57 protein-coding genes and 2 pseudogenes are annotated in these 56,505 nt (G+C 67.4%); 33 read left to right on the forward strand and 26 right to left on the reverse strand.

Annotated elements, in window-relative coordinates:
- A partial coding sequence (locus tag H7J06_RS02530; RefSeq protein ID WP_264036720.1) for an ATP-dependent DNA helicase occupies positions 1–1,929 on the forward strand: 1,929 nt, incomplete at its 5' end.
- A 199-nt stretch (positions 1,930–2,128) separates the two neighbouring features.
- Here the strand turns inward: H7J06_RS02530 and H7J06_RS02535 are convergent.
- Positions 2,129–3,163: an LLM class flavin-dependent oxidoreductase gene (locus H7J06_RS02535; RefSeq protein ID WP_068920425.1), complete on the reverse strand. Its 1,035-nt coding sequence runs from the start codon at positions 3,161–3,163 to the stop codon at positions 2,129–2,131.
- A complete protein-coding gene (locus H7J06_RS02540) occupies positions 3,160–3,756 on the reverse strand; it encodes a TetR/AcrR family transcriptional regulator (RefSeq protein ID WP_068920424.1) in 597 nt (198 codons plus the stop codon). The genes H7J06_RS02535 and H7J06_RS02540 overlap by 4 nt, the downstream gene beginning before the upstream one ends.
- A 69-nt stretch (positions 3,757–3,825) precedes the next feature.
- Here H7J06_RS02540 and H7J06_RS02545 point away from each other — a divergent pair, with 69 nt between their 5' ends.
- From H7J06_RS02545 to H7J06_RS02565, 5 genes are read left to right on the forward strand one after another with little or no spacing between them, the layout of a single operon-like run.
- Positions 3,826–5,022: a cytochrome P450 gene (locus H7J06_RS02545; RefSeq protein ID WP_068920423.1), complete on the forward strand. Its 1,197-nt coding sequence runs from the start codon at positions 3,826–3,828 to the stop codon at positions 5,020–5,022.
- A 3-nt stretch (positions 5,023–5,025) separates the two neighbouring features.
- Positions 5,026–5,229, forward strand: a complete 204-nt coding sequence (locus H7J06_RS02550; RefSeq protein ID WP_068920422.1) for a hypothetical protein — start codon at positions 5,026–5,028, stop codon at positions 5,227–5,229.
- A 53-nt stretch (positions 5,230–5,282) separates the two neighbouring features.
- A complete protein-coding gene (locus H7J06_RS02555; RefSeq protein ID WP_192860469.1) occupies positions 5,283–5,750 on the forward strand; it encodes a PaaI family thioesterase in 468 nt (155 codons plus the stop codon).
- 6 nt (positions 5,751–5,756) lie between these two features.
- Positions 5,757–6,206, forward strand: coding sequence for a PaaI family thioesterase (locus H7J06_RS02560; RefSeq protein WP_068920420.1), 450 nt, complete (start codon positions 5,757–5,759; stop codon positions 6,204–6,206).
- Complete coding sequence (locus tag H7J06_RS02565; protein ID WP_068920419.1) at positions 6,203–7,093, forward strand: alpha/beta fold hydrolase; 891 nt, start codon at positions 6,203–6,205, stop codon at positions 7,091–7,093. The genes H7J06_RS02560 and H7J06_RS02565 overlap by 4 nt, the downstream gene beginning before the upstream one ends.
- 236 nt (positions 7,094–7,329) lie before the next feature.
- On the opposite strand, the gene H7J06_RS02570 is transcribed toward H7J06_RS02565, so the two are convergent.
- From H7J06_RS02570 to H7J06_RS02585, 4 genes are all read right to left on the reverse strand, one after another.
- Positions 7,330–7,713: a DUF732 domain-containing protein gene (locus H7J06_RS02570; RefSeq protein ID WP_156720695.1), complete on the reverse strand. Its 384-nt coding sequence runs from the start codon at positions 7,711–7,713 to the stop codon at positions 7,330–7,332.
- Complete coding sequence (locus H7J06_RS02575) at positions 7,710–10,730, reverse strand: MMPL/RND family transporter (protein WP_056549682.1); 3,021 nt, start codon at positions 10,728–10,730, stop codon at positions 7,710–7,712. The genes H7J06_RS02570 and H7J06_RS02575 overlap by 4 nt, the downstream gene beginning before the upstream one ends.
- Before the next feature lie 47 nt (positions 10,731–10,777).
- Positions 10,778–11,212 carry a DUF6188 family protein gene (locus H7J06_RS02580; protein ID WP_056547432.1) on the reverse strand — a complete coding sequence of 145 codons (435 nt, stop codon included), beginning with the start codon at positions 11,210–11,212 and terminating at the stop codon, positions 10,778–10,780.
- Between the two features lie 92 nt (positions 11,213–11,304).
- Entirely contained in the window at positions 11,305–11,898 is a 594-nt protein-coding gene (locus H7J06_RS02585) for a TetR/AcrR family transcriptional regulator (RefSeq protein WP_056547435.1), read from the reverse strand.
- Positions 11,899–12,055: 157 nt separating this feature from the next.
- On the opposite strand from H7J06_RS02585, the gene H7J06_RS02590 reads away from it, so the two are divergent.
- From H7J06_RS02590 to H7J06_RS02605, 4 genes are all read left to right on the forward strand, one after another.
- On the forward strand, positions 12,056–12,715 hold the full coding sequence (locus tag H7J06_RS02590) for a TetR/AcrR family transcriptional regulator (RefSeq protein ID WP_156720696.1): 660 nt from the start codon (positions 12,056–12,058) through the stop codon (positions 12,713–12,715).
- Positions 12,716–12,928: 213 nt separating this feature from the next.
- Positions 12,929–13,513, forward strand: a complete 585-nt coding sequence (locus H7J06_RS02595; RefSeq protein ID WP_068920418.1) for a recombinase family protein — start codon at positions 12,929–12,931, stop codon at positions 13,511–13,513.
- A complete protein-coding gene (locus H7J06_RS02600) occupies positions 13,513–14,154 on the forward strand; it encodes a hypothetical protein (protein WP_192860468.1) in 642 nt (213 codons plus the stop codon). Before H7J06_RS02595 ends, H7J06_RS02600 begins: the two co-directional genes overlap by 1 nt.
- Before the next feature lie 30 nt (positions 14,155–14,184).
- Positions 14,185–15,387, forward strand: coding sequence for an AlbA family DNA-binding domain-containing protein (locus H7J06_RS02605; protein ID WP_068920417.1), 1,203 nt, complete (start codon positions 14,185–14,187; stop codon positions 15,385–15,387).
- Positions 15,388–15,476: 89 nt separating this feature from the next.
- Here H7J06_RS02605 and H7J06_RS02610 read toward each other — a convergent pair whose 3' ends face one another.
- From H7J06_RS02610 to H7J06_RS02625, 4 genes are all read right to left on the reverse strand, one after another.
- Positions 15,477–16,235: a hypothetical protein gene (locus H7J06_RS02610; RefSeq protein ID WP_264036731.1), complete on the reverse strand. Its 759-nt coding sequence runs from the start codon at positions 16,233–16,235 to the stop codon at positions 15,477–15,479.
- A gap of 181 nt (positions 16,236–16,416) precedes the next feature.
- Entirely contained in the window at positions 16,417–16,644 is a 228-nt protein-coding gene (locus H7J06_RS02615) for a hypothetical protein (RefSeq protein WP_068920415.1), read from the reverse strand.
- Complete coding sequence (locus H7J06_RS02620; RefSeq protein WP_068920414.1) at positions 16,637–17,215, reverse strand: AAA family ATPase; 579 nt, start codon at positions 17,213–17,215, stop codon at positions 16,637–16,639. The genes H7J06_RS02615 and H7J06_RS02620 overlap by 8 nt, the downstream gene beginning before the upstream one ends.
- Positions 17,216–17,326: 111 nt before the next feature.
- The gene (locus tag H7J06_RS02625) at positions 17,327–17,524 is read right to left on the reverse strand and encodes a hypothetical protein (RefSeq protein WP_068920413.1); all 198 of its coding nucleotides are present in this window, start codon (positions 17,522–17,524) and stop codon (positions 17,327–17,329) included.
- Positions 17,525–17,879: 355 nt separating this feature from the next.
- On the opposite strand from H7J06_RS02625, the gene H7J06_RS02630 reads away from it, so the two are divergent.
- Positions 17,880–18,050 carry a toxin-antitoxin system gene (locus tag H7J06_RS02630; RefSeq protein ID WP_308205681.1) on the forward strand — a complete coding sequence of 57 codons (171 nt, stop codon included), beginning with the start codon at positions 17,880–17,882 and terminating at the stop codon, positions 18,048–18,050.
- A 363-nt stretch (positions 18,051–18,413) separates the two neighbouring features.
- Positions 18,414–19,418 carry a rep protein gene (locus H7J06_RS02635; RefSeq protein WP_264036735.1) on the forward strand — a complete coding sequence of 335 codons (1,005 nt, stop codon included), beginning with the start codon at positions 18,414–18,416 and terminating at the stop codon, positions 19,416–19,418.
- A 151-nt stretch (positions 19,419–19,569) separates the two neighbouring features.
- Here H7J06_RS02635 and H7J06_RS02640 read toward each other — a convergent pair whose 3' ends face one another.
- The gene (locus H7J06_RS02640) at positions 19,570–19,734 is read right to left on the reverse strand and encodes a hypothetical protein (RefSeq protein WP_264036737.1); all 165 of its coding nucleotides are present in this window, start codon (positions 19,732–19,734) and stop codon (positions 19,570–19,572) included.
- Positions 19,731–20,519 carry an 8-oxoguanine DNA glycosylase OGG fold protein gene (locus H7J06_RS02645; protein WP_068920411.1) on the reverse strand — a complete coding sequence of 263 codons (789 nt, stop codon included), beginning with the start codon at positions 20,517–20,519 and terminating at the stop codon, positions 19,731–19,733. Before H7J06_RS02645 ends, H7J06_RS02640 begins: the two co-directional genes overlap by 4 nt.
- A 78-nt stretch (positions 20,520–20,597) precedes the next feature.
- On the opposite strand from H7J06_RS02645, the gene mobF reads away from it, so the two are divergent.
- Positions 20,598–23,615 carry a MobF family relaxase gene (gene mobF, locus H7J06_RS02650; RefSeq protein WP_443678413.1) on the forward strand — a complete coding sequence of 1,006 codons (3,018 nt, stop codon included), beginning with the start codon at positions 20,598–20,600 and terminating at the stop codon, positions 23,613–23,615.
- A 269-nt stretch (positions 23,616–23,884) separates the two neighbouring features.
- On the opposite strand, the gene lgt is transcribed toward mobF, so the two are convergent.
- Both lgt and H7J06_RS02660 read right to left on the reverse strand, forming a co-directional pair.
- Positions 23,885–24,778, reverse strand: a complete 894-nt coding sequence (gene lgt / locus H7J06_RS02655; RefSeq protein ID WP_264036741.1) for a prolipoprotein diacylglyceryl transferase — start codon at positions 24,776–24,778, stop codon at positions 23,885–23,887.
- Between the two features lie 333 nt (positions 24,779–25,111).
- On the reverse strand, positions 25,112–25,243 hold the full coding sequence (locus tag H7J06_RS02660) for a hypothetical protein (protein WP_264036743.1): 132 nt from the start codon (positions 25,241–25,243) through the stop codon (positions 25,112–25,114).
- A gap of 166 nt (positions 25,244–25,409) precedes the next feature.
- On the opposite strand from H7J06_RS02660, the gene H7J06_RS02665 reads away from it, so the two are divergent.
- Positions 25,410–26,099 carry a response regulator transcription factor gene (locus H7J06_RS02665; protein WP_264036745.1) on the forward strand — a complete coding sequence of 230 codons (690 nt, stop codon included), beginning with the start codon at positions 25,410–25,412 and terminating at the stop codon, positions 26,097–26,099.
- A gap of 787 nt (positions 26,100–26,886) precedes the next feature.
- A complete protein-coding gene (locus tag H7J06_RS02670; RefSeq protein ID WP_264036747.1) occupies positions 26,887–27,273 on the forward strand; it encodes a PASTA domain-containing protein in 387 nt (128 codons plus the stop codon).
- A 255-nt stretch (positions 27,274–27,528) separates the two neighbouring features.
- Here H7J06_RS02670 and mspA read toward each other — a convergent pair whose 3' ends face one another.
- Complete coding sequence (gene mspA, locus H7J06_RS02675; RefSeq protein ID WP_275078906.1) at positions 27,529–28,146, reverse strand: porin MspA; 618 nt, start codon at positions 28,144–28,146, stop codon at positions 27,529–27,531.
- A gap of 567 nt (positions 28,147–28,713) precedes the next feature.
- Here mspA and H7J06_RS02680 point away from each other — a divergent pair.
- The gene (locus H7J06_RS02680; RefSeq protein ID WP_264036805.1) at positions 28,714–30,093 is read left to right on the forward strand and encodes an alpha/beta hydrolase-fold protein; all 1,380 of its coding nucleotides are present in this window, start codon (positions 28,714–28,716) and stop codon (positions 30,091–30,093) included.
- Between the two features lie 115 nt (positions 30,094–30,208).
- On the opposite strand, the gene H7J06_RS02685 is transcribed toward H7J06_RS02680, so the two are convergent.
- From H7J06_RS02685 to H7J06_RS02695, 3 genes are all read right to left on the reverse strand, one after another.
- The gene (locus H7J06_RS02685; protein ID WP_264036750.1) at positions 30,209–31,678 is read right to left on the reverse strand and encodes a HAMP domain-containing sensor histidine kinase; all 1,470 of its coding nucleotides are present in this window, start codon (positions 31,676–31,678) and stop codon (positions 30,209–30,211) included.
- Complete coding sequence (locus tag H7J06_RS02690) at positions 31,675–32,367, reverse strand: response regulator transcription factor (RefSeq protein WP_264036751.1); 693 nt, start codon at positions 32,365–32,367, stop codon at positions 31,675–31,677. Before H7J06_RS02690 ends, H7J06_RS02685 begins: the two co-directional genes overlap by 4 nt.
- 255 nt (positions 32,368–32,622) lie before the next feature.
- A complete protein-coding gene (locus H7J06_RS02695; RefSeq protein ID WP_264036753.1) occupies positions 32,623–32,907 on the reverse strand; it encodes a hypothetical protein in 285 nt (94 codons plus the stop codon).
- 533 nt (positions 32,908–33,440) lie between these two features.
- Between H7J06_RS02695 and H7J06_RS02700 the strand changes: the two genes are divergently transcribed.
- From H7J06_RS02700 to H7J06_RS02730, 7 genes and pseudogenes are all read left to right on the forward strand, one after another.
- Entirely contained in the window at positions 33,441–33,749 is a 309-nt protein-coding gene (locus H7J06_RS02700) for a hypothetical protein (protein ID WP_264036755.1), read from the forward strand.
- Between the two features lie 435 nt (positions 33,750–34,184).
- A complete protein-coding gene (locus tag H7J06_RS02705) occupies positions 34,185–35,003 on the forward strand; it encodes a COG4705 family protein (protein ID WP_372515220.1) in 819 nt (272 codons plus the stop codon).
- Between the two features lie 226 nt (positions 35,004–35,229).
- Positions 35,230–35,856 carry a hypothetical protein gene (locus H7J06_RS02710; RefSeq protein ID WP_264036757.1) on the forward strand — a complete coding sequence of 209 codons (627 nt, stop codon included), beginning with the start codon at positions 35,230–35,232 and terminating at the stop codon, positions 35,854–35,856.
- Complete coding sequence (locus H7J06_RS02715) at positions 35,847–36,542, forward strand: ABC transporter ATP-binding protein (protein WP_372515218.1); 696 nt, start codon at positions 35,847–35,849, stop codon at positions 36,540–36,542. Before H7J06_RS02710 ends, H7J06_RS02715 begins: the two co-directional genes overlap by 10 nt.
- A complete protein-coding gene (locus tag H7J06_RS02720) occupies positions 36,542–37,261 on the forward strand; it encodes an ABC transporter ATP-binding protein (protein WP_264036759.1) in 720 nt (239 codons plus the stop codon). The genes H7J06_RS02715 and H7J06_RS02720 overlap by 1 nt, the downstream gene beginning before the upstream one ends.
- Positions 37,258–39,918: an ABC transporter permease gene (locus tag H7J06_RS02725; RefSeq protein WP_264036761.1), complete on the forward strand. Its 2,661-nt coding sequence runs from the start codon at positions 37,258–37,260 to the stop codon at positions 39,916–39,918. Before H7J06_RS02720 ends, H7J06_RS02725 begins: the two co-directional genes overlap by 4 nt.
- Positions 39,919–40,891: 973 nt before the next feature.
- Positions 40,892–41,369 (forward strand): annotated as a pseudogene (locus H7J06_RS02730) (ABC transporter permease); the annotation flags it as partial.
- A gap of 114 nt (positions 41,370–41,483) precedes the next feature.
- Here H7J06_RS02730 and H7J06_RS02735 read toward each other — a convergent pair.
- The 3 genes from H7J06_RS02735 to H7J06_RS02745 all read right to left on the reverse strand — a co-directional run bounded on the left by H7J06_RS02735 (position 41,484) and on the right by H7J06_RS02745 (position 44,222).
- Positions 41,484–41,891, reverse strand: a complete 408-nt coding sequence (locus H7J06_RS02735) for a hypothetical protein (RefSeq protein ID WP_264036763.1) — start codon at positions 41,889–41,891, stop codon at positions 41,484–41,486.
- A gap of 31 nt (positions 41,892–41,922) precedes the next feature.
- Positions 41,923–43,158 (reverse strand): COG4705 family protein, encoded by a 1,236-nt coding sequence (locus H7J06_RS02740; protein ID WP_264036765.1) that lies wholly within the window; start codon positions 43,156–43,158, stop codon positions 41,923–41,925.
- A gap of 422 nt (positions 43,159–43,580) precedes the next feature.
- Positions 43,581–44,222: a DedA family protein gene (locus H7J06_RS02745; RefSeq protein WP_264036767.1), complete on the reverse strand. Its 642-nt coding sequence runs from the start codon at positions 44,220–44,222 to the stop codon at positions 43,581–43,583.
- Between the two features lie 189 nt (positions 44,223–44,411).
- Here H7J06_RS02745 and H7J06_RS02750 point away from each other — a divergent pair, with 189 nt between their 5' ends.
- The 3 genes from H7J06_RS02750 to H7J06_RS02760 all read left to right on the forward strand — a co-directional run bounded on the left by H7J06_RS02750 (position 44,412) and on the right by H7J06_RS02760 (position 47,630).
- Positions 44,412–45,473, forward strand: a complete 1,062-nt coding sequence (locus tag H7J06_RS02750; RefSeq protein ID WP_264036769.1) for a hypothetical protein — start codon at positions 44,412–44,414, stop codon at positions 45,471–45,473.
- The gene (locus tag H7J06_RS32300; protein ID WP_264036771.1) at positions 45,457–46,155 is read left to right on the forward strand and encodes a phosphatase PAP2 family protein; all 699 of its coding nucleotides are present in this window, start codon (positions 45,457–45,459) and stop codon (positions 46,153–46,155) included. Before H7J06_RS02750 ends, H7J06_RS32300 begins: the two co-directional genes overlap by 17 nt.
- A gap of 98 nt (positions 46,156–46,253) precedes the next feature.
- Positions 46,254–47,630, forward strand: coding sequence for a HAMP domain-containing sensor histidine kinase (locus tag H7J06_RS02760; protein WP_264036773.1), 1,377 nt, complete (start codon positions 46,254–46,256; stop codon positions 47,628–47,630).
- Here the strand turns inward: H7J06_RS02760 and H7J06_RS32565 are convergent.
- The 4 genes from H7J06_RS32565 to H7J06_RS02775 all read right to left on the reverse strand — a co-directional run bounded on the left by H7J06_RS32565 (position 47,590) and on the right by H7J06_RS02775 (position 50,698).
- The gene (locus H7J06_RS32565; protein WP_372515219.1) at positions 47,590–47,742 is read right to left on the reverse strand and encodes a recombinase family protein; all 153 of its coding nucleotides are present in this window, start codon (positions 47,740–47,742) and stop codon (positions 47,590–47,592) included. The genes H7J06_RS02760 and H7J06_RS32565 overlap by 41 nt on opposite strands.
- Before the next feature lie 111 nt (positions 47,743–47,853).
- Positions 47,854–48,417: a recombinase family protein gene (locus H7J06_RS02765; protein ID WP_264036775.1), complete on the reverse strand. Its 564-nt coding sequence runs from the start codon at positions 48,415–48,417 to the stop codon at positions 47,854–47,856.
- A 395-nt stretch (positions 48,418–48,812) separates the two neighbouring features.
- Entirely contained in the window at positions 48,813–50,027 is a 1,215-nt protein-coding gene (locus H7J06_RS02770) for a sensor histidine kinase (protein WP_264036777.1), read from the reverse strand.
- Positions 50,024–50,698, reverse strand: a complete 675-nt coding sequence (locus tag H7J06_RS02775; protein ID WP_264036779.1) for a response regulator transcription factor — start codon at positions 50,696–50,698, stop codon at positions 50,024–50,026. Before H7J06_RS02775 ends, H7J06_RS02770 begins: the two co-directional genes overlap by 4 nt.
- A gap of 62 nt (positions 50,699–50,760) precedes the next feature.
- On the opposite strand from H7J06_RS02775, the gene H7J06_RS02780 reads away from it, so the two are divergent.
- The 7 genes from H7J06_RS02780 (at position 50,761) to H7J06_RS02810 (ending at position 55,798) form a co-directional block, all read left to right on the forward strand.
- Positions 50,761–51,264, forward strand: coding sequence for a hypothetical protein (locus tag H7J06_RS02780; RefSeq protein WP_264036780.1), 504 nt, complete (start codon positions 50,761–50,763; stop codon positions 51,262–51,264).
- Complete coding sequence (locus H7J06_RS02785; RefSeq protein WP_264036782.1) at positions 51,261–52,190, forward strand: FAD:protein FMN transferase; 930 nt, start codon at positions 51,261–51,263, stop codon at positions 52,188–52,190. The genes H7J06_RS02780 and H7J06_RS02785 overlap by 4 nt, the downstream gene beginning before the upstream one ends.
- The gene (locus H7J06_RS02790; protein ID WP_264036784.1) at positions 52,187–52,747 is read left to right on the forward strand and encodes a ferric reductase-like transmembrane domain-containing protein; all 561 of its coding nucleotides are present in this window, start codon (positions 52,187–52,189) and stop codon (positions 52,745–52,747) included. Before H7J06_RS02785 ends, H7J06_RS02790 begins: the two co-directional genes overlap by 4 nt.
- Positions 52,744–54,021, forward strand: coding sequence for an NADH-ubiquinone oxidoreductase-F iron-sulfur binding region domain-containing protein (locus H7J06_RS02795; RefSeq protein ID WP_264036786.1), 1,278 nt, complete (start codon positions 52,744–52,746; stop codon positions 54,019–54,021). The genes H7J06_RS02790 and H7J06_RS02795 overlap by 4 nt, the downstream gene beginning before the upstream one ends.
- Positions 54,018–54,254, forward strand: a complete 237-nt coding sequence (locus H7J06_RS02800) for a ferredoxin (protein WP_264036788.1) — start codon at positions 54,018–54,020, stop codon at positions 54,252–54,254. The genes H7J06_RS02795 and H7J06_RS02800 overlap by 4 nt, the downstream gene beginning before the upstream one ends.
- 298 nt (positions 54,255–54,552) lie before the next feature.
- Positions 54,553–55,263 carry a VIT1/CCC1 transporter family protein gene (locus tag H7J06_RS02805; RefSeq protein WP_264036791.1) on the forward strand — a complete coding sequence of 237 codons (711 nt, stop codon included), beginning with the start codon at positions 54,553–54,555 and terminating at the stop codon, positions 55,261–55,263.
- A 55-nt stretch (positions 55,264–55,318) separates the two neighbouring features.
- Positions 55,319–55,798, forward strand: a complete 480-nt coding sequence (locus tag H7J06_RS02810; protein ID WP_264036793.1) for a DUF2231 domain-containing protein — start codon at positions 55,319–55,321, stop codon at positions 55,796–55,798.
- 238 nt (positions 55,799–56,036) lie between these two features.
- Here H7J06_RS02810 and H7J06_RS02815 read toward each other — a convergent pair.
- Positions 56,037–56,312 (reverse strand): annotated as a pseudogene (locus H7J06_RS02815) (helix-turn-helix domain-containing protein); the annotation flags it as partial.
- Between the last annotated feature and the right edge of the window lie 193 nt (positions 56,313–56,505).

Raw genomic sequence — 56,505 nt, forward strand, 5'->3', positions numbered from 1 at the left:
GAAGCCGCGGCTGGCCGCGCGGCGGCGCGGGTGGCGCGCCGCGGCGGGGTGGTGGTGGATCGGCACGAGGTGGCGGCGATGGCGGCCCGCGCGGACAAGGCCGCGTTGACCCGCGCGGACCTGGTCGAGGTGATCGGCGCGCAGCTTCCCCTGATGGCCGACAACCCTGGCGTGGCCGCGGCGGAGGGTGGCGTGGACGGCTCCGCAGGGGATGTGGTGATGCCGCGCCAGGTCATCGAGGAGTGCGTCGACGCAGTCGCCATGCGGTTGACCGGGCCGCGGTTGGCGCATCAACGCGAAGGCACCGAACGGTTCACCGTGGACCTGATCCTGGTCGAGGAACGGCGGGTGTTCGACATGGTCGACGAGACCAGCCTGCGCAACGCGTGCTGGGTCCGCGAGTTCGACACCCCGGAGGCGTTGGGGCTCTCCGCGCAGCAGCACGCCGCGGTGACCGCGATCGCGGCCAGCCCCCAGCTGGTGCAGCCGTTGTCGGCGCCGGCGGGGGCGGGCAAGACCACCTCGATGCGCGCCTTGCGGGCCTTGGTGGAACGCCAGCGTCGGGGGACGGTGATCGTGATCGCACCGACTGGGAAGGCCGTGGACGTCGCCGTCGCCGAAGGTGCTGCGAGCGAGGGGTTCACGATGCACGCCGCGCTGGCGCGGTTGGCCGACGGGCGGCTGACGTTGGGTCCGTTCGACGTGGTGGTGGTCGACGAAGCCGGGATGGTCGGCACCCATCAGTGGCGTGCTCTGCTCACCCACACGACCACCGCGGGGGTGAAGACGGTGATGGTCGGTGACCCGCATCAGTTGGCGCCGGTGAAGGCCCGTGGAGGGATGTTCACCCAACTGTGCGAGGAGCTGCCCTGGGCTCAACGGTTGTCGGAGGTGTGGCGCATGCACGACCCCGGTGAGCGGTCGGCGTCGTTGGCGTTGGGCCAGGGTGGGCCGGCGCCGGTGCGCCGCGCCGTGGGCTGGTACCGCGACCACGACCGCCTTCACTGTGGGGATCAGGTCACCATGGCCGCCGACGCCCTCGAAGCCCACCAGGGCGACGTCACCGCCGGCCGGGACGCCTTGCTGATCGCCGACACCACCGAGACCACCGACGCCCTCAACCGGCGCATCCACGACCAGATCACCGAACAGCGGACCCGTACGGGCCGCGACACCACCACCGTCACCGCCGCGCGCGGACACCAGGTCGGGGTGGGGGACGTCGTCCTGACCCGACTCAACGACGCGACCATCGAGGTGCGCGACCGGGCCGACGTCACCCAGCGCCTGCCCGAGGCTCCGGTCCGTAACGGGCAGCGCTGGCAGGTCCTCAAAGTCGACGACACCCCCGATCATCCGCGCATCGCCGCCCGACGACTCGGCGACGGCGCGGTCACGGTCCTCGAGGGCGACTACCTCAAAAAGCAGGTGCAGCTCGGCCACGCGATCACCGTGCACTCGGCCCAAGGGGTCACCGCCGACAGCTGTCGCGCCGTCATCGGTGACACCACCACCCGCAACCTGGCCTACGTGGCGATGACCCGCGGCCGCGACACCAACGAGGTCTACCTCTACGAACGCACGATCACCGAAGCCGACCACCACCGCGACCACCCGGCACCCGACGAGGCAGGGGTGCACGTCGCCCAGCGCGGTGGGGCCGTCCAGGCCGCCCGGATGATGCGGCAGATCGTCGGGCGCGACGAACCCGCCCGCACCGCCCACCGCACCGCCGCCGACACCCCGGCCGAACTCCTGCCCGAGCTGGTGGCCAACCTGGTCGCCGAACACCACTCGGCGGTCACCCGACGGCACGTCGACTATCAGAAAAGTCAACGCGCCCAACGAGATCGGACGTTGGACCGCAGCCGCGGACTAGACCGTGACCGCGGCCGGGAACGCGATCGCGGTTATGACCTGAGCCTCTGATGCTCAAGAGTCTTCCCGCTGCTTTGGTGAGAGGTAAGTGGGCTTCGGTGCACCCCATGTCGCTCGTCACCGCACCTGGTGATGGTCATCGCTTTCGTCGTTGCCGGGAGTGACCGACACCTGCAGCCAAGTGCTTCAGGATTCAGGGAAGCGGGCCGTTGTGAACATCGAAGGCGCGACGGCGTGCGTCGAGTGAGCACTATTGCGCGGCGTGAGCAATCCTGCGTGGTGAGCATTCCCTGATGAGGCTTTCGAGGTTCTGCTGCACGCGTTCGGGGGCGATGCCCACCGATGGTGAGTACAGCATGATGTGGTCGAGAACGCCTTCGTAGCGCGTGAGCCCGACGCGGACGTCGTCGGCGGTTCCGGCGACGCCCATGGTGTCGATCATCTCCTCGGACACCGCGGCGAACATCGTGGGGAAGTCGCGTCGGGCGAAGGCTTCCCGGATGGCTCTGCCCTCGGTGGCGAAGCCGTTCACGTCGAGCACGGTTTCGTAGGACTTGACCGAAGCGTAGAACGCGATCTGTTGCGCCAGTTCACGTCTGGCGACCTCGGCGTCGTCGTGGATGGCGCACATGACCATGGAGACGACTTCGACGTCACGGGGGTCGCGGTCGGCGTGCGCGGCGCCCTTGGCGATGGCGGGGCGGACGATCTCCTGGACGTAGGTGGTGGTGAACAGGGGGTGGCCGGCCAGGCCGTCGGCCACCCGCCCGGCTGTCTCGCACATCCGGGGGCGCACACCGGCGGTGATGATCGGGATCGCGCGGCTGGGTGGTTGTACCTCACCGGTGGGGGTGAGGTGCATCGTGTAGAAGCGGCCGTCGTGGTGGATCGGGCCGTCGTGCAGGTTCCAGATGCGGCGCAGCAGACCGACGAGTTCTTCCATGCGCAGCGCGGGTGCGGCGGTGTCGGATACGCCGTGCCAGTCGCTCATCATCCGTTTGGTGCCGTTGCCGATGCCGAGTACCAGTCGTCCGTCGGAGAGTTCGTCGAGGTCGCGTGCTTCGGTGGCCAGCACCAGGGGGCTTCGTCCGATCCCGTAGAGAATGGAGGACCCGATCCGGCAGTTCTGTGTGCTGTTGGCCATCGCGGCCATGGAGATGGACCCAGAGCGGGAGTAGAACTCCGAGGCCCAGGCGGCGTCGAACCCGGCCGCGTCGGCGGCCTGGGCGGTCCGGGCCAACGACGGCAGATCCGCGCCGAGGACCGAGAGGCCGTAAGTGCTCATGCTCGGTCTCCTCGGCGCGGGCGTAGTCCGTCGAACATGACGGCTCTAAGGGTTCCGGCGACCACCGTCTCGTCGAGAGGCTGGTCTGCGACCAGGTACATGAGGGCGTTTATCGTGACCGCGCCGAACAGCGCCATGGAGGCGGATCGTGGATCTGGCTGGGCGACAAGGGATCCGTCGCGGGCGCCTGCGACCAGCAGTGCTTCGACGGGTTGCTGGTAGGCGGTGTTGATCATCTCGGCGATGACCGGCATCCGGGCCGCGCGTCCCAGTTCGCCGATGAGTGCCCGACAGACCGCTGGCCGCTGCGCCATCGCCCGCAGTTGTGCGCCGATGACGAGTTCGAGGCGTTCGGCACCGGTGCCGTCGGTGTGCACGATCGCCGCCACAGCATCGGCGATGTCGGTGAGGAGGTCTTCGAGTAGATACGCGAGGATCTCCTCCTTGCCCGTGAAGTAGTAATACAGCGTCGCTTTCGGCACGCCGGTCACCGCGGCGACGTCCTCGATCTTGGAGTCGTTGAGCCCTTTTTCGGCGAACAGGTCCGCCGCTGCGGGGAGCCGGTCAGCGATCTGACGTGGAATCTTGCGCATTGCCCAATCCCGTTCTTCAAGTTTAGACTCCGAGTCTAAACCCTTGCTTCATGGCGGTGGGAGGTCCTCGTGGTCGCGGTGCCCATGCGGTATGACCCGTTCGACGCCTCGATACTCGAAGACCCCTATCCGACGTACCGCGTGTTGCGCGACGCGGCTCCGGTATACCGCGCGCAGGATTCGCACACCTGGGTGTTGAGCCGGCACGCCGACGTCCAAGCCGCGGCCTTGGATCACGGCACCTACTCCTCGGTGGACGGGATCTTCCCCACCCCGCCGGGATCGGACTTCATCGGGTCGTTTCTGCCGATGATGATCGTGATGGACCCGCCCCGACACGACCAGCTGCGCGCCCTGGTGAGCCGGGCGTTTACCCCCCGCAGGGTCACCGGCCTTCAGACCACCATCACGCGGATGGCGGCGGAGTTGTTCGAACGCCTCGACGAGGGGTCGGGGTCGGCCGATTTCGTGACCGACTTCGCCGCCATCCTGCCCGCCGCGGTGATCGCCGATCTGTTGGGCGTTCCCGCCACCGATCATGATCAGTTCCGATCGTGGTCGAGCCAGCTGGTGCAGGTCGACGTCACCCACGGTCACACCAGCGACGCGCTGGCCGCGGCCGCGTCGATCTACGCTTACTTCACCGATTTCCTCGCCGACCGCCGCCACAATCCCCGCGAGGACCTGATGTCGGCGTTGGCGAACGCCACCGTGGACGGGGTCGGGCTCACCGACGAGGAGGTCCTCGGCTTTTGCGCGCTGCTGCTGGTCGCGGGCTACGAGACCACCACCAACCTGCTGGGGAACGCCGCGGTCGTGCTGGCCCAGCATCGACAGGCACGTCGCCGACTGGTCGCCGATCGCACGCTGCTGGTACCGGCGGTGGAGGAGTTGTTGCGTTATGACTCACCCGCGCAGGGGCTTTCGCGAACCCTGACCCGTGACGTCGTTCTTCACGACACGACGATGCGCCGCGGAGAGAAGGTGCTGCTGCTGTTCGGCTCGGCCAACCGCGACGAGCGTGTCTTCCCCGATCCGGACGTGTTCGACATCGATCGCACCTGCGAACACCAGGTGGCCTTCGGTCGCGGTGTCCACTTCTGCCTGGGTGCGGCACTGGCGCGGATGGAGGCTCGGACCGCCCTGAATGCGTTGCTGGACAAAGTGCCCGACTGGGAGGTCGACCTGGAGTCTGCGCGTCGTCTGCGGTCCGGGCCGATCCGGGGCTTTACGTCGCTGCCCATCATGTGGGCCGCACCGGTCTAGCCCGTGCCCCTGTCCGACGGCCTCGACGATCCGTCCCTTCCCGCGCAGGCCACCCGCAATCCCACGGGCAGCCCGAAGTGGACGCTGGGGGTGTCGTGCCTGTCGGTGGCACTGGTCTTCGGCACCAGCCAGGCCGCGATGGCGCTGTCGGCGATCACCGCGGTCGGATCGCAGATTGACACGTCTACAGAATCGAGCACTCCGTGAGCGAGGCGCTGAGCGGTGAGCCGGTGCGGTTGCCGCCGCACACTCCCACCTGCATGGGGTGCGGCCCCGACAATCCCCACGGCCTGCAGATGGAGGTGTTCCGATCCGGGCAGCAGGTCTACACCGACCTGGTTTTCGACGAACGGCACGGCGGGGCACCGGGTCTCGCGCACGGAGGTGCGATCGCCGCGGCGTGCGACGACTTGTTCGGCTTCACCCTGTGGATCGTCGGAACCCCGGCGGTCACCCGCAACCTGGCCGTCGGCTACCGCGTGCCGGTGCCGTTGCATCACCCCCACCGCATCGTCGCGCGCGTCGACAGCCGCGAGGGGCGAGCCCTGCACGTCAGTGCGACCGGGATCGGGCAGGACGGCATCGTGCGCTTCACCGCCACGGCGATGTTCGTTGCCGTGGACGTCGAGCACTTCGCCGCCCACGGCGACCTCGGCGCGTTCGGTGACATGCTCGAGCGTTTCGCTGGAGCACGACCGTCGGCCGATGACAGAGAAGGCGAGGATTGACAGACGATGGTGACCACGACGTTCGCGCACTTCGACGCGCAGATCGCCGACCAGCTGCTCCACGCGGCGAACACGGCGGGCGGACTGTCGACGTTCCTGAATTTTCGACACACCGCACTCACCGCGGGTCGGCTGGTGGCGGAGATGGATACCCGCGAGGACCTGCTGACCCCGTTCGGCAATCTGCACGGCGGGTGTTTGTCGGCGATGGTCGACCATTGTCTCGGGGTGGTGTTCTACCCCGTCATTCCGGCGGGATCGTGGGTCGCGACCACCGAGTTCAAGTTGAACCTGCTCAGACCCGTGTCCAGCGGGGTGTGCGTCGCCATTGCCGACATCGTGTCGCTGGGCAAACGCAGCGGGGTGGCGCGCATCGACATCACCAACGGCCACAAGGCCGTATGCGCCGCGCAGGGCACCGTCACGATCGTGAGCACCGCAGGCAACGCATCGTGACTTCGGTCGTGCAGCATCGGGTCCGGACCGGAGACGGGATCACCCTTGCCGCCGAGTACTACCCCCACGACGGTGATCGTCCCGTCGTGTTCCTCCTGCACGGCGGCGGTCAGAACCGGCACGCGTGGACCACCTCAGCGCGCCGGCTCCAGTCGCGCGGATACTCGGTGGTGGCCTATGACACCCGCGGTCACGGCGACAGCGACTGGGATCCGGCCGGGCGCTACGACGTCGAGCGACTCGCCACCGACCTGCTCGCCGTCCGTGACCACTTCAGCGCCAATACCCCGCCCGCCGTCGTCGGCGCATCGCTGGGGGGAATGACCGCCCTGGGCGCGCACCTGCTCGCATCCGGGGCGTCGTGGGCGGCGGTGATCCTGGTCGACGTCACCCCGCGGTTGGAGTTCGAGGGTGCCCGTCGCGTCGTGACGTTCATGGCCGCCCACCCCGACGGCTTCGCCACCCTCGGCGATGCCGCCGAGGTGATCGCCGCCTACAACCCGCATCGCGCGCGCCCCGAGAACCTCGACGGCCTGCACAAGGTGCTTAGGCAGCGTCCCGACGGTCGCTGGGTGTGGCGATGGGACCCGGCGTTCGTCCACTCCAACTTCGACTTCCTGCGCGACGGCGCGGCCGCGGGCACCGAGCAGTTCGACGCGATCAGCCATCTGCTGATTGACGGAGCCCGACGCGTCACCGCCCCAACACTTCTCGTCCGCGGGCTGCTGTCCGACGTGGTCTCCCAGGCCACCGTCGAGGAGTTCACCCACCTGGTCCCGCACGCCGAAACCGTCGACGTGTCCGGCACCGGTCACATGATCGCCGGGGACGACAACGACGCCTTCACCGCCGCGGTCACCGACTTCCTCGACCGCTGCACTCTCTAGACCGCGCCACTGCACCGCTCGGGCACGCTGCCCACGCTTGGGCGACGCGGCCAGTTCGGTGACGTGTTCAGTCTGTAGAGTTTCTGCGCCGTCGGCTGGCTACGTGTCCAAAATCGTTGCTGCACTGACTATTTCGCCGCGCATCACTCATCCGACATGTCGAGCGGTGGTGGACTACCACCACGTCAGCTCTCGAGAAGCTTTGCTTTTCCACGCAGCAGTTCCCCGGCCCGCTGTCAGCAGCCGAGTTCCCCTCCGGCGGCGACGATGATCTCAACGGCGGCCGGTACTGATATCGCCAAGTCCTTCGAGACCATCTCAATGGCGTCAGAGGATGGATGGCCGCTGTGGGTCAGCTGGCACACCTTGTAGCCCTCGGTCAGCAGTTGTTGAGCTGTCAGATACGCCAGCCTGCTCTGAAGTCGCTGGAGGTAGCCGGCCTCATCGGCGACCGCAGTGGGCGCGGTCGCGACCCCGATGCCCACAGCGATGGCCAGCAGGGCTACATGGACGGCTCGTGGACGCCGGTTCCGCCGCAGCGATGTCCGCGTCGACCCCACACGGACATCGCCTGCTGCGGTAGGTCGGGACGAGTGAGCACAGGCAACGCGGTCGTTCATGAGGTCCGTCTCTGGGGGGTGGTGGGGCGGTGGGGCCACCAGCTGGCCTCGCGGAGCAGGACGGCGATGGCGGGGACGGTGAGGGTGCGCACGACGAAGGTGTCCAGCAGCAGACCGCAGCCGATGATGAATCCGGCTTGGATCATGATGGCGATGGAGCCGACCATCAGGCCCAACATGCTGACCGCGAAGATGATGCCGGCCGAGGTGATCACCGACCCGGTGCTGGCCACGGTGCGTAGGACCCCGACGCGGATGTTGCGGGTGGATTCCTCCTTGAGCCGCGACACCAGGAGCATGTTGTAGTCGGCGCCCACCGCGACCAGGATGATGAACGCCAATAGCGGTACGGGCCAAGCGATTTCACCACCGAGTCCCCACTGGAAGACCAAGACTCCAATGCCCAGCGAGGCAGTGTAGTTGAGCACCACGGTGCCCAGCAGGTAGAGCGGGGCGAGCAGTGCGCGCAGCAGCAGCACCAGGATCAGGCCCACGATGAGCAGGGTGGAGGCGGCCAGCTGGATGAAGTCGGCGGTCAGGAGGCGCTGAATGTCGGAGTTGACCGCCGGGAACCCGGCAACCGAGATGCGGGCTTGCGCCAGGGAGGTGTTGGGTCTGGCTGCCTCGGCGACGGCGACCATCTGGTGGGACAAGTCCATGGCCTCGGCGCTGTAGGGGTCGTTGCTGGATTCCACGAGGAATCGGGCGGTCTTGCCGTCGCGGGAGAGGAACTGTTTGGCGACGTCGGCGAACTGGCGGTTCTCGAAGGCGTTGGGCGGCAGAAAAAAGCCGCTGGAGGTGTCGGAGCCGGTGCTGGCGCGCGCCGAGTTCTGCAGCTGGGTGGCGATCTGGCTCATCCCGCTAAGCATGTCGATGTTGCTGTCGGCCAGGGTGTGCACGCCGGTGGCCAGGGCTTGGGCGCCCGAGGCGAGTTGGCCGATGCCGTCTTGGAGTCGGCGGACGTTACCGGCCAGGTTGGCGGGGTCACCGAGCGCGCCGAACGCCTTGTCCAGCGAGGTGACTGCGGTCTGGACGCCGGCCAGGGTGTCGGCCACGGATGCGTTCTGGCCGACGGTGTCCCCGAGCCCGGCGACCTGGGTGAAGAACCCGGCGTTGCGCAGCGTCGTGAGGACCTGGACCTGGTCGCGGATCTGGGCGCACTGCGGTGTGGTCGCGCACCACGGCGAGGTGTTCAGCGCGCCCACCAGCGGGTCGATGGTGGCGATGGCACCATCGGCCTGCTCGGCGAGCGGGCGCAACCCCGGTCCCGAACGCAGCGCCTGGTCGACCGCGGGTGCGGTCGCCGAGAGTTGGCTCAACAGGGGCCGAAACTGGTCCACCTTCCGCCCTGCGCTCTGGGCCTGATCGAGGATTCCGGTCAGCGGGGTCAGCGCGGTCCGCAGGGTGGTGTCGAGTTGGGCGAGGCCACCGGCGAGTTGGTCCGCGCCGCCGGTGAGCTTGGCCAGGTCATCCTTGCGGGCGTTGCCGTCGTCCACCGCGCCGGCCATCTTGTCGCCGATTTGTCCGTTCTGCCACCCCAGTTGGGCCTGCTCCAGGCGGGCTCCCGCGGGTCGGGTGACCCCGGACACCTTCGTCACCCCGGGGACCTGCGCGATGCGCGAGGCCATCTCGTCGAGGTCGGCCAGTCCCTTGCCGGTGCGCATGTCGGTGGGAGACTCCACGACGAGGAATTCGGAGATGACGACGTCGGTGCGGAAGTGCCGGTCCAACAGCTGATAACCCTCGTTGCTGGCGGTGGTGGCGGGTTGTCCCTTGCGGTCGTCGTAACTCAACGTCATCGTCGTGGCGACCGCTGAGAGTGCCAGCAGGATGGCCAGGCTGACCAGCAGCAGCGGCACCGGCTTGCGCACCACCGCCACGGCCACGGAGTTCCAGTACCGCCGGGTGCGGTCGGACTTGGGTTCGCCGATACCGCGTTTCGCGGCCAGCGACAGCACCGGCGGCAACAACGTCACGGTCGCCACGAACCCGACCAGGACGGCGACCGCGCAGGCCGGTCCCATCCCGGCGAACACGCTCAAGTTGGCGAACACCATCGCGGCGAACGCCAACGCGACCGTGGCGGCCGAGGCCAGGATGACGCGGCCGATGCTGGCGGTGGCGTGCTCCACCGCCTGATCGGGGGCGACCTGCGCCCTGCGCTGTTCGTGGTAGCGGCTGATCAGGAAGACGGTGTAATCGGTGCCGGCGCCCAGCAGGATCGCCGTCATGAAGGCCACGGTGAACTGCGAGACCGGCATACCCAACTCGCCGAGTACGGACAGCACTCCGCGCCCCACCGCCAGACTGATGCCGATCACCAGCAGAGGCAACAGCGCGGTGAACACCGACCGGTAGACGATGAGCAGGATCAGCGCGATCAACCCGGCGGTGGCGATGGAGATGAACAGCAGATCGTGTTCGGCCTCGGCGATCTGATCGCTGAACGTCGACGGCGGCCCGGTCACCCGCACCGTCGTCGACGATCCGGCGAACGCGTCGGCGGCGATCGCGCGGACCGCGGTGACCGATTCGGCGGCGGCGGGGTCACCGAGCGTGCCGGCCACCCCCACCGGCAGATACCAGGCCTTGCCGTCCTGGCTGAGTGCCTGGGTGGCGGTCACCGGGTCGGCCAGCAGGTCTTGAACCAGCAGAACGTGCGTGGTGTCGGCGCGCAGCCGCGACACCAGATCCGTGTACTGCGTGCGCGCCGAGGGGGTCAGGCCTGCCGGGTCCTCCATCGCGACGAAGAGCATGGTCTTGGAGCCCTGCTCGCCGAAGGCCTCGCTCATTCGGTCGAGGGTTTGAAAAGACGCCACGTCGCGGGGGATCAGCTGGACGGATTGTTTCTGCACCACCGTTTCCAGTTGCGGGAACAGCAGGGCCAGGACCACCGCCAGTCCGACCCAGGCGCCGATCACCAACGCCTTGTGTCGCACGGTGAATCGGGCCAACGCGCCGAGGCGCTCGCTGTACTCCCCGGAGGTCTTGGCAGCCGAAATGGTGCGTTCACGCACCCGGGTGGCGGCGGCGTCGGGCGGGTCCGCTTCGTGGCCGTCGACGCTCAAGGGCGCACCGCAGGGCGCTCGGACACCAGGTCGTCCGCGGGCATGTCGTGGCGGACGACGCGGACCCGGCCACCGGGTAGACAAGCCATGTAACCGTGGCGCTTGCCGTACAACTCCCACGCCGCGAAGCACTCGTCGGCGGCCACGGTGAAGCCGTAGCCGTTGGAGAACTCGACACGCAGCGTGCCGTCGTCCTCGCAGGTGGCGAGCGTGCAGACGCTACCGGCGAAATTCAACAACGGGCGCTGATGATTCGGTACGTCATTCGGGTCGACCATCACGTCTTCGGCCGGGTGTGCCCCCACCGCAGGAAGCGACAAGCGCAGTGGTCGGGTAACGACCAGCTCGTTGTAGTCGGCCATGGTGAGTACCAGGCCGCCAACCAAGCTGACGCGCTGGACCTCGCAGGCTTCGATCCACTGGGTGATCATGAGACCTCTCTACCTCGATCTGATTCGTAACGATACCATCAGTATCGGTGCGCTACTAATAGTGTTGTTTCGTGTGGATCGGGTTGGCCCGGCTACCTCTCGTCGTGGACTATCAACGCGATGCTGCGCTCCAGTCCGATCGCGACGTCTTCGGTGGAGGCGCCGTGCCGGACCCACGCGATCAGGCTGGCCAGCCAGATATCGCCGACCAGGGCGGCAACTCGGTGTTGTGTCGGGCTCGGCTCCTCACCGGCGATCGCCAGCCCGATCAGGTGCTCGATGACCCCCGCCGCGCGGGCCACCTCGGCGCTCGCGCTGCCATCGGCGACGACGAATGCGCGGGTCACGGCCTCGGTCAGGGCCGGCCGAGCGCGCCATTCCTGGCATAGTCGGGTGTTCAACTGCTCCACCCGCAGGCGCGGCGATCCCGCTGTGACCGTCCAATCTCGTTCAGCGCCAATACGTTCGAACTCACGCGCGAGGACGGCGATCAGCACGTGCGGCTTCGACGGAAAGTAGCGATACAGGGTGCCGACTGCCATGCCCGCACGATCGGCGATGGCGCGCATCTTCACGGCGTCATATCCACCGCTCGTGGCGATCGTCGCGGTGCAGTCAAGGATGATCTCGCGTCGGCCGAGTCTCCCGGTGAGGAAATCGTGCCTGATCGATTCGGTTGTCGTCATCGGCGGTCCGCAGCCTTTCGCGTGCTTAGGGCTGTCAGAGCGGTGACACTGTCACGTTCAGCCGCGGCTAGGGATGACCAGTATCGCTACGCTACCGTTGGTACCATAACGTGGTGAGAGTCGTAATGACCAGACAATCCCGGCGACGGAAACGGCGTTGAGCGAACATGTGTTGCCCGACGGCGACGACGCCGATCCGCGTCGGGCGCGGTCACGGACCCGACTGCTCGACGCCGCCGCTCACCTGCTCAGTACCGGCGGAGTCGAGGCGGTCACGATCGAGGCGGTCACCAAGGCCTCGAAGGTCGCACGAACCACCCTCTACCGCCACTTCACCAGTTCCTCCCACCTTCTCGCCGCCACCTTCGAGCGACTCCTGCCCCAGGTCACCCCGCCGCTTCCGAGCTCAGTTCCCCTGCGAGAGCAGCTGATCGAACTGCTCACCCGTCAGGCAACCTTGTTCGCCGAGGCACCCCTTCACCTCACCACCCTCGCCTGGGTCTCACTAGGGCCTTTGTCGCCAGATGGTAAAGACGCGGGCCACACGCAGTCACTGCGAAAAAGGGTCGTCGACCAATACCGCCAACCGTTCGACACCATCCTGCAGAGCCCCCAAGCGCGCGACGAACTCGATGACTTCGACGTCGAACTCGCCATGTGCCAACTCGTCGGACCACTCGCCTTCGCACGCATGACCGGACTCCACACCATGAGCCGGCACCACTGCGAACACATCGTCGATGACTTCCTGACGGCGCATCAACGCATGCGCCCCGGAGGTCAACCAGCCTCAGCTCGCGATTTCTCACCGAAGTAGACAGATTAACGCAGACGCCAAGCCGTGATTCCACGCGCGTGGCGATTGAGTTGTAGCGGCGGCAATCTAACCGTGTCTCGTTTCTAGAGAAACGAGACCGGCTTACGGGGAACACTCCCCCGTCGCATCGCCCCAGGTGGCGCCGTCTCATTTCTCGTCTCACACAGCGTGTCTCAGATCCTCGTTGTCGGTGCGCAATGCGACAGTGGTGCTGTGACGGCGATTCTCGGGTACGCGCGGGTAAGCACTCTGGGCCAGGACCTTGATGCGCAGCTCGCCGCGCTCGCCGCCGAGGGGGTCGAATCCGGTCATGTCTTCACCGACAAACTCTCCGGTGCGGTGAACACCGATCGGCCAGGTCTCACGGCCTTGCTTCACTATGCCCGCGAGGGTGACACCGTAGTGGTAACCGCCATCGATCGGCTGGGCCGATCTGTCGTAGAAGTAACTCGCACCATCGCAGATCTTGGCCAGCGCCGAATCCTGTTGCGCGCGTTACGTGAAGGCGTAGACACCGGTACGCCGACGGGGCGTGCGGTGGCCACCATTATGGCGACGCTGGCCGAGCTCGAGCTCGAGCTCGGCCGCGAGCGGCGCGCCGCCTCACGCGACTCTCGCCGAGTTCGCCAACTGCCGGCCACCAAGCCGGCCAAGCTGACCCCGGAACGCCAAGAACAGCTGCGCCGGCTCGCCGCAACGGGCGAACCGGTACCCGAACTTGCTCAAGCATTCGGCGTCAGCCGGGCCACGGCATACCGCTACCTGGCCAAACTCAGCTCACCATCAGGAGCCGCGTGATGACCAGCACCGATCTGCACCCGTCGACACATCTACGAGCCGCGGCGTGGGTCCCCGACGACGTCGAAGATCGGCCGTGGGAGGACGCCATCGCCCTTGCCTCCGAATGGATTTGGGAACGCAGCCAGGAGGAGGATCTAGCGCCCCTGCTGGTGAGCAACGCGCAAAATGCCGCGAGCTTCGGTTATGCCGACCTTGACGAGATCATCCGAGCTGGTGGGCACGCCACGCCGCAAAGCCGTAGCCGGCCCGACCGCGGGCCGGTCCTAGTCTTCGTGCCAGATGAACGGTCGTTGCACTTCGCGATGGGCCTCGCTCGCGGTCATTCACTCGCTGTCGTCGAGGGTTCCACGCCCTTGGCCGAGTGGGCTGCTGGCGCGGCCGCGGTCAACCTGCTGACGGGAGAGGTCACGCCGTCCGAGATGGACGATGACGTGCGCAAAGACCTCGATTCCGTCATCTTCTACGGCGGCCGTAACGGCTGGACCGGAGCAGATGACAAGGCCCAAGCGCGACGCTTCCTCGGCGGCCACATCAGCGGCGGCCGGCTCACTCCCGATCAAGCCGCCGCCTACGTCCTTTCGTCGCAGTCGGTGTCCGACCGCGGAGCGAAACGGCTACGCGAACAGCTCAGCCGCTAGTCCGCGCGAAAGTCCGGTTGAGGAGCCCCCATGGATGCGATCCAAGCCCGTACAGAAGACGAACTCCAGCGGTTAGCGCTGAATGGGTTGCTTGAAGAAACCCACTGGTTGGATCTCAAGCGGGAGCTGGGATCCGGTAACGCCGCCAACAAGGACCTAGCCAAAGACATCGCTGCTTTCGCTCTTGACGGAGGAACAATCCTGATCGGCGTCGACGAGGACACCTCACCGCCAGGCCTGTGGCCCGTCCCTATCCACGGACTCGCCGAACGCATCGAGCAGATCGCGCGAATGAGAGTCGACGAGGCGGTACAGATCCGCACCACCGCCATCAACTCCACTAGCGATCCCACCCTCGGTTACGTCGTGGTCCACGTGCCGCAGTCAGTTCGAGCCCCGCACATGGTCGATGGCCGCTATTACGGCCGCGGCGACAAAACCAACCGAATGCTCCCCAATGCCGAGGTAGTGCGGCTACTCGACAGGCGACTGGCTGATCGTCGTGACCTCCGAGCGGATGCGCGCGCGATACGTACAGACCTCGTCGGCGGTGACCAACGACTGTTAGTGGTGGTGGCCGAGCCGGTCGGGGCCCGCGAGGACATGCTCGTTGCTTTGTCTGAATCATCAACGTGGCAAGAAACAGTGCTTCAACTAGTGCACTCAGCCACGGACGCTCAAAACCAAACGTATGCACCAACTTTGGCCCAGGCCAGCGGTTTCGCCCGACGTCCTGGCGGCGTCGCACTCACCACTGGCATGTACGACGGGCAACGTTTCTCGGGCAACGACCACGCCGCCGAGATCGTCTTCACCGAATCCGGGCGGCTCGTTCTGGCATCTGAGCGAGCCGTGACCACACGATCATTCCCAAACGTGTTCCCTGCCCAACCCGACGTCACCGTCATATTTGAGGCGTTGATCGTCGGTCACATCAGCATGCTTGCCCGACTCGCTGCGGCGGTCTCCCATCAGTGGGGATATACCGGCAGTTGGCGGTTCGCACTCTCGATGAATGGCCTCAACGACTCGGTCTCATGGACCCTCGCCGACCAGCATTTCGGCGACGGAGGGCCGATCTACACCGAGAACATCTATGAGCGGGCCACTGAAGCTTCGCTAGACGACCTCGACGACGACCCCGGCCAGGTCGCCGCGGACCTCACTGCTCCGCTGCTTCGAAGCCTCGGCAGTTACCCAGCCTGGGCAAAACGCTTGCAACGACAGTCCTAAGGCAGGCCGGCGCCGTTTCGGGGGCGCTATGGATTATTACGTCATGACGTATAGACGTAATTGCGTCTCAACGTAAGTACGTCATGACGTCATGACGTCGTGGGTCGCTGCGTCAGCACGGTCTGTACCTTGCTTCGTCTCACGACCCAGTCGCGCAATTCATGGCTGATCGAGTTCAGCAGCGGTAGGAGAACCCGGTCGTGCTGATGTCGAACGTCGACATAGAGCAGTGAGTCCATATGAGACACGCGGTTTCGTAGTTTCCGCAGATCACGAACCTTGTTGCCTGTGCCGTACCCGCGCGGGTCGTGTTGGACGTGGGGAAATCCCCCATGCAGGCAGTTGCGCCACAGGTCCCGACGGGCTTGAAGGTTCACCGGGTTTTGCACCGGATGGCCGTTTGGGTCCACCCATCCCGCATTGAACTTCTCGGGTAGCAGGTTGGCCCAGGTGCCGAACATGACGTTCGCGACCAGGTCGTCATGGGTGATCGCGCCGCCGTGACGGGGGTGGTTGGCCGGCCGAGCGCGGCGAGACTGGTCAGCTGCCTTGTAAAGGTTGTGGCGGGATGCGCTGAACACGTTCGGCCCCGACAGGTACGGAATGCTGGCAACGTGACCGATCCATTCAGGCGCACCTACATGCTGCTGCGACCACCCGCACAGCTGCGTGTCGATCGCATGCCGCACCGCGACCTCGGCGATTCCCAACGGGTCCTGTAAGGCGGCGGCGACCTCGATGTTCCACTCGTAGAGTGCCAGCGCATCGGCGTCTTGCCCGCCAGAAAGAGACCGATAATGCGCCAGTCGCGAAGGGTGCAGGCTCTTGAAGATCTCCGCTGGGTTCACTGACACAACCGGTCACTGTGCCAGACAAACAAGGAAGCCCCCCTCAGAGAGGGAGGCTTCTTCACGAACAGCCGGACAAGCCGACCGCATCTGTAAGCACTATATCAAATTTGGGACACCAATGAAGACACCAATTTCAAGCATTCCGGAGGTGTACAGACGTAACAACGTAACAACGTAATTACGTCTTGGCGTTGTCGGCCAGCCACCGATCGGCCAAATCGGTGAGGATCTTGCTCATGCTGGTGTCGCCGTCAAGGGCGGCCTGCTTGAGGCCCCGAACAGTAGAACGGGGCAGGTAGACCGTGGCTCTCTGCATGTCATCTGCGGGGGACCGGAACGCTTCGGCGGCCCGCTTGGAGGGCTCAGTGCGCACACGGGCGGCCATCTTCGAGGTCAGATCAGACATGGGCCATCGCTTCCAGGAGTTCGGTCAGAACATCGTCGTAGCCGTGCAGACGGGTGGGAGTGGCGCCGTAGGCACGGCGCACGTCTTCGCGCCGCAGGATCGGGGTCCCGATGACGGGTACGCCTTCGGCCTCCAAGAGTCCGCGGACTTCATCGGCAAGACGGGTGCGTAGATCCACGCTCGTCAGCAGGACGGCGGTCGGACGGTGAGCGGTGATCTCCAACGTGGGCCAGACCCGTCGAACGTCCAGCGGGGACGTCCCGGTCGGCACGACGACCAGATCTGCGATGTCAATGGCCTCCTGGATTACCTGCGCCGTTCCAGGTGGGGTGTCGATGATTGTCAAGTCGCAATCGCGATCTGCGGTCAGGGGCCGGCTGGCCGGCACTACAGGAAACGGCATCGGACCGTCGGCCGTGGCGTCGGCGGCCCATTCGAGTGCAGAGCCTTGTGGATCGGCATCGACGAGCACCACGTCTAAGCCGCGCGAGACGCCCGCGGCTGCGAGATACATCGCGCTGGTGGTCTTGGCGACCCCACCCTTGGTGTGCACCAGGGAAATAATCGGCATACCAGCGATCTTACGTCATGACGTAACAACATAACTACGCTAAAACGCAAAAACGTCATTACGTTATTACGTCATAGTGGTGAACCGAAGCATGTTGACGGCAGGCCATCGCTAGATGCCGACGTGCTTGTCCAGCCAGGCTGCAGCCACGAAGAACACCCCGCCGCCCGCTACGGCAGCGGTGAGTGGTTCACGTGTTCCTGCGTAGGTTCCGATCCCGCTAGCCCCTGCGGCCACCGCGGCCGCCGAGAACACCACGGTGCTGCGCAGCGTCAGCAGCGGCGGTGGGTCCTTCTTCTGTGATGCCACAGTTGCCCCTATTGCTCGTAGAAACATGCCTTCACCCCTTAAAGGGACGGCAGGCCATGTTCTACAGGGGCACCGTGCAGACAACTGGGCCGCTAAACTGCCAACAGCCCTAAACGTGCAGGTCAGAAGGCTATGTCTGGACGGGGGCGCACACCCGGCTCAACAGTCCGGCACGGCTCGTCTTCCCTCGCTGAGTTGCTCTTCACCACACACTGGGCGGCCTCGGCCCAGTTCCGCTGGCATGACGAACCACACCAGTCACAAAAACATCACGGGCGACGGCGTGTCCTGTATCAGATACCGCGATCTTGCTGGCAGTCTTCGAAACATGCCTCGACCCCGTAAAGGCGACCGCGTGGAACTGCTAACCCGCCCGGAGCGTCTCGTTTCCGAAAAGATCAAGCAGCAGGCCGCCGCGCGAGGCATGTCTGTCTCGCAATACGTGGCTGATCTGCTAGCCATCCAAGCCGGCCACCCCGAGCTGGTGCGCGAACTCGACAAGGAGGTTTTGCCGCTGGCGATGTGACGACATGCGCCAGGGGCTCAATTTTTCGTCTTACATAGCGAGCCTCTTGGCAGATGTGACATCTGAATAGCTGGTGTGCGGAAACCCCGCTGAATTGACGAAGGCCCCGCCTTAGGCGGGGCCGCGTCTGGAGATTCAAACCGAGCTGCGAACTCGGTTCAGGGTTCTCCGCACCCGTTCCCCGAAGGGACTGTCTTGGTCGACAGCTCTCACGGTAGCGCACGCCTGCTCGACGTACCAGGTACGCCGCGCAACTCGTGTATTAATCGTGATCTCTCCATCGCCCCATCACGTCGGGCGAGTAGTACGTGGCCGACGTCGCTCGGCGCGTCTGTAGCTCCTGCCGCTCCCAGCCCGCATGTCGTGCACGCTCTGGCGAACGAACGACGCCGCGAATGGGTGCAGCGCGCCGGGGCCTGCGCCCCACGCGCGCCGATGTGGACCAGTCGCGCCGGCTGGCTCGACGGTCTGCGCCAATGGGCGCGCTCACCGGCCCTGGGCCAGCTGTGCGCCGAGGAACGCGTGTCGATCACCTCGACCACGCTGTTGTCGATCGCCGCGGTAATGGCCGAGCACGCCGACCACGCCACCGGCCGCCACGTCGCCGTCACACGCGCGACGATCGCCTCCCGGGTGGGCTGTGACGTACGCACGATCACCGCCGCCTGGCGAGTCCTACGGGTCTCCCAGTGGGCCGTCGAGGCGCAGCGCGGCCACGGCTCCCCAGGCACCCCCAGCATCGGCCGACGACCCTCGGTGTACCACCTGGTGCCGCGCCGCGAAGCCCGTCCAGTGACCCGCCCCGTTGTGCATGATTTCCACCTACCGCCGTCAGGCGGCGTTAGCTCTTCTTCTCCCGTAGGGAGTTACTCACCAAGCGAGCGCGCAAGCGCACCCGCCCACCGAATCTCCGACAAAACGCAACAAGCCCGCCCCTGGCGACGCACCGCGCGCCCACTGGCCGTCCAACGGCTCGCCGCTGGACTCGTCGCGATCACCCACGGCCTCGACCGCGCCCACATCGGCGCCATCTGCGACGCACTCACCGCCGCCGGCATTGATCCCGACGTGTGGTCAGCACGCGCGGTCAACGACAAGCTCAACGCCGACATGCGCGCCCGAGGGCTGACATGGCCCGACCACATCGCCAATCCTGGCGCGTTCCTGCACAGCCGATTACGACGGCTGCCCTGGACACCACCAGAACCTGCAAGAAAGGCCGGCGGCTCCGCCGCCGCCAGCATCGACCAGACGCCGGCACCTGTCGTGCTCACCGACGCCTCGCGGGCACGTATCGCCGCAGCCAAAGAAGAGATCCGCCGAGTGCTCGCTGAACGCGCTCAACGTACCTGCCTTGACCATCCCTAACGACGACGCTGGCCTTTGCGCGGTCGCCCGCGGCATGAACCCCGACGCTGGGAACACCGAGTAGCACCGGTGAGACCAGCCCAGGCCCACCATTCCTGTGGCTGTCGACGCGTTCCGCGACGCACGCCACCGGTGGCCTGTGGGTGTGGGCTCAGGTGAAGAGGCGGGGCGCGTCGGGTGGGATCCACGCGAGGTCCACTCGGGTGTCGTCGTGCAGCTGGTCGCCGGTAATCAGCCAGTGCATCAGTGCGGTGGCCGCCGGGCCACGGTGACCGATCAGCAGATCGGTCACGGCCGCCTCGACCCGTGACCTCATAGCCATCCCGTCCGTGAACGGTGGTGGTGTGCGCCGCGTTCGCGCCACCGGGTGCTCAGCCACATCTCGATCAGTTCGGCGCTGACGTCGGCGTGGGCGGCCCAGGTGTGCAGGAGGTGGCAATAGCGGGTGTAGCGCGCCCAAGTGAACTTGGCGGCCACGGGGTCCTCGGTCCAGCCGAGGTGAATCAGGGAGGCCACGGTGTGTTGGTCGAGCAGCTGCGGGCGCACCACGCCGTAAGCGGCGCTGTCGGTGTGGTGGGTGGCCCAGCAGTACAGCGAGACCACGGTGGGGCCGACGCCGGGGGTCTGCGGCCAGCCCGACCACCGGCGGCGCGGGGCGGCGTCGGGGATCGCCTGCCATGGTGCGTGTCGGCATGCCGCCAGGGCGGTGGTGATGGCGTCGACATCGTGTCCTGGCCGTGCCGCTGTGCCGACGTCGGGGAAGGTTCGGCGTCGGTCGCGGTGGGGGTGTCCAGACAGCCACGCCGCGGCGCGGTAGAGCACGCCCAGTTCGGGTGACCCGTGCCCGGTCACTGTGTCGGCGTGGAGGTCGACGGTGAGGTCCGCGCGGCGTAGGTAGCCGATGCCGTGATCGGTGGGTGCGCCGTCGGCGTCGCGGCCGACGATCCGGGTGGGGATCGCGTGCCGCTCGAGGCGGCGGTTCCACCAGTCCAGATCCACCGGGGCCATGTCGTCACACACGCTCACCCCGTAGTCCTGCTCACGACACCACGCCACACAGTCCTCCGGTACTGCCAGTTCCCCATCCCATGCCTCGCCCATACCCGCATCCTGCCCCGTCCCACTGACAACTCCTCCACACCGGATAGACCTTTGGCACATTTGCACAAGTTTTGTGCAATGCTGGTGAAGCCGTCCGCTGGTAAGCCTGTGAACCCCGATTTCCGCGGGCCCGGCGGGCGGCCCGGACAGGGTGGGGTGGGGTGGGTGTTGACGATCGCGAAGTTGTCGTTGTGGTCGGTGAACTACTACAACGACACCGCCCGCGCGGTCGGCCAGGCCGCCAAGGACGCCCAATCTGCCGGTGGTGGGTTGGCGGAGTACTACGCCGAACGTGACACCCGCACTCCGGTGTGGACGTGCGCCGGGGACGCCCGGACGGTCGCTGATTTGGTGGGGTTGACCGACGCGCAGCGGGGCGGGGACGCCGATCCCGACGTCGTCGCGCGCTGGTTGGACGCCGGTGTGGCGCCCTCGGGGGAGTGCGGAAGGTCCCACGGCAAGCGCGGTGTGCATGGTTTCGACTTGACGTTTTGCGCCCCGAAATCGGTGTCGTTGGTGCGCGCGTTCGGCGGCGACGTGGTCGACAAGGCGGTGTCTGCAGCGCATCAGACGGCGATCACCGAGGCGCTGGAATATCTGGCTGATCATGCCGGGTACACCCGGGTGCACAACCCGATCACCGGGCTCAAAGATCTGCAAAAGTTGCCGGGTTTGGTGGCCGCGGCCTATCAACACGAGACGTCGCGGGCGGGGGATCCGCACCTGCACACCCACGTCCTGGTGCCCAACCGCCAAGCCCGTGCCGACGGCGTGTCGGTGGACGGGACCAGTTTGTTTCATGAATCCCGGGCGGCGGGGATCGTGTATCAGGCCACGTTGCGCCATGAGTTGCACCGGTTGGCGGGGGTGGAATGGGGCCCGGTGGACCCGGGCACGGGGATGGCTGAGATTGCCGGCGTCGACCCCAAGAACGTCGCGGCGTGGTCGCAGAGGTCCTCGCAGTTGCGGGCGTGGGCGGCCAACAATCTGACCGTCGTCGACACCGCTACCGGCCGCAAGAAGGGGCTGTCGCAGGGGCAGTTGGCGGCCGCCCAAAAAGCCACCAGACCGGCCAAGCCGGAGTCGTTGTCGTGGACCGAACTCCGTGCCCAGTGGGCGGCTGACAGGCGGGGGTTCGGGGTGGACCGCGCCGCGCAACGCGAGGCGCGTCGGGCGCGGGAAGCCGCGGCNGGCCGCGCNGCGGCGCGGGTGGCGCGCCGCGGCGGACTGGTGGTGGACCGGCACGAGGTGGCGGCGATGGCCGCCCGCGCAGACAAGGCCGCGTTGACCCGCGCGGACCTGGTCGAGGTGATCGGCGCACAACTTCCCCTGATGAACGCCACCCCTGGCGTGACCGGCGCGGCCGGCCCGGTGGGAGATGCGGTGATGCCGCGTCAGGTCATCGAGGAGTGCGTCGACGCAGTCGCCATGCGGCTAACCGGACCGCGGTTGGCGCATCACCGCGAAGGCACCGAACGGTTCACCGTGGACCTAATCCTGGCCGAGGAACGCCGCGTGTTCGACATGGTCGACGAGACCAGCCTGCGCAACGCGTGCTGGGTCCGCGACTTCGACACCCCCGAGGCGTTGGGGCTCTCCACCCAGCAGCACGCCGCGGTGACCGCGATCGCGGCCAGCCCCCAGCTGGTACAGCCGTTGTCCGCACCGGCCGGCGCCGGGAAGACCACCTCGATGCGCGCCCTGCGGACCTTGGTGGAACGCCAGCGCCGGGGAACGGTGATCGTGATCGCACCGACCGGCAAAGCCGTGGACGTCGCCGTCGCCGAAGGCGTCGCCACGGCGGGGTTCACGATGCACGCCGCCCTACAACGGTTGGCCGACGGGCGGCTGGAGTTGGGTCCGTTCGACGTGGTCGTGGTCGACGAAGCCGGGATGGTCGGCACCCACCAGTGGCGGGCACTGCTCACCCACACCACCGGTGCGGGGGCCAAGACGGTGATGGTGGGTGACCCCGCTCAGTTGGCGCCGGTGAAGGCCCGTGGCGGGATGTTCACCCAACTGTGCGAGGAGCTGCCCTGGGCTCAACGGTTGTCGGAGGTGTGGCGCATGCACGACCCCGGTGAGCGGGCGGCGTCGCTGGCGCTGGGGGCGGGTGGGCCGGCCCCGGTGCGCCGCGCGATCGGCTGGTACCGCGACCACGACCGCCTCCACTGTGGGGATCAGGTCACCATGGCCGCCGACGCCCTTCACGCCCACCAGTCCGACGTCGCCGCCGGCCGGGACGCGTTGTTGATCGCCGACACCACCGAAACCTGCGACGCCCTCAACCGGCGCATCCACGACCAGATCACCGCGGCGCGGACCCGGGTGGGCCGTGACACCACCACCGTCACCGCCGCGCGCGGACACCAGGTCGGGGTGGGGGACGTGGTCCTGACCCGACTCAACGACGCGACCGTCGACGTGTACGACCGGGCCGGAAAGGAGACCCGGCGCCTGCCGGAGGCGCCGGTCCGCAACGGGCAACGCTGGCAGGTCCTCAAGGTCGACGACACCCCCGATCACCCCCGGATCGCCGCCCGACGGTTGGGTGACGGTGCGATCGCGGTACTCGAGGGTGAGTACCTGCGTCGGCACGTGCAGCTCGGGCATGCGGTCACCGTGCACTCGGCCCAAGGGGTCACCGCCGAGCGCTGTCGCGCCGTCGTCGCCGACACCACCACCCGGAACCTGGCGTATGTGGCGATGACCCGCGGCCGCGACACCAACGAGGTCTACCTCTATCAGCGCAGTATCGGGGAAGCCGACCACCAGCACCGCGACGACCAGGCCGCCGAGGGGGTGCACGTCGCCCAACGCGGCGGCCCAGCCCAGGCTGCCCGCATGTTGCGCCAGATCGTCGGACGCGACGAACCCGCCCGCACCGCCCACCGCACCGCCGCCGACACCCCCGCCGAGCAGCTTCCCGAGTTGGTGGCCAACCTGGTCGCCGAACACCACTCCGCCCTCACCCGACGGCACACCAACTATCAGAAGACCCAACGCGCTCAACGAGATCGAGTGTTGGACCGCACCCGTGGGCTACACCGTGGCCGCAGCCGGGAACGCGATCAAGGCTACGACCTCAGCCTCTAGAGCCGCCTCTAGCGAGCAGTACGTCGATAACGAGTTGCCAGTGTGGCCCCGGGGAGGGCCGTACCGGTCGCCGTGATGGACGCCGAATGCGTTGCCGCGGATCTGACGGTTATAGGGATGTCAACAGCTTCTGCCACCACAAGCCGGGACCACGGCCTCACCACGCGCGTGCACGGGCTGAGGCTGCCACGGCAGCCACCGTAGCGACGGATGCAGCCGCCCGCATCGTGCATATGAAGGTCCTCGGCCTGGCCCATCCAACGTTGGAGTTACGCGTTGCGGGCGCTGTCAGTGGCCGCTGGGTCGTCGGCGGGCAGGTCTCGGATTTCCTTAGAGCTGCCTGAAGGGGGGTGCAAGTGGCCGTGCCAACACAACACGGTCACTGCCGCGAGTAGGACGATCAGTGAGGTCCAGTCGTTGAGGCGCAGCCCGAGGAAGTGGTTGGCGTGGTCGATGCGCAGCGCCTCGATCGCCCCTCGGCCCACGGTGTAGGCGGCGACGTAGAGAGCGAATAGCTTGCCCCGGGACATGGTGAAGCGGCGGTCCACCCACAGCAAAAGGATTGCGACCGCGACGTTCCACAGCGATTCGTAGAGGAACGTGGGGTGATACAGCCCGATGGTGGGGGTATCGGCGGGTCGGTGCGCGGGGTCGATCTGCAACGCCCACGGCAGGGTGGTGGGTCGGCCGTAGAGTTCCTGGTTGAAGTAGTTGCCCCACCGCCCGATCGCTTGGGCCAGAATCAGTCCGGGGGCGAGTGCGTCGCCGAAGTCCAGCAGGTTGATCCCGCGCCGTCGGCAGCCGATCCAGGCGCCGACCGCGCCGAGGGCGACGGCCCCCCAGATGCCGAGGCCGCCGTCCCAGATGTAGAACGCCTTGATCGGATCCCTACCGGGCAGGAAGTACAGCTCGGGGTCGGTGACGACGTGGTAAATCCGGCCTCCCACGATTCCGAAGGGCACTGCCCACAGGGCGATGTCGGCGACGTCGTCGGGGTTCCCGCCGCGGGCCCTCCACCGTCGTTGGGTCAGCCAAATCGCGACCACGATGCCCGCGATGATGCACAACGCGTACGCCCGAATCGGGATCGGGCCCAGATGCCAGACCCCTTGGCTGGGGCTGGGCAGATACGCCAACGTCGTCGTCATCGTGGTCGTCGTCATCTGGGCCTTCGTGTCCTGCGCTATCGTCCCCGGGCGGTCAGCCCGGCTGGTCGGCGCGCCCTTCGCGGCGCACCAATCCAAACGTAGCCGCCCCAGAGGTGTCGGTCGTTGCCAGGCATTTCTCATCGGGTTCGCTTGTAAGCGCCGATGTCGGACCAACACCGTGGGGGCATGCAGCGGCGGACCTCACACCCGTCTGATCTCGTCGTGCAACCCCAGCAGCGACGGACGGGCCCGGGCGGAATCGGTCCGGCAGCGGCTGGCGTCTTTGGTCGAGCGGCCGCGATGGACTAACACGAACTGACCTCATCACCAACGACACCGACCTAGGTCCTAGACCACGCCCTCGGGGACGGCGCCACCCAGCTCTTGTCTCACCGGGACGTCTCCCCGCACGTAGCGCGACGAGGTCACCGCCCGGATACGGCGCGCAGCGGCGACGACGGACTCGAATCTGCGCGACATCAAGCCAGGCTGCTAGACGATGTCTCGATTCGTGGCGTGCTTGCTTTGACCTCAGCGTCTTCACAGTGACTGGTTGGGATCGTGTCTTCAACGCCTCCTGCTCTGCCGGTAGCGAGAGTGGCCCACATCGACGAGACCTTGTTCGACGAGCTGGAGGATGAGAAGCGTGAAGGTTCTAATCGTGGAGGACGAGCCTCGGTTCGCGGCCATCCTGAGCAAGGGGTTACGGGCGGAGGGTTTCGTAGTCGTGCACGCTGACAACGGCGTCGATGGGTTGTGGCAGGCGACGGAGAACTTCTTTGATGTAATCGTCTTGGACATCATGCTGCCTGGTCTCAACGGCTACGAGGTGCTCCGCAGGTTGCGCGCCGCGCAGGTGTGGACGCCGGTGCTGATGCTGACGGCCAAGGATGGTGACTACGACCAGACTGATGCGTTCGACCTCGGCGCTGATGATTATCTGTCCAAACCGGTGGCCTTCATTGTGCTACTTGCCCGGTTGCGCGCCCTCGTCCGCCGCGGAGCGCCTCAGCGTCCGGTCGTGTTGACTGCCGGCAGCCTGGCGTTGGATCCCGCGCGGCGCGTCGTGACGCGCGGCGCCACGCCGATTGAGTTGACCCCGCGCGAGTACGGCGTGCTTGAGTATCTGATGCGCCATAAGGACACCGTCGTTACCAAGCAGGACATGCTTCAACACGTGTGGGACGCGCACTATTCGGGCCCGGACAACGTTGTCGAGGTGTATGTCGGTTATTTGCGCCGCAAGATCGACGCCCCCTTTGGCGCCCACACGATTCAGACGGTTCGGGGTGCCGGTTATCGGCTGGATTCCGGTGAGTACGTCAGCGAAAGCTAAACGGTGACCTGGGCGCGCCACCGCCGGGGCGGTCTCCGACCGTCACCTCATCCCGTGTAGGGCAACGACTTCGGCCACGTTGACCAACCCCACTCCCGTTCCACCAGCAACGCGAGAACGGTTGAAGTCCAATCGGATGAACCTGTCCGACGCTTCCATGACGGCCGTGAAAGGAAGGATCGACGATCACGGCTCCGCCGGCTGGCCCCATTCTGGAGTGGCTTTAACCGTGGGCGATGCCAGCGACGTCGCCACGCTGCCGACGGCACCGGCCGCCGGGACAGCGGGCGTTTCGGTACTCGTTTGTCCCGTCGTCATCGAACCAGCGTTCATGCGCAGGTTGGTGGAGTTACCCCCTGGTCCATATCCCTGGATGGCCAGCGCGGCCATCGCCGCGACCGCGCACCCGCCTACTACGGCGGCGCCCAGACGGATAGGTGGGGCAGGTCGCTGTTGTGTGGAAGCGTTGATCCGCATGTCTTCGTTCCTACATCGGTGGCGCCGGGCCTTGTTTGGACCGGCGGCGGTCCATTCGCGCACCGCTGGTGAGCACGAATCGACATTGCGCAACAACGCTAGTCGAGAGCTGCTGAGAAACCGCTGAAGTCCATCCTGGCCATTAGCTGATTTGTTACTGCGATATCGTTGTGTGTCAACTGTTTTCGTTATGTGGTCGTCTCAGTGATCCCTCAGCGAACGTCGGCGACAATCGCTTCGTGCCACGGCCGCATCGCGCGTCCCAACGCGGTGACCGACCGCGATCACGGCACGGAGAGCAGGGAGAGAAATGCACGCGGTCTTGATGCGAGTTGCAGGCGTGACGTTCTTGGCGTTGATGACGTACTCCATGTCCGTTGGTCCAGCCAGCGCGGCACCGAGCGTTACCGGCCAAAGTTATGCCGATGCGTCGTCGGCGCTGAGCAGCGCGGGCCTGACGGCTACCGTCGCGACGACGGTCGGTGATCAACTACCTCGAGACAAATGTCTGGTCGTCAATCAACACAATGAAAGCGTTGCCCAAAAAGGCAGCCATTCGACTGCGGGCAAGACGGTCGCACTATCACTGAATTGCTACAACCAGGAAGCCTCGGCCACCAAGCCCGGGTTCTCGGCTGGCAGTCCGGAGGGCCGAGCGGCCAAAGCCGCCGCAGCCGCGTCTAAGAAGACATCCTAGAACGTAGGTGTACCAACGTTTTTGATCCCTGCCGAAAGTCGGATCATGCATGATCCACGACGGACACGGCACGGTCACTCCATGTGCGGCGTCATGAAGCGCCGCGACGGTAGCGATGTTCGGGGGCCTCGCCGCGTGGCGTGGTTTGACTACATGTGTCGCAAGCGTCCTTGCATGAGAATCGACGTCCGCGGATGACGGTGCCGACGACCGATCCGTGTCGAACGCCACGTGGGGCAAGCCCCGGCCGCCGGTTTAGTTCATGTTCCACGGGTCGCCGTAAGTGGTGACGCTGTCTCCGGTCTTGGCGATCAGCCGGGCGAATGGGCGCAACAGCACCCCGCCGGCCGCCCCAGTGACGGTCCCGTGAGCGTTGGACACCGCAACCTTGCCGTCGGGACCGGAGACGTCGACGGAGAAGGTGGCCACTTCCTGGATGCCCGGGCCGTTGCCCAGGTCGGCGGTGATGGATACACCGGGAAACAGGTTTGGAGTGATGATTTGGATGGGGCGTGCGGGGGAGACGTCGTCGAGCAGGACGTTGGGGGTGGTGTAGGAGAAGTTGATGCCCACACCCAGCGACCAGGGGAAGCCGATCTGATAACCGAGTTCCAACGTGCCTGAAAAGGATTGAGCCTCAGGGCCGCTCACGTGGTAGACCGCCCGGCCGGAGTGAAACCATTCGCGAGTCAGGCGGTTGCGGTCCAAGGGAAAGACGCCATTGAGAAAGGTGTCCCACTGCTGGACGGTCAATGTGCGGTTCTGACCGTCGACAAGGCTCAGTTCGTTGTCCAACCCGGCGTGTGCCGTTGCGGTGCTCCAGGGGAGGACCACGCTGGCAACGATCGTGCAGATTACTGTTCGTGCATTCAGGATCACGTTTCTCGGTCCCTGCTTTCCGACGACGGACGCCGCGCTCTACGGCCTCACGGCTGCCCGGGTGAGCCGATAGTGGGCAGTGTGTCAAAGCGATTCTGAAGAGGCGCTGAGGATTTAAACAGGTCCAGCCTGGTCCACTCCAGAAATTTGGTGTAACAGCAGGTCGGCTTCGACGTGGGTCCGATCGCTGTTCCGACCGCCGTTGATTGCGGTAATGGTCCCAGGCCCAAAACCGTGTGTGCGGACTCGATTGCGAATGCGAACGGCAGTGTCGCCCTGGACCTGACTTTGGCCACGGGATGAGCGCGAAAGTGTGTTGTCGTCGCAACGGTGCGGTGTCACCGGGAAATCTTCAGCGGCAGCACAGCTTTCGGAGGGCAGCATGACATTAGGCCCTGGACGCGCGGGGTGGTGGGAGACAGGAGCGGTTGAGTGGTGAGTGACACCGCAGTGGCGTCACCGTCGTCGGTGCCCGCGGCCCCGCCGATGCCGTCGCGTCACCGTCATCGACGACGACGGCCCGCCCGACGGGGTATCACGGTCGCCGGGGTCGGTGCGGCGATGGTGACCGCGGGCCTCGCGGTCGCCGTGGGGCTGTGGCGTCACGACATGGGACGGCTGTCGTTGATGCATGGCTGGGTGCCGGTGGCGGTTCAGATCCTGAGTGTGACGATGCTGGTGGGCGCACTGGCCGGGCGATCGCGGCGCTGGCTGAGGTGGGCGCCGCCACTGGCGGTGGCCGTCGGAGCGGCGTTGGGGGTGTGGGGGCACTGGTTCATCGCATCCGCCGGGTTCGCCGGCGACCCGGCTCCCGCGATGCTGTGGCTATGGATGGGGTTGTCGGGCTCGGCCGCGGCGGCCATGTTCCTGGGGTGGCGGGGCGCGCGGTGGGGCCGGCGGTGGGTGTCGACGCTGGCGGTGCCGCTGTGCGTTCTGAGCGCCGGGTTGATCGTCAACGGGTGGGTGGGGTACTTCCCGACCGTCCACTCGGTGTACGACCAACTCACCGCGGCTCCATTGCCCCATCAAACCGACAGGGCCACCGTCACCGCGATGCAGCTAGCCGGAGTAGTGCCAGCCCACGGGGTGGTGGTGCCGGTGGCGATCGGATCGCAGGCATCGGGATTCACCCACCGTCAAGAACTGGTGTACTTGCCACCGGCCTGGTTTGCCAGCACTCCGCCTCCACGGCTGCCGGTGGTGATGATGATCGGCGGGGAATTCAACACCCCGTCGGATTGGGTGCGCGCCGGTGACGCGGTCAGCACCGCGGACCGATTCGCTGCCGGTCACGGCGGCTATGCCCCCGTCCTGGTGTTGGTCGATTCCGGTGGCGCGTTCAACGTCGACACCGAATGCGTCAACGGCTCGCGTGGTAACGCCGCCGACCATCTGACCAAGGACGTCGTCCCGTTCATGATCTCGAACTTCGGGGTGAGTCCAGATCGGTCCAACTGGGGTGTCGCCGGCTTCTCAACGGGCGGCACGTGTGCGGTGGACTTGGCGGTGATGCATCCCGAGCTGTTCAGCACCTTCGCCGACATCGCCGGCGACGTCGGACCCAACTCGGGGACCAAGGCGCAGACAATCGCCAGGTTGTTTGGTGGCAGCGCCGATGCGTGGGCCCGGTTCGACCCTGTCACGGTCATCACCCGCCACGGCCCCTACCAAGGGTTGTCGGGGTCGTTCAGCGTGGTCTCGGGCCAAGACGGCGCCGCCACCGCGTTGTGCGCGCTGGCGCGAGCCAACGGCATCGCGTGCTCGGTCACGTCGGTACCAGGACGCCATGACTGGCCGTTCGCCGGAAGGGCCTTCGCCGAGGTTCTGCCCTGGCTGGCAGGGCAACTCGATACTCCACAGGCGTTGCCAGTCCCGCTGCCCGGCACGGCGCCGAGTCAGTCGGCATCAGTCGGGGTTGCCTCGGCGGCGCGGGCCGGTTGAACCCACACCAGTTCGGGTGACGGCGAATAGTTCATGCGTTGCTGATCGAGTGAGGAGCCGTCGAGCACGGCGACCGCTACAGCCGCCCCGACCGCGACCAGCAGACCGGGCAACCTCAGCAGCCCTCGACATCTGGCAGGTCGACGTCGAGGGTCGACAGGACGGGAAGTTGCACGTGGAATCGGGCGCCGGGCTGGTTGTCCTCGACCCACACCTGGCCGTCGTGCGCGGCGACGATGTCGGCGACGATGGCCAACCCCAACCCGGCACCGCCGACGTCGCGGGCCCGGGCCTCGTCGAGGCGGACGAACCGCTCGAAGACACGGTCCCGATCGCTGGCGGGGACGCCCGGCCCGTCGTCGGCGACTGTCAGCGTGGCCATCGGTGGTGATGCGGGCCCACCACTGCTCGGCCGGTGGGGGCCGATGCTCAGCGAGATGGTGACCGTGCCGCGGGCGTGGCGGCGCGCGTTGTCCAGCAAGTTGCGCACCACCTGGCGCAGCGCGGCCGGGTCACCAAGTACGCGCACGGGGGAGATGCCGGTGGTGTCGATGCGTGGAGCGGCGTACTCGCGGGCGTCGCGGGCAGCCTCCCAGACCAGGTCGTCAAGGTCCATGGGCCGCGGGTGTAGGTGGGCGCCGGCGTCCAACCGCGCGAGTTCCAGCAGGTGGTTGACCAGGTCGACGAGGCGGGTGACTTGTCCCAGCGTCACGCGTTGGGTGCTTGTGGCCTCGGCGTCTGCGACGCCTGCCGAGTGGTGACGCAGGTCGATCTCCAGGCGGGCCCGCAACGCCGCCAGCGGGGTGCGCAGCTCGTGGGCGACGTCGGCGACGAAGCGGCGTTGCCGATCGGCGGCGGCCTCGATGCGCCCAAGCAGGTCGTTGAAGGTGTCGGCGAGCCGGCCCAGTTCGTCGTGGGAGGCCGGGGTGTTCAGGCGTCCGTGCAGATCAGTACCCGGGATTGCCGCGGCTTGGCGGCGCATGACGTCCACCGGTCGTAGCGCCCTGCCCAGCAGCCACCACCCGATCAGGGCGAGCAACGCGACCATCACCGGTGCCCCCACGATCAACGCCGTGCCCAGTTCGGTGACGGAGTTGGTGAGCGGGCTGGTAGGTGCTGCTACGTAGACGCTGACCGGACCCGACGACGAGGTCGCGGTCAGCGCGGCCACCCGGTAGGGTCCATCATCCAACGCCTCGGAGGTCACGGTGCTCAACGTGGGCTCGCCAGCACCGGGGGAGGCGAAGAACACCCGCGGCTCACCATCGAGGTCACCAGAACTGCGCAGCACGGTGCCCCGAGGGTCGAGGACCTGCACGACAGTCGACTCCCCCAAGCGCGACGTCCGCCGCAACGGATCGCCGGCGATGATCCCGTCGGCGACCAGGTGGGCTTGACGGGTGAGGTTGGCGTCCAGGTCGGCGGCCAGCACGCTGTGCACCCGCCACACCAGCAGCACCGCCGCCGCCGCCATTCCGACCGCGATCAGGATCGTGGCCGCGGCGGTCAGTCGGGCTCGCAGCGACCGCCGCCGCCACCACGACGGGCCCAGCTCCCAATGGGGGACGGGTGGTGAGGCGGTCATCGACGGGCGGGTCGGGTGGTGTCGTTCCGCAGCCGGTAACCCGCCCCTCGGACCGTTTCGATGCTGCGTCGTCCGAATGGGGTGTCAATCTTGCGGCGCAGGTAGCCGACGTAGACTTCGACGATGTTGGGGTCACCGTCATAGAAGGTGTCCCACACGTGAGCCATGATCTCGGTCTTGGGCACCACCTCGTCGCGACGGCACAGCAGATACTCCAGCACGGCGAATTCGCGTGGCGTCAGCTCGATGTCGGTCACCCCCCGCCGGCACCTTCGGGTCGCCGGGTCCAAGATCAGGTCTCCGGCGGTCAGTGCGACGGGGCGTTCGGGGCTGCCGCGGCGGATGACGGCCCGCAGGTGCGCCAGCAGCACCACGTAGGAGAACGGTTTGGTCAGGTAGTCATCGGCACCCAGATCTAACGCGTCGGCCTCGTCGTACTCGCCGTCCTTGGCGGTCAGCATCAGCACCGGTGTCCATACACTGACCGCCCGTAGCTGGCGCACCACCTCATAACCGGAGAGGCCGGGCAGCATGATGTCCAGCACGATCGCGTCGTAGGAGATGGTCTGCGCCTGGTGCAGCCCGTCGACACCGTCGCCGGCGACGTCGACGGTGAACCCGTCGGCTTGCAGTCCAGCGGCCAGGGTCTGTGCCAGCACCGTTTCGTCTTCAACCAGCAACACCCGCATCCCGGCCTACCTTCCTCGCCGCAGCAGTGCATCTTCGTGGGAGGTCACCGGCGGCGAGCCGCGCCCCGGCGGCCGGAGCGGCGCCTTCACTGATCCTCACAGACCGGCCCACGAGACAGACGGACACGTTCACAGACCGGCCCAACGGACACGACTGCCTGCAATTGCGCCAGGAGGGGTGACGCCACGGTGCGGCGGCGGACCCGCGTCCGCGTGCCCGCCGCCGCGGGTGAGGGGTTCGTGGAGCGCCTGGTGCTACCGCCCCGGCGGCGCGGGCGTGACCGAGGTGTCGGGCACCTCGGGACCACCTTGATCCCCGTCTTGGGCGTTGTCGGTGTCCGGGGCTCCCGGAGCATCGGGGGTGTCGCCGGGCTCGGCGACGTCGGAAGCTCCCGGCGCGTCGGGGGTATCGCCGGGCTCGGGGGTGTCGACGACCGACGTCGGAGGCGGAGGCGGCGGGGCCGGGCTCGGGGTGGCGTTGGCCAGGGCGATACCGCCGCCGATCGTGCCGGCAGCCAGCGCCGCACTCACCGCGGCCACGATCCTGCTTCTGCGGTTCATCATCACTAGTTCGATTCCCTTCGTTCGATCTCTCCGCCGATCTGGCGTTGTCTTCTACCGTGCCCGCCCGAACTTGTGCCGGTGCTGAACGACCCTGAGACCGCCCACAGGTGCCGGTGCTGGATCCGCGATCGTCGTGCGTGCAGGTAGGTCTCCATAGGCGGGCGGTCGATGGTGATCGACACTGCCCCCTTGTGAGGGAATGTGGACATTGGGGCGGCCTCATTGCTCCAGGGGATGTGGATCCACGCCTACGTGATTGGCGGCGATATCGCGGTGCCCGGGTTGCTGAAACGGTCCTCAGGGGCGTACAGCACCGCTTCAGCACCACCAGCGCATGCTCACCTCAGCAGGCCAAAGTGGTTGTCCGACAGCAGAACAGCCCGCGACCAGCGCGGGTGCACGATGCCATGCCGAGGCCCGCCGACTCCGGACTGTCAGTGAATGCTGACCAGTCCGCTGTCCCAGCACGTACGCCGAGTCGACGTACGACACAGGAAAGCAACACGACCATGACTCTGTACACAATGCTCGCCACCACGCTCACCGCCACCGCCATCGCGGCCGCTGCTCTCGGGTCGGCCGGCGCAGCGACCGCCACATCGTCGGGCCCCTCATCGGCCGCCGACATCGTCCGTACCTTGGAGACCAAGGGCAACGAGGTCATCCTCACCACCGTCAGTGGAGGCGACCCGTCACGGTGCACGATCACCTCGGTACGCCCCGGCCACACGACCACCATGGGCAAGAGCTTCGAAAAGCACGGCGCCTTCGTCCCGACGCAGACGCACACGCCCGTCTACGTTCAGCAGCGCTGCTGAACCGCTCGCGCCGGTTGCAATTTGGAAGCTCGCGGAGCGCGATCGGTGCCGTGAGGCCGACGCGCCACCGATGAAGGCGGTCGACCGGCCGTCCCCGACCCGACGGTGGTACGGCGTCACCGGGCCAGGTCGGCCGTAGGGACAACTCACGCCCAAGTGGCCACATCCTTGCGTCGGCTTTGTCATCCAAACCTGGCGGCCTGAAAGGGTTCTCAGCTGACTTCAGGAGGTCCACAGCGGTCGTCGACGACGGTGGTACGCGCGATGGGGATCCGTCGCACCACACGGCGCGCCCACATCGTTGGCAACGGAGTGTGGTCGGCGGCGACTGCTGTCGCGGCCACAAAGCAGATCGACCGGAACTGGCAAGGGAGAGAAACGATGTCTTCGAACCACGACCGTCAAACGGGTGCCAGGCCCGTCGAACCGGCCCAGATGGTGATGCGCAAGTTGCCGCACGTGACGCTGTTGTTTTGGGTGCTCAAAATCGTGGCCACCACGCTGGGCGAAACCGGGGGCGATCTTCTCGCCCAGACGCTGCACGTCGGCTACCTGGTCGCCACGGTCATCTTCCTGGCGATGTTCCTCGTCGCGGTGGTGTTCCAGCTCAAGGCACGCCGCTTCCACCCGGCCTTGTTCTGGACGGTGATCGCGCTGACCAGCACCGCGGGCACCACGTTGTCGGACTTCATGAACCGCACCGCCGGGATCGGCTACACCGGCGGGGCGATCATCCTGTCCACGGGACTGGCGTTCGTGTTCGTCATCTGGTGGCGCAGCGGGCAAACCCTCGACGTGGAGAACGTCGCCACCTTCCGCGGGGAAGCGCTGTTCTGGGTGGCAATCCTGTTCTCCAACAGCCTGGGCACCTCCAGCGGCGACTTCCTCGCCGACAGCCTCGGGCTCGGCTTCCGCGACAGCGCACTGATCCTGTCGGCGGTCATGGTGCTCCTCCTGGCAGGGCACTTCGTCACCCCCATCAACGCCATGGTGCTGTTCTGGATCGCGTTCGTGCTCACCCGCCCCTTGGGCGCCACCGTCGGCGACTTCCTGAGCAAGCCACGCGATCATGGTGGTCTGGCCTGGGGCACGATGTGGACCTCGGCGACCTTGCTGGGCGTCCTCATGGCCTTGATCGCCTATCAGGTCGTCCGCGTTGGGCGTCGTCCCCTCCGTCCGCTGCCGGCCCCCGTGCACCGGCGCACCGGTGAACCTCAGCGGCCCAACGGCGCGCTCGTCGCCCAAGGCGCATGACGGTCGTCTATGCGCACCGCCGACACCCATGATGAGCAAGCCGGATCGGCATGCCTCTTTTCAGCGTGCCCTCAGGCGTGGGCAGGCAGGCTGTCGCCCCGTGAGGAGACCGCGCCGACCGGCACCCCGAAGGTCTACCGGGGAAGGGTTCCGTACCACACGGCCGGTTGACTCCGTGCGATCGCTCTGGGGGACCCGGTCCCAAACTTCGCTTGGAAGGAATCCGATGAGAACACACACCATCGTTGGCGCGGCGATCATCGTGGCGACGGCAGTCGTGACCGCTGGGTGCGGGACGGGCGGGACGGGCGGGACGAGCGGGACCGCCCCGCCGGGATCGGCCAGTCTCAGCAGCAGTACCGCTGCTGCGGCGGCCTCAGAGAGCAACCCTGCCGGTGACATCCCAGACACCCAGGCGTTCGTCGCATTCACCCCGCCCGGCGGCTTGTTCACCGTGTCGGTGCCCGAGGGGTGGGCGCGCAGCACCGACGGCGCCGCGACCGTCTTCACCGACAAGTTGAACGCAGTCCGCATCGAGACGCGGGCACTTGCCACCGCCCCGAACACCATGTCGGTCGGTGTCGACGAACTGCCGGCCATCGCGGCGTCCACCCCGGGCTATCGTCCGGGGACGGTGACGGCGGTGACACGCAAGGCCGGTCCGGTCATGTTGATCACCTATCAGGGCACCTCCTCTCCGAACCCGGTGACCGGCAAGGCCGGGACCGACGCGATCGAACGCTACGAGTTTTGGCGCGACGGCCACGAAGTGATCCTGACCCTGTCCGGCCCGGTCGGCGCCGACAACGTCGACCCCTGGCGGACCGTCACCGATTCCCTGCAATGGCAGTGACAGCAACGATGACGGTCGAGATGGCCTCACCGCCGGCGCTGGAGGCCCGGTCGCTGTATCGGTTCTATCGTGCCGGTGAGGAGGAAACCCTTGCGCTGCAAGGGGTGTCACTGAGTGTGGAGCATGGCGAGTTCGTTGCCGTCACTGGACCCTCCGGATCGGGCAAGTCGACGCTGCTGGCATGTCTGGCCGGGATGGACGATCCCGACGGCGGCAGCGTGCGCATTGCCGGTCAGCGGATCAGCCACCGCCCCGAACCCGTACGGGCCCGGATCCGGGCCCGCCACGTCGGCATGCTGTTTCAGAACGCCAACCTGCTCGAGCACCTCACCGTCGGGCAGAATCTGTCGCTGGTGCGCTCGTTGGGCGGGCGCGGGCAGCGCGCCAAGGGGCCTGACCTGCTCAGCCTGCTCGGCCTCTCGCAACGCGCGGCCAGCTATCCCGGTCAGCTCTCCGGCGGCGAGGTGGCCCGCGCCGGTTTGGCGGTCACGTTGGCCAACGCCCCGGCGGTGCTGCTGGCCGATGAACCCACCGGGGAACTGGACAGTGTCACCGAATCACACGTGCTGGACCTCCTTGTCGAGGCCGCCGGACGCGGCACCGCGATCCTGGTCGCCAGCCACAGCCCTGCGATCGCCGCCGCGGCGGACCGCGTCGTATGCCTCGACGACGGACGCCTGTGCTGATGACCATCAGCCCCGGCGAGCCGGACCCCGTCATCGACGCCGTCACGACATCATCGGCCCTGGTCGAGTGCATCGATGTGAGCCGTACCTTCGGCTCGGGTGCCACCGCCGTGCACGCCGTGCGCGAGGTGACCTGCCGAATCCCGGCGTGGGCGCGCATCGCCGTCACCGGACCCTCTGGATCGGGGAAATCCACCCTGCTGCATCTGATTGCCGGGCTCGACGCCCCCACCGCCGGCTCGATGCGATGGCCCGCACTTCGCGACGTCAGGCACGGCCACCCGACCGCGATCGGCATGGTCTTTCAGGGCCCGAGCCTGCTGCCCAGCCTCGACGTCACCGAAAACGTCGCTCTACCCCTGCTTTTCACGGGGCACAGCGACGGCGCGGCGATGCGTCACGCCCGTGCGGCACTCGAGCTGGTCGGAATCGGCGACTTGGCCGCCAAGCTGCCCGACGAGCTCTCCGGAGGCCAAGCGCAGCGGGTGGCGATCGCGCGGGTGCTCGCCGCCCGCCCGGCCCTGATCCTGGCCGACGAACCCACCGGGCAACTCGACCATCACAACGCCGACAGGGTCATGACCGTCCTGTTGGACACCGCGATCGCCATCGGCGCCGCCGTGATCGTCTCCACCCACGACCCGGCCACCGCTGCCCGACTGCCCGAGCGCTGGTCCATGCACGACGGCCACCTCGACACCGGTCGGCCCACTCCGTGATCGCAACCTGGACACTGGGGCTGCTGCGCCGCCGCCGCGGCCGGCTGGCCGCGACCGCCGCCGGCATCGCCGCCGCGGTCGCTTTGTTGGCCTGCCTGGGCAGTTTCCTGGCCGCCGCCCAAGGCTCGATGACGGCCCGCGCCACCGGCAGTGTGAGCGTCGACTGGCAGGTCGAAGCCCAGCCCAACGCCCAACCATCGGCCGTGCTGACCACGGTGGCGTCGGCACCCGGTGTGCTCGCGGCGCTGTCGGTCGGGTTCGCCCACTCCACCGGGCTCACCGCGCAGACCGGGGGTAGTACCCAAACAACGGGCCCGGCAATGGTGTTGGGCGTTCCGCCGAATTACCGCCAGCAGTTTCCCGACGTGATGCGCACCCTCGTCGGCGCCGACACGGGGGTGCTGCTCGCTCAACAAACGGCCGCCAACCTGCACGTGGCACCCGGTGACACCGTCTCGATCGGGCGGGCGGGACTGGCCCCGGTCGACCTTGTGATCGGCGGAGTCGTCGACCTGCCGCAAGCGGACTCCTTGTTCCAAAACGTCGGCGCGCCGGTCGGAACGCAACCGGCCGCACCGCCGGACAACGTCCTGATCCTGAGCCAAGTCCAGTGGCACAGCGTGTTCGACCCGTTGACGGCGACCCGACCCGACCTGGCCGACACTCAGATCCACACTGCCCTGGACCACGCCCTGCCGCCCGATCCGGGGTCGGCCTACACCCAGGTCAGCGCCGCGGCGCACAACCTGGAAGCCCGCAGCGCTGGGGCAGCGCGCGTCGGAGACAACCTCGGCGCGGCCCTGGACGCCGCCCGCGGTGACGCCGCCTACGCCCGGGTGCTGTTCTTGTTCCTTGGCCTGCCCGCCGCCGTCCTGGCAGCCCTGTTGACCGCTACCGTCGTGACCGCCGGCGCCGACCGTCGACGACGCGACCAGGCGCTGCTGCGCGCCCGCGGCGCCTCCCAAGCACAACTCATTCGTCTGGCCGCGGCCGAGGCCCTCGTCGTCGGAAGCATTGGCAGCGCCGTTGGTCTGGCTGCTGCGGCGCTGGTCGGTCTGGCCGCATTCGGATCACCCAGCCTGGGCACTGACACTTCGACTGCGATTGGATGGGCCGCGGGGTCAGCCGGCGTCGGGTTGGCGATCGCCGCCGTGACGGTCCTGACCCCGGCGTGGCGTGACCTGCGCGAAGGCACCGTCGCCACGGCCCGCGCCGGTCTGCGCAGAACCCAGCCCCCACGCTGGACCCGATACGGCATCGACATCGTGGTGCTAGCCGCCTCCGGCGCGCTGTTCTGGCTCACCGGGCGCGGCGGTTATCAGATCGTGCTGGCCCCCGAAGGGGTCCCGGCGATCTCGGTGTCCTACTGGGCGTTCGTCAGCCCCGCCCTGCTGTGGATCGGCGCCGCGCTGCTGGCGTGGCGGTTGGCCGATCTGCTCCTGGGCCGCGGCTGGCCCGTCGTCGCACGCGCCCTAAGACCCGTGGCCGGATCCTTGTCGCGGATCGTCGCTCACTCCCTGTCGCGGCAGCGGGCACCGCTGGCGCGGGCCGTGGTGTTGTTGGCGCTCGCGCTGGCCTTCGCGGCTTCCACCGCAACGTTCAACGCCACCTATCAAGCGCAGGCCGACGTCGACGCTCAACTGACCAACGGGGCCGACGTCACCGTCACCCAACCTCCCGGCACGGCGGTGGGCCCCGGCGCGGGCGCGGCGCTGGCCGCCATCCCCGGGGTGCGGGCGGTCGAACCGCTGCAACATCGCTTCGCCTATATCGGAGCCGACTTGCAAGACCTCTACGGTGTCAACCCGACCAGCATCACCCAGGTCACCGCCCTGCAGGACAACTACTTTCACGGCGGCACCGTTGCCCAGTTGATGCACCAGCTGGCAACCCAGCCCGATTCGTTGCTGGTCAGCGAGGAAACCGTCACGGACTTCCAACTCCAGCCCGGTGACACCGTCAACCTGCGCCTGCCTGATGCCCGCACCCACCAACTCACCACCGTCGGGTTCCACTACATCGGTGTCGTCACCGAATTCCCCACGGCTCCCAAGGACAGCTTCTTCGTCGCCAACGCTGCATACGTCGCCCAGCACACCGGTAGCGACGCCATCGGGGCCTTCCTCGTCGACACCGGCGGCCGCAACACCACCGCAGTCGCCAACCAAATCCACATCACGGTCGGAACGGCGGCGACAGTCACCGACATCGCCGCCACCCGCAACCGTGTCGGGTCGAGTCTGACCGCGGTCAACCTCGCCGGCCTCACCCGCATCGAGCTCGGGTTCGGACTCGTCCTGGCGGCCGCGTCCGGAGCCCTCGTCCTCGCACTGGGACTCACCGAGCGACGGCGCAGCTTCGTCATCGCCAAAGCACTCGGAGCGACCCGCCGACACCTGCGGTCCTTCGTACTAGCCGAAGCCGCGATCCTGATCGCCTGCGGCCTGACCGCCGGCGCCGTCCTCGGCTGGGCGCTGTCGCACATGCTGGTAACCGTGCTCACCGGCGTCTTCGACCCACCACCGTCAGGATTGACGGCTCCCTGGAGCTACCTCACCGCAACCGCCGCCGCAATCATCCTCGCAATCGGCGTCGCGTCGGCCACCACCATTCGGCTCGCGCGACGCTCGCCCCCCACCCTGCTGGGCGAACTCTAGACCGCGCGCCGCTTTGGATGCATGGATGCGGGTTTGCTGTGGCGAGCGACAACGGGGGTGCGTTCTCTACGATTGGTTACCGGTGTGTTCGACGGGGATACGCCCCGTAGCGGTCGACGCCCGGGCGTGGAAGACCTACGCGGATCGGCACCGGTCACCCGCGCCTCCGGATGTGCCATCTGCATCAGTCCCGCCGCGTTCCAAAAGCCCCGGTGCGCTGCGCGGCCATCGTGGACCGGTTGACTTCGCCGGGCAACATCATCGAAGCCGACACCGAGTCCCACCGCCTGGCCCACGCCCGCGCAACCATAGCCACCACCTAACCGCGACAGACCTCCCTCATAGTAGGGACGACGTGGGGGACGAACTCGGCAGCACTCCCTGACACCCAGTCGCTGCCCGACCCCGTCGTGCATTGACGCGATCGGAGGCGGCCATGAGCTGTAACCGCTGATCCAGCAACTCGTCGAAGACCCTCATCGGGGGAACGTCTCCGTACACGCCGTCAGCGGCGCGATACGCGACCAGCACCCGCAACTCCAGGTCAATGATCGTCACCGTCGAACGAAGCCACACAAAAAACCCCTCTTCGACATTGCCTCCGATCAACAAATCAGAGGCAGGAGCAACGGTCAAGGTATCACCGCCCGCCGTGAGAACCTCGTCATACGACGAATGCGACGCTGGCCTCATCCCGCTTCCCGCGACTCGGCTCGTCATCTCCACGATCCCGGATTTGGCGGCGCGAGCTTGAGCATCACCACATGACACGCCGTCTCACTAAAAGGGGGGCCAAGTAACTCAGTCGGGACGGGGCCGATTTCCCTTGACACAATCAGGGATCTGGGCCTTCGCCGCCGCCACGCACTGCGAACCCACCCACCTGAATACCGGCGTCGGCGTCGGCGAGAACACGGTGACCGCCAGGCCGCAGCCAACCGCACCTTCAACAAGGTCGTGGGTCAGCTTTACTGTGGTGCCGTTGATTGGGGTCGCCCTCGTTCCGGTGTTCGGAATCGTGCTCGGCGGCACGATGACCGCCGCCGCCCTGGCCGTCCGTCGTGCACTCGACGCGTTAAGCCAGCGATCCGGCGAAGTCGAGGCGGCGTTGAGTCTTGGCCTTTCCGAACGTGACTCGCGCATGGAGGTCATCGAGCGGCCGCTCAGCGACGCCTTGCTTCCCAACCTGGACCAAGCCCGCACCGCCGGTCTGGTCACGCTGCCCGGCGCGTTCGTCGGTGTGTTACTGGCGACGGGATCCGCGGCCCAGGCCGGGCGCAGTCCAAGTGATGGTCTTCGTCTCGCTTCTGCTCGCGCAAGCGTGCGGTGTCGCGGTCACCGGTGAGCTGGTCGCACGCGGCCACATAGCCCGCCGTGCGTCGGCTGCCCACATGTCTCGGGTTTGGGTTCACCGTGCTGCCCGGCTCATCCCCAAGATGATCCGCCGCTAATCGGTCGATCCCGCCCATGGAGGGGTCGACCGATCAGGGGTGGGACCTGGCGCCGACGGACCGGTGTGGTGTGCGTGAGTCACCGTGACTGGTCAGTGCGAGGCCCGGTTCGGGTCAGCCGCCGCCTGGTGACTCGCGCTCGCCACCTGGCTGGTCCGGGTCTGCGCCGTTGGTGCGGTGTGAGTCGCCGCGGTCAGAGCCCCCGTCGTCTGACCCGCCTGAATCGTCACCTTCACGGTGACCGCTGTAGCTCTCGCCGTAGCCGTCACTGCCGTAGCCGTGGTGCTCGCCGCCGACTTCAGAACCCAACGCAAACCCGGCGACGAAGATCGATCCGACGATGAACAGTGCGGCGGCGGCCGCCACCAACACCGCCGCGACCTGTCCGGCGCGACCGCGGGGACGAATCCTGTCCCAGCGCGAGGCCGGCGGCGACGACGCAGCTTCGGCGGGGGGCGCCACCGGGGGTGTGGTGGTGTCGTCGCCGACGTCGGGTGTCATCTTCTCGGGGTCGTCGGTCATGTCGGTGGATCCCATCGCGTCGGGTAAAGAGTCACTGGAGGGCGGTCAGAAGGTCGTTGAGGTTCTGCGTCTCGGTGGCCGGATCGGGGTGGGCATCGCGTATCGAGGTCAAGACGGCGTCGATGCGTCCGTCGACGGCCGTCCAGGTCGTGCCGTCCATGGCTTTGAGCTTGAGCTGCGCATCGTCCCATGCGGTTTCGAGGTTCTTCGCGCCCGCGGTCGCCCCCGGCTGGTCTCCCGCAGTCACCTTGGTGAGCATGTCCTGGGTGAGGGTGCGAAAGGTGGCCACGTCGGCGGCGGGGAATGCGGCGGTCGCCTGCCCAGGAGCAATGGCGGTGATCGTCACGGGAGCCTCGGCTCCGGGAGGCGCGCCGTGAGGTTGGGCGTGCGCCCAGGTCATCAGTGCACCGGTGGCGACGGCGACGGCCGCAAAGTAGCCGAGCATGACTTTCTCGCGATCTGGGTTCTGTGTGCGTGGCGGGCCAGTCGCCTCGATGACGTCGGCGCGGGTCACAGTCAGGTAGATGACGGTGGCCAAGATGGCGGCAAGGAAGATCACGCTGGTGATGGCAACACCCAGTCCGAGCCCTTGCTGATCCTTTGGGAACCCGAGCCAGTCACCGAGATTGGCGCCCAGTGGACGGGTCAGAATGTAGGCCAGCCAGAACGACAGCACGGCGTTCGCGCCCAGCTTCCAGCCGGCGACGACGGCGATGATCAGTCCGGCAGGAAGCAGCACCGCAACACCGGGACTCCATCCGGTGAGTTCCAGGGTCCAGTCGCCGGCGGCGGTGCCCAGTGCGAAGGTGACCAGGATGGCCAGCCAGTAGAACAGCTCGCGGGGAAGGGTGGTGATGCTGTGGATGGACAACGTCCGTTCCTTGGCCCACCACACTCCGAAGACGACGGCGAGGATCGCGGCGAACACACTGGTGCTCAGCGCCAACGGGACGCCGATGTCGTCGGTGAGGATGTCGGTGTAGAGGGTGCCGGTCACGCTGACCACGACCACGGTGAGCCAGTACACGAACGGTGTGTAGCGGTTCAGGGTCAGCTGCCAGGCCAGGACGACCGCGAGCACCACGGTGAAGATGATTGCGGTGAGGTTCAGGCCGACGCCGAGGGTCATGTTGATCCAGTCGGCGAAGCTTTCGCCGACGGTGGTGCACAAAATCTTGATCACCCAGAACCACACGGTGATTTCTGGGACCTTGCTCAACATTTCTCGGGGTTTCTTGACCGCCGCTGATCGCGTTGTCTCGCTCATGATTCGGGAACCTACGGAGGCGTCGCTGAGGCCCTGCTGAGAGCCGAAGTTCCAACGCGGGAGCAGGACATGTATGTACGTGGGGGCTTGGTGCGGGCTCACCCTGGCCGCCTGACCGCTCCCCACTTCTCATGCGGTCCCACTCACTTCACCCCGTCGGACGACGCCGGAGGGATTGCGGGGCACCGCAGGGGGGTGATCACCCGGAGAAGGCGTCGATGTGTCGGGACAGCACGGGCGCCTAATCGGACCGTGTCGTTGAGCACGGTGGTCGTCGCCGCGTGGACGTTGGGCACGTTCGCCGTCAATCTCGACGAAACGCTGTGCTACTGCGTGAGTGATCGTGGTGTCCCGATTCGAGGACACCACGGACTGGAGGCAGGGTTGCCTCCAGCGCCAGCATCGCCTGGCATCCGGGCGATTCACTCGGCAGCGGTGACGTCACCGGTGGTGCACCCCGAGGGCTCGGAGCGGCGCCGGCGCCGACGGAGTGCCACCACGCCGGCGATCACGATGATCAGGACGGCGGCGCCGGCGATCAGATAACTCGGACCGCGCATCGCCTCCTCGGCTGCGTGCCAGTTGGCGCCGATCGCGTACCCGGCAACGGCCAGGGCCGCCGTCCACGGCAGACACCCCGCAACGGTGTAGAGCCCGAACCGCGCCGGTGCCATGCCCGCGATACCGGCAGGCAGCGAGATGAAGGTGCGGATCCCGGGGAGCAGCCGGGCCCAGAACACCGACGACGCCCCACGACGGACGAACCAGTCCTGCGCCCGGTCGACGTCATCGGGACGCAGCAGGACGTAGCGTCCCCAGCGGCGCAGCGCCGGCCGGCCGCCGTAACGACCGGCCAGCCACGCCAGATAGCTTCCCGCCACGTTGCCCACCGTGCCCGCCGCGATCACTGCCGCCAGGCTGGGGTGGGGCCCACTCACCGCACCTGCAGCCAGGGCACCGCCGAGCAACATCGTGACCTCCGAGGGCACCGGGACGCAGGCCGATTCCGCGGCCATCAGCAGGAAGATCGCGATCAGTCCGTAGGTGACGATCAGGTGTTGCATGATCACCACCGTGGTCGACGCCCGCTGAGGTCCTGCTGAGAAGGCACCGAGGCCAGGTGCGGCCTCAGCGTGGTCTCAGCAAGTGCAGCCGACTCTGATGTCATGCACCAGAGTCGTCACGGTTGCCCTGCGAGCCCCTCGGTCCGACGCAGACGCGGCTTCTGGGAACGCTGGAGCACCCGCTTCGGTGTGATCGTCGTTCTGCTGGGCGTTGTCGGTGGCGGCCTGTACGCCAACGTCGAATCGGTCCCGGGTTACGCGCCATGGCAGGACAGGACCTCGACGGTGCTGCGCCAACTGGGGTTCGGTGCCGCCCTGGACACCTATGAGAACTGGCTGTACAGCAGGCACGCGCCGTCGAACACGCAGCCCGACGTGCGCGGTCTGATGGCCACCACCACCGCCGCCGCGGCGCCGTATCGGTATCTCCCCCACCTCGCGGGCACCGCCGACCATCTCGGGTGGCACCCGATCCCGCGCCTCCCCGCCGAACGTCCAATGATCTACACCGCCCTGCTGCAGCCGGATCAGGGGCATCGCAGCGTGATCGTCGGTGTGGCGCTGCTGCGCACTCCCACCCTGACCGCGCATCTGATGGCCGGCACCGCTGAGCCGCCGGGCGCCCACTCGCCCGGACACATCCCGTCAGCGCAGCTTCCCGACGTGGTGGCCGCGTTCAACTCGGGCTTCAAGTCGAGTGCGCACCCGGGCGGATTCTTTCTCGACGGCACGGCGATTCGCCCACTCGAGGACGGCAAGGCCTCCGCCGTCATCGACGACCGCGGCCGGCTCACCGTCGGTCAGTGGGGCCGAGAAGTCTCGATGACACCACACGTCGTGGCGGTCCGGCAAAACTTGGCACTCGTCGTCGACGGCGGAGCGCCGGTGCCGGGTCTGGATCGCAACACCGATCGCCGATGGGGCAGCGCGCGCAATCAACTGCAATACACGTGGCGATCGGGCCTAGGCGTCACCTCCCACGGCGATCTGATCTACGCGGCAGGCGACAAGCTCACCCTCACCACCCTGGGTGCGGCGATGGTCCAGGCCGGCGTCGTCACGGGAATGGAACTCGACATCCACTCGGGACTGCAGTTCTTCAGCTCCTGGCGCGGGGACGGCACCGCAGCACCGCAGCCGCACCGCCTCTTGCCCAGCATGGTCGGGCCGTCGGAACGGTACGTGCACCCCGACATTCGCGACTTCTTCTACTTCACCACGAACGGGGATATCAGTGCAGCAACCAGGTAGGCCGGGCGGACGCTCGGCACTTCTCGCCGCCCTTCTTGCGGGGCTCTTCGTCGCACTGGCGGTGGTGGCCCACACCGCCGCGAACGGCACCACGGTGGACCACGTCGTGTTGAGCTGGCTGATCGAGCACCGCCACGGGTGGCTCACGACGGTGGCGATCGTGATCACCACCGCGGGCAGTCCCGTGGCGGTGGCCCTGCTGGCGGTGCTGGCCGCGGGCCTGCTGTGGTGGCGTCGCTCCTCGCCCATCCCCGGCGTCGTGATCGTCGCGACGTTGGCCGCGGCCACCGCGACGAGCACCCTGACCAAGGCCGTGGTCGGCGCGCACCGGCCCCCCGAGTCCGTGCAGCTCGTGCTGGAGGTCGATCCGTCGTTCCCGTCCGGACACGTCACCGGCACGATGGCACTGGTCGGCATAATCGCGGTCGTGGTGGGCCGCAACCGCGGTACCGGGACGCGGCTCGCACTGGCATGCGCGGTGATGACGGCGACGATCGCCGTCGCGCTGACGCGGCTGTACCTGGGCGTGCACTGGCTCACCGACGTGTGCGGGGGTGTGCTGCTTGGCGGCGTCGCCGTCATCTTGGGGGCGTCCGCATTGACGGCGGTCACCCGATCGCACCGAGGTCAGGCCGGGCGGCGAGCGGAGTCGGCGACTACGACGGGCCCGCGGGTGGCATGATCCGCACAGTCGCGCCGCGACGCACCCCTGCCATCGACGCAGGGAGGAATCATGCCGACCAGGCCCGAAAGGCGCCCGTGCCTCGACTGAGACAACCCATGACGTGGCTGCGGCCCCGGTACTGGGGAATTTCGGCGCGGTCGGCCTTCGTGTCGGCGACGGTGGTGCTGGTGGCGTTCGTCGTCGCGGGGGCGGGATTGGCCCTCATCCTCTACCGGTCGCTGCTCGCCGGGGTCGACGACGCGGCAGCGGCGCGTGTGGGAGACGTGATCGAGGCGTTGCACAGCGACACCGCCACCGAACTCGACGGCACCCTCACCGGCACCGACCAACGCATCGTCGCGGTGCAGGTAATCGACTCGACCGGAACCGTCGTCCGGCGATCGGCGTCGGCGCCCCAGGTCCCACTCGTCGATGCCTCGAGCATCGGCACCACCTTGCGGATCGGATTGCCCGACCACGCCTCCCCCGACGGTGACATGCGCATCAGCGGCCAGACCGTCGACGCTTGGGGTGAGCCGTACACGATCCTCGTCGGCGCCGGCAGCGAAGCGGTCGAGTCGACGGTGAAGACCGTCCTGGTCCTGCTGGCCGGCGCCGCACCGATCGTCATGGTCGTCGCCGGGGCGGTCACCTACGTGCTGGTGGCCCGGTCGCTGCGATCGGTCGACGCGATTCGTACCCGCGTGGCCGACATCAGTACCTCCGACTTGTCCGAGCGTGTCCCGGTGCCCGCCAATTACGACGAAATCTCCGCCCTCGCGGTCACGATGAACGAAATGTTGGGCCGCATCGAAGCGGGCCACGACGCCCAGCGACGGTTCGTCGGCGACGCCTCCCACGAACTGCGCAGCCCCGTGCAAGCCATCCTCTCGGCACTCGACGTGGCCGCCGTCCACCCCGAATTCCTCAACGACGAACTTGCCAGCTCCACCCTGCGTCCCGAGGCGCAGCGGATGAAGTCCCTCGTCGAAGACCTTCTGCTGCTGGCCCGCGCAGACGAGCGCGGACTCATGTTGCGCAGCAGAGACGTCGACCTCGACGACGTCGCATCCAACGAAGTGAGCAGGCTGCTGCGGGAAACCACGCTGACCGTCGACGCGGACCTGACTGCGACACGTCTGCTCGGCGATCCCGGCGGATTGTCGCGCGTGCTGCGCAACCTGTTGGACAACGCGGCGCGTCACGCGAGCACCCGCGTGGAAGTGCGGGTCTACCCGCAGGCAGACACGGCCGTGCTGACCGTCGGCGACGACGGCCCCGGCATCCCAGAAGCCGAGCGGGCTCGGGTGTTCGACAGGTTCGTCCGGTTGGACACCGATCGCTCCCGCCGCGGCGGTGGCAGCGGACTCGGTCTGGCGATCGTCTCCGAAGTCGTTGCCGCCCACGACGGATGCGTCACCATTAGCGATCGGCCCGACGGTGGGGCTTTGTTCACCGTGTGCCTCCCACTGGCGAGTCCAGCGCATTCGTGACGGTCCGCGAGCCGTTTGACCCGCACGCGGCCAGCCCTCTCAGAGCGTCCACCTGGCTGCGCACCGTCTGATCGCTGGTCGAGACTCGGGCGTACCCAAGCATCCGGTTCATGCCCTAATCCCTACCACCAGCCACCGACGGTTTCGGTACACGTTTTCAAGATCCTGAACCACCAGGTGGGTTGCTTGTCGGCGAAGTGTCTCGAAAACCTTCGATCGAAAACTAATCAGTCGCAGTCACTTTGGTCGCTGTCTGGGTCTGGTCGGTGTGGATGTGGCGGTAGATGGTCATGGGGGTGACCGAGCAGGATGCGGCGATCTCGGCCATGGTGAATTGGCGGGAGTCGTACATTCGTTGGGCCTTGCCGATCAGGGCAGGTGTCATCTTGGGTGTGCGGCCCCCTCGTCGGCCGCGGGCGCGGGCCGCCGCGAGACCGGCCTGGGTGCGTTCTCGGATTAAGGCGGCTTCGTACTCGGCCATCAGGGCGAACATCCCGAACACCAGGGCGCCGTGGGCGGTGGTGGTGTCGACCAGGCCGTTGCACAGCGATTGCACCCCAACACTGCGGTCGCGCAGGTTGCGGCCGAGGCGGTCGATGCGCCAGATGACCAGGGTGTCCCCGGCGCGCAGATCAGCTAGGCAGGCGGTCCATTGTGGGCGGTCGGTCTTGGTGCCGCTGGCGTGGTCGGTGTAGAGCTTCAGGCAGCCGGCGCCGTCGAGGGCGTCGAGTTGCAGCTGCGGGTTCTGGTCGGCGGTCGGCACCCGCGCGTATCCGATCTTGGCCACCGGCCGGACTCTAGCGAATCTCACCCGGCACGAAGTGTCACGTGACGGTGTTTCTGATGTGAGTTTCGATATACTTGCTTCCTGCGTCGATGCGCTCGTCCCCGATGACGTCCTTGGGTCTATCGCAATCGATCCTTTGCGCTAGACCGAGCGTTCTGATTCGGCGGACATCATCAGGTACCCCGAGAGGTCGCAACCAACAGTGCTCATCTGGAGGAGCATCCATCATGGATGGACGGGGGCGATCATCGCCTGCTGACACGACCTGACCCCTTAGGACTACGTGAACTACCCCGGCTCCGTCGTCGTACCCGGATACCGCCCATGACGTGAGCGGCTGCGGCCGGGAACCCCGGCCTAGCCGACCCGCCGACGTCAGTCCGCAGTCTCCGGTGTCAGGCGGATGGGGCGGCGGCCAGGGTGAGCCTGAACGTCGCGCCGCCACCGAGCGTGGGCGTGACGGAGATGTCGCCGTGGTGGGCGAGGGCGATCTCGCGGACCAGCGCGAGCCCGATGCCGTAGCGTTCGCGTCCCGCGGTCGCAGTATGGGTGTGTCCGTGGGAGAACCGGGTGAATAGGTCGTCCACCGCTTGGGGATCGACGCCGACGCCGTCGTCGCGCACGTCGATGATGACGTTCGGCCCCTGCCGCCTGAGATGGATGTCTATTGAACCGCCGGGGTGTTCGTGGGCAAGGGCGTTGTCGACGAGGGACATGAGGGCACGGCGCAGCGCAGCTGCCGATCCCAGGACAGTGAAAGTCGTTGCGGCCGTTTCGATGTCTTGTTTCAGGGATAGGGTCACTCCCGCGGACTGGGCGTGCTCGACCGTGCTGGCGCGAATACCTTCGGCGAGGGCGGCCACGTCGACGCGGACACGCGGGACGCCGCTGCTGGCCATCGACGCCGACGCCAGCAGATCCTCGATCACCTCACCAAGCATCCGGGTATCGGACGCCAGCGCCTCGATCTGCTCCTTGGCCTGGTGGGCATCCCGGTCCCCGAAGTGGCGGCTCAGCAACTGAATTCTGGTGTGCAGCAACGTCAACGGGGCACGAAGCTCATGGGAGGCGTCGGCGACGAACCGCCGCTGCAGAGCCAAGGCTTCGGTGAGTGGACGAAGGGAACGCCGCGTGAGCAAGACGACCACACCGATCGAGGCCAGGATTCCGGCCAGTTCCGCAGCACCTAGCGCCAACAGCAACCGGCGTCGGCTCGCTGCGTAGGAGTCCAACGACAGCAGGGCCACCACCCGGCCGTGGGGTTTGTCGGCGACGAGGACGCGGTTCGCCGCCCCGCCGACACGCACGTCGGAGAACCCTGCGGGGCGCCCGAGAAGCTCGGTGGTCGGCAAGCCCTCGGCACTGGCGGTCACCTTGCCGGCCAGGTCCCGCACGACGAGTTGCATTCCCGGTGGGGGGTCGGTGGTGTCGTCGACCGTCGCGGTGACCGAGGTGAGCTGATCGGTGATCTGTTGTTTCTGAACCTGTCGGTCGACCAGGAAGATAACCGCCCCCACCACCAGCAGGACCGCGGCCAAGGCGAGGGAGGCCTGCAGGGCGGCGATGCGGCCCGCGCGCCGCACCACGGTCAGGTCGCTGCCGGGTGTCATTGGATTCCGAGCCGGTATCCGGTCCCGTGAGCGGTCAGCACGATGCCGCGGCCCAGTTTGCGGCGCAGGTAGTGCACGTAGGTGTCGACCACACCGGGGTTGTCGACCCCACCGAATGCCGAGCGCAGCAGCTGGCCCCGGGTATGGATGCGCCCGGGGGTGCTCATCAAGACACCGAGCAACGCGGCCTCACGCTCGGAGAGTTCCACGTCGGCGCCCACTGCGGGGCCGCTGGCGGTGCGCGTCACCCGATCCAACGACAGCCCGCCGACCCGTAGTGTCGAGCCGCCGTCCGGGCGTCTCACCAGGGCGCGGATCCGGGCCAGCAGTTCGGGGACCTCGAAGGGTTTGACCAGGTAGTCCTGCGCGCCGGCGTCGAGCCCCTCGACCCGGTCGGCGAGGGCACCGCGCGCTGTCAACAGCAGGATCGGTGTGGCGATTCCCCGCGACCGAAGCGATGAGACGACGTCGAGGCCATCCATCACCGGCAACCCCCGATCGACGACGAGTGCGTCGTAGCATTCCGTTAGCCCGAGGTGAAGCCCCCGCTGAGCGTCGTAGGCGACCTGCACCTGGTAACCCTCGTCGACGAAGAGCTCGACGAGCATTGCACTCAGAGCGCGGTCGTCCTCGACGAACAGCAGTCTCGGCGCTGCGGTCCGGTCGGGCATCCGACGAGCGTGCCACGCGAGTTCTTCGAAGCCTCGAAGAATCGGCTGCCACCATCGGTCTCATGGACTCACCCCGTTCCGGATTGCGCCGCGCCCAAGCCGCGTCGTGGGCGCTGGCCGGCCTCGGGGTCGTCGCCGTGGCGGGCACCTCCACCCTGGCCTACGCCGACACCGCCAAACCCGTGGCGGCGCCATCGCCCGTCGTCGCCGTCGACCCCGCACCCGAACAGAACCCGGCACCCGCTCTCGACGCGCCCGCGGCACCTGGGCCCGTGACCGCGGCCACCAACACGACCACACCGGCGGCTTCCGAGCCGGCACCCTCGGTCACCACCGACCCGGCTCCTGCGGCCGCCCCCGAGCCGACCATCGCGCAGGCACCGGTGACCGAATACACCCCCGAGTACACGCCCCAGCAGACCTACGAACCGGCACCAACCCCCACGCGGACCTCTCAGTCCCACCCACCGTCGACGCCACCGACGACGAAGCGCCGCAACCTCACTCCCGCACCGGTGCTGACCCCGAACTACTCGCCACCCATTACGAGGTCCCGCGGCTCGTGACCCTCGACGCGCCCGATCTCGCCCACAGCCGGTGGCAACGCTGGAGTACCGACATGCACGTCGTCGTCACCGATCCCGCATCGCTGCTGCTGGCGCGCGGGGAGGTCGACACCGAACTCGACGCCGTGGAGGCTGCCGCATCACGGTTCCGGCCGGACTCCGAAGTCATGGCGCTGGCCACGTCGGGCGGTCGGCCCACCAACGTGAGCGCTGCGCTGGCCAACCTGCTGGGGGCCGCGCTGACGGCAGCCGCCCAGACCGATGGGGACGTCGACCCCACGGTCGGTGCCGCGATGGTTGCGCTCGGCTACGACCGCGACGCCGCGACGCTCGGCGATACCGGCCCGAGCCGCGTGTCGCTTCTCGCACCGGCAGTGTGGTCGATGGTCACCCTCACCGGTCGGGTCGCCACCGTGCCACCTGGAGTCCTGCTCGACCTCGGCGCGACGGCGAAGGCCGTCGCCGCCGACCAGTGCGCCCACCGGGTGCACCAGGTCACCGGCAGTGGCGTGCTGGTCAACCTCGGCGGGGACATCGCTACGGCCGGACCGGCGCCCGAGGGTGGGTGGCAGGTCCTGATCCACGACGCCGACGGCGATCCCGAGAGCGCGGTCGGGTTGCCGGCCGGGACCGCGCTGGCCACCTCGAGCACCCTTCGTCGCCGCTGGCACCGCGGCGACGAGTTGCGGCACCACATCCTGGACCCACGGAACGGCCAATCAGCAGACCCGGTGTGGCGCACCGTCACCATCGCCGCCCAAACCTGTTGTGCCGCCAACACGGTCTCCACCGCGGCCATCGTGCGGGGATGGTCGGCGCTGGACTGGATCCGAACACTCGGTATGACGGCCCGACTGGTGGACCGCGACCGCGTCGTGCACACCGTCGACGACTGGCCCCGGGCCGATCCGGAGGCATGGCGATGACCAGTGAGGCGCTGTGGGCGCTGGGTCGCGGCACCGGAATCACTGCGCTGGTGTTCCTGACCATCTCCTCGGCACTGGGCATCGCGACCCGCTCGGGCCGCCGGGTTGCCACACTCCCCCGCTTCGCCGTCGCCGACGTCCACCGCATCGCCGCGCTGACCGGAACTCTCTTGGTCGCCCTGCACCTGACTCTGCTCTTGTTCGACCCCTACGCCCAGCTGCGCCTGATCGACTTCGTGGTGCCGTTCCTGGGCGTCTACCGGCCGCTGTGGCTCGGCTTGGGCACGTGCGCGTTCGACGTCCTCGCCGTGGTCATCATCAGCAGCCTGCTGCGTCATCGACTCGGCCCGGGCGCCTTTCGCGCCATTCACTGGGTGACCTACGCGCTGTGGCCGATCGCGCTGGCGCACGCCCTGGGCAACGGCACCGACGCCGGCCGAGCCTGGTTTCTCGTCGTCAGCGGGTGCTGCGCGGTCACCGTCGCCGCCGCACTGTGGTGGCGGGTGCGGGCCGACTTCGCCGAATACGCCGACACCCGAACATCGGCGCGGCGATGACCGTCCCCACGCCACGAACGACGCACCCTCCCCTCGGCCGCCGACTCCTCGCCGCCCGCGGCCCTGGGCTGACCGAGCATCACGCACGGTTCGGGGCGCTGCCCCCACACCCGGCCGAGAACCTGATCGCGTCGCTGCAGGCGGCCGGGCTGACCGGACGGGGCGGGGCCGGGTTCCCCACCGGCCGCAAGATCGCCTCGGTCACCGGCGGCAAACCCGTCGTGATCGGCAACGGCGCCGAGGGCGAACCACTGAGCGGCAAGGACGCGGCGCTGCTGACCCGGGCACCGCACCTGGTCCTCGATGGTCTGCACGCGGCGGCCGAAGCGGTCGGCGCCGACACGGTCTACGTTTATCTGCCCGAACGCGTCGCGCCCGCCGTCCGGTCTGCCCTCGCCGACCGCGTCGCCGCCGGATTGGGCGAGCGCCGGGTGACCGTGGTGGAAGCCCCCGAGGCGTTCGTCTCCGGCGAGGAGTCCGCGGTGGTGAGGCGGATCGAGGGAGGTCCGGCGATCCCGCGCGATCGCACACGTCCGACGTCGATCTGCGGGGTGCGCGGGCGCCCCACGTTGGTCAACAACGTCGAAACCCTCGCGCACGTCGCGTTGATCGCCCGCTACGGTCCGCGGTGGTTCCGCTCCGTCGGGGACGCCGAGGAACCCGGCACCATGCTGATCACCCTGTCCGGCGCGCTGCCCCACCGGGGCGTCACGGAACTGCCCACCGGAGCACCGCTGAGCGAGGTCCTGGCCCGCGGCGGGCTCGACGATCTGCGCCAAGTGGGTGCGGTCCTGCTCGGGGGCTATCACGGCAGCTGGATCTCCACCGCAGCCCTGACCAGCGTCCGGCTATCCCGCCCGGGTCTTGCAGCCGTCGGGGCGAGTCCGGGTGCGGGCATCGTGCACCTCCTTCCCGCTGACCAGTGCGGCCTCGCCCGCACCGCGGACATCCTGACCTACCTCGCCGACCAGGGCGCCCGCCAGTGCGGCCCGTGCCGCAACGGCCTTCCCCGGCTGGCCAAGCTGTTCGACGCCCTGGCCTACCAGCGGGTGGACGACGAGTTGCTCGACGAGACGGATCGCATGCTCGGCCTCGTCGATGGTCGCGGCGCGTGCCGCCACCCCGACGGCACCGTCCGGCTAGCCCGCAGCGCGCTCAACGCGTTCGCTGGCGACCTCACCGAGCACCAAGCCGGCCGATGCACCGCTGCCCTGGTCACCGCCCGCAGTGCTGACCGTCGCGACGCGCGACCGCCTACCGCGGGGACCGCATGAGAGCCACGCCGAAACCCCAACGGCTGCACGTCGACTGGACCCGATGCGACGGACGCGGACTGTGCACCGAACTACTCCCCGGCATGCTCCGGCGCGACGACTGGGGCTACCCCCTGGCTCGCGACGGCGCCCGCGAGCCCTTGATACCACCCGCGGACCTGACCGAGGCACGCATCGCCGTCGACCGCTGCCCCCGCCTGGCGCTGTCCCTAACCACGCCACCTCAGTCCTGACGGGCAGCGTCGCCCATTGTTTCCATCCGTTTCCATCCGATCCCCCCGAGAAGGAGCTGGTGCCGTGAAGAAGGTTCGTCGGTGACCACCAACGGCGCACCGGCGCCACGTGTGCGCCATCAGCGAGTTCAGTCGAGCACCAGCATCACTCGCTGGTCGACGCCCGCTCGGTTCGACTCAACGCGCCCATCGGGTCACCGTGGCGTGACGTGGACGATGACCCCCAACTGGCACCGTGAGACGTTGGCAAGGCTAGGTTTGCTGGCCGCCGCCGGGGTCGGTGTCTAGCGTGGCGAGCATGTCGACCGAGACCCATCCCGAACCGCACACGGGTTCGGTGTCCTCCAAGTTGAATTGGCTGCGCGCCGGGGTCCTGGGTGCCAACGACGGGATCGTCTCCACCGCGGGCATCGTGGTCGGCGTCGCCGCCGCGACGACGTCTCGCGACCCGATCCTGACCGCGGGAATCGCCGGGCTCGTCGCCGGTGCCGTCTCGATGGCGTTGGGAGAATACGTCTCGGTCAGCACCCAACGCGACACCGAGCAGGCCCTGCTGAGCAAGGAACGCGCAGAACTCCACGAGGACCCCGCATCAGAACTGGACGAGCTCGCCGCGCTGTATGAGGCGAAGGGGCTCTCCACGGCCACCGCACGCACCGTCGCCGAAGAGCTCACCGACCACGACGCGTTCGCCGCTCATGCCGACGTGGAACTGGGCATCGATCCCACCGATCTGACCAACCCCTGGGAGGCCGCCGTGTCCTCAGCGCTGTCGTTCACCGTGGGTGCGCTGCTGCCCCTGATTGCGATTCTGCTGCCGCCCAGCGTTTTACGGGTGCCGGTGACCGTCGCGGCCGTACTGGTGGCCCTGGTCATCACCGGAGGAGCGTCGGCGGCGCTGGGCGGTGCGCCCAAGTCACGGGCGATTACCCGCAACGTCGTCGGCGGCGCCTTGGCGCTCGGGGCGACCTACGCCATCGGACATCTGGTGGGCGCAGTCATCACCTAAAGGCGGTAAACGTCGGTCCATCGAGAATCACCCTCACTCACAGAAAGGCGTCGAATTGTCGACGTTCCAAGGACTTCCCGCCCACATCCTGCTGGTGCACTTCATCGTCGTGCTCGCACCCCTGACCGCCGCCCTGGCGATCGTGTGCGCGCTCTGGCCGGCCGCCCGACGACACCTCACCTGGCTCGTGCTCGTGCTCGCTGCGGCGACCACAATCCTGACCCCATTGACCACCGACGCCGGGGAATGGCTGGAACAGAGCACCCAACCCACCACGATTCTGCAGACCCACACCGAGCTCGGCGACACCATGCTCTACTTCTCCATCGGCCTGGTGGTGGCCGCGGTGCTCCTCGCGTTCGTGCACCTACGCGAACGGCGGGAACAGCCGCTGAAGCCACTGCTCAGGTGGGTGGTCGTCGCCGTCGTTGTCATCGCCAGCGTCGCCGCGTCGGTTCAGGTGTACCGGATCGGTGACTCCGGAGCGCGATCGGCCTGGGGCGACAAGACCGCCGCGACGGCTCCGCGCACATGAGCCTGCTCGGAGAGCCGAGCTCGATCGTGGCTGCGGCATCCTGGGTGTAGCCTCGGCTTGACAACCGTCCCGAAAACCTTCGTGAGACTCTACCGGTCAGTCAGCGCATCGCTGGGCCAGGTTACTCGGCGGTCATCCCCAGAAGATGGGGTCGGCGTGGCTATCGAGGTAGTTGAGAAGGTCCTGAGCCTGGGGACGGGGCTTCAGCCAGTCATAGCGGTGGTACTACTTGAGGTTGCGACGGTGCCCGATTGATGCGCCCGGCGATCGACCGTGCCGACAAGCCGGAGGCGATCCCACGTGAGATCCCCTCACGATCGGCCAACGTCAGATGATCGGCCCGGCGATGCCGCGGGATCGGCGCGATACCACCTGATTGGCGCAGGAACCGCCGAATGCGGGGCACCGTCTCGCCCAACGTGCGCTCCATCTCCCGGATCGACTCACCCGCGCGGCGCATCGACCACATCAGGTTTTGCTCCTCGACACTGAAACCGATCGGACCAACACCCATCGCCGCCTCCACACATCACATCATCGATTACCTGGGGTGATGCCATGACCGGCTGAGATCGCCTTCGTTATCGGGACGGGGCGCGGGCCGCCCTCAGGGTGAGTCAGGCTGCGCTGTGGTCACCATGATCAAGTTTGTCCGCAATCCAGACCTTGATGAGGACCTTCGTTATCGGGACGGGGCGCGGGCCGCC

The sequence above is a fragment of the Mycolicibacterium hodleri genome (genome assembly GCF_025822245.1).
Classification (GTDB): Bacteria; Actinomycetota; Actinomycetes; order Mycobacteriales; family Mycobacteriaceae; genus Mycobacterium; species Mycobacterium hodleri.

Bases quoted from the DNA above. Each gene is read 5' to 3' on its own strand.
- H7J06_RS02535 (WP_068920425.1), bottom strand. From the start codon at position 3,163: ATGAGCACTTACGGCCTCTCGGTCCTCGGCGCGGATCTGCCGTCGTTG.
- H7J06_RS02790 (WP_264036784.1), top strand. From the start codon at position 52,187: ATGACCAGTGAGGCGCTGTGGGCGCTGGGTCGCGGCACCGGAATCACT.
- H7J06_RS02670 (WP_264036747.1), top strand. From the start codon at position 26,887: ATGCACGCGGTCTTGATGCGAGTTGCAGGCGTGACGTTCTTGGCGTTG.
- H7J06_RS02690 (WP_264036751.1), bottom strand. From the start codon at position 32,367: ATGCGGGTGTTGCTGGTTGAAGACGAAACGGTGCTGGCACAGACCCTG.
- H7J06_RS02740 (WP_264036765.1), bottom strand. From the start codon at position 43,158: ATGAGCGAGACAACGCGATCAGCGGCGGTCAAGAAACCCCGAGAAATG.
- H7J06_RS02770 (WP_264036777.1), bottom strand. From the start codon at position 50,027: ATGACACCCGGCAGCGACCTGACCGTGGTGCGGCGCGCGGGCCGCATC.
- lgt (WP_264036741.1), bottom strand. From the start codon at position 24,778: ATGACGACGACCACGATGACGACGACGTTGGCGTATCTGCCCAGCCCC.
- H7J06_RS32565 (WP_372515219.1), bottom strand. From the start codon at position 47,742: ATGAACCGGATGCTTGGGTACGCCCGAGTCTCGACCAGCGATCAGACG.
- H7J06_RS02555 (WP_192860469.1), top strand. From the start codon at position 5,283: ATGGGGTGCGGCCCCGACAATCCCCACGGCCTGCAGATGGAGGTGTTC.
- H7J06_RS02720 (WP_264036759.1), top strand. From the start codon at position 36,542: ATGACCATCAGCCCCGGCGAGCCGGACCCCGTCATCGACGCCGTCACG.
- H7J06_RS02735 (WP_264036763.1), bottom strand. From the start codon at position 41,891: ATGACCGACGACCCCGAGAAGATGACACCCGACGTCGGCGACGACACC.
- H7J06_RS02800 (WP_264036788.1), top strand. From the start codon at position 54,018: ATGAGAGCCACGCCGAAACCCCAACGGCTGCACGTCGACTGGACCCGA.
- H7J06_RS02780 (WP_264036780.1), top strand. From the start codon at position 50,761: ATGGACTCACCCCGTTCCGGATTGCGCCGCGCCCAAGCCGCGTCGTGG.
- H7J06_RS02685 (WP_264036750.1), bottom strand. From the start codon at position 31,678: ATGACCGCCTCACCACCCGTCCCCCATTGGGAGCTGGGCCCGTCGTGG.
- H7J06_RS02585 (WP_056547435.1), bottom strand. From the start codon at position 11,898: ATGACGACAACCGAATCGATCAGGCACGATTTCCTCACCGGGAGACTC.
- H7J06_RS02600 (WP_192860468.1), top strand. From the start codon at position 13,513: ATGACCAGCACCGATCTGCACCCGTCGACACATCTACGAGCCGCGGCG.
- H7J06_RS02580 (WP_056547432.1), bottom strand. From the start codon at position 11,212: ATGATCACCCAGTGGATCGAAGCCTGCGAGGTCCAGCGCGTCAGCTTG.
- H7J06_RS02620 (WP_068920414.1), bottom strand. From the start codon at position 17,215: ATGCCGATTATTTCCCTGGTGCACACCAAGGGTGGGGTCGCCAAGACC.
- H7J06_RS02795 (WP_264036786.1), top strand. From the start codon at position 52,744: ATGACCGTCCCCACGCCACGAACGACGCACCCTCCCCTCGGCCGCCGA.
- H7J06_RS02540 (WP_068920424.1), bottom strand. From the start codon at position 3,756: ATGCGCAAGATTCCACGTCAGATCGCTGACCGGCTCCCCGCAGCGGCG.
- H7J06_RS02705 (WP_372515220.1), top strand. From the start codon at position 34,185: ATGGTGATGCGCAAGTTGCCGCACGTGACGCTGTTGTTTTGGGTGCTC.
- H7J06_RS02645 (WP_068920411.1), bottom strand. From the start codon at position 20,519: ATGGGCGAGGCATGGGATGGGGAACTGGCAGTACCGGAGGACTGTGTG.
- H7J06_RS02680 (WP_264036805.1), top strand. From the start codon at position 28,714: ATGGTGACCGCGGGCCTCGCGGTCGCCGTGGGGCTGTGGCGTCACGAC.
- H7J06_RS02745 (WP_264036767.1), bottom strand. From the start codon at position 44,222: ATGCAACACCTGATCGTCACCTACGGACTGATCGCGATCTTCCTGCTG.
- H7J06_RS02775 (WP_264036779.1), bottom strand. From the start codon at position 50,698: ATGCCCGACCGGACCGCAGCGCCGAGACTGCTGTTCGTCGAGGACGAC.
- H7J06_RS02715 (WP_372515218.1), top strand. From the start codon at position 35,847: ATGGCAGTGACAGCAACGATGACGGTCGAGATGGCCTCACCGCCGGCG.
- H7J06_RS02660 (WP_264036743.1), bottom strand. From the start codon at position 25,243: ATGTCGCGCAGATTCGAGTCCGTCGTCGCCGCTGCGCGCCGTATCCGG.
- H7J06_RS02805 (WP_264036791.1), top strand. From the start codon at position 54,553: ATGTCGACCGAGACCCATCCCGAACCGCACACGGGTTCGGTGTCCTCC.
- H7J06_RS02615 (WP_068920415.1), bottom strand. From the start codon at position 16,644: ATGTCTGATCTGACCTCGAAGATGGCCGCCCGTGTGCGCACTGAGCCC.
- H7J06_RS02640 (WP_264036737.1), bottom strand. From the start codon at position 19,734: ATGAGGTCACGGGTCGAGGCGGCCGTGACCGATCTGCTGATCGGTCAC.
- H7J06_RS02605 (WP_068920417.1), top strand. From the start codon at position 14,185: ATGGATGCGATCCAAGCCCGTACAGAAGACGAACTCCAGCGGTTAGCG.
- H7J06_RS02700 (WP_264036755.1), top strand. From the start codon at position 33,441: ATGACTCTGTACACAATGCTCGCCACCACGCTCACCGCCACCGCCATC.
- H7J06_RS02570 (WP_156720695.1), bottom strand. From the start codon at position 7,713: ATGAACGACCGCGTTGCCTGTGCTCACTCGTCCCGACCTACCGCAGCA.
- H7J06_RS02710 (WP_264036757.1), top strand. From the start codon at position 35,230: ATGAGAACACACACCATCGTTGGCGCGGCGATCATCGTGGCGACGGCA.
- H7J06_RS02760 (WP_264036773.1), top strand. From the start codon at position 46,254: ATGACGTGGCTGCGGCCCCGGTACTGGGGAATTTCGGCGCGGTCGGCC.
- H7J06_RS02560 (WP_068920420.1), top strand. From the start codon at position 5,757: ATGGTGACCACGACGTTCGCGCACTTCGACGCGCAGATCGCCGACCAG.